Origin of the sequence: Enterobacter mori (assembly GCF_025244905.1) — a bacterium.
GTDB classification, from domain to species: domain Bacteria; phylum Pseudomonadota; class Gammaproteobacteria; order Enterobacterales; family Enterobacteriaceae; genus Enterobacter; species Enterobacter mori_A.
Genome location: NZ_CP104285.1, coordinates 4,706,555 through 4,764,225 on the forward strand (window position 1 = coordinate 4,706,555; position 57,671 = coordinate 4,764,225).

Here is a 57,671-nt window from a genome sequence, read left to right on the forward strand (position 1 = left end):
GACCAAGGCGTTGCCCGACCCCGCGCTGGCAGAGTACACCAACGTTATTATTGAGCAGGCCGACCGCCTGCGTAATCTGGTTGACCGTCTTCTTGGGCCGCAGCAGCCGGGCATGCACGTCTCTGAAAGCATTCATAAAGTGGCGGAACGGGTGGTGAAACTCGTCTCAATGGAACTGCCAGAGAACGTCACGCTGGTGCGCGATTACGACCCAAGCCTGCCGGAACTGGCGCATGACCCGGACCAGATTGAACAGGTTCTGCTGAACATTGTACGTAATGCGCTACAGGCGCTGGGACCGGAAGGGGGCGAGATTATTTTACGTACCCGCACCGCCTTCCAGCTCACGCTGCACGGCGTGCGCTATCGGCTGGCGGCACGCATCGACGTTGAGGATAACGGTCCGGGTATCCCGCCGCATCTGCAGGACACGCTGTTTTACCCGATGGTCAGCGGCCGCGAAGGCGGCACTGGGCTGGGGTTATCCATTGCCCGCAGTTTGATCGACCAACACTCTGGCAAAATTGAATTTACCAGTTGGCCGGGACATACCGAGTTTTCGGTTTTCCTGCCGATTAAAAAATAAAGGTGACGTTTATGCAACGAGGGATAGTCTGGGTAGTCGATGACGATAGCTCCATCCGTTGGGTGCTGGAACGCGCGCTCACTGGGGCGGGGTTAAGCTGCACGACGTTTGAGAGCGGCAGCGAGGTGCTCGACGCGCTCACCACCAAAACGCCAGATGTTCTGCTTTCGGATATTCGCATGCCGGGAATGGACGGTCTGGCGCTTTTAAAGCAAATTAAACAACGCCACCCAATGCTTCCGGTCATCATAATGACGGCGCACTCCGACCTGGATGCCGCAGTGAGCGCCTACCAGCAAGGGGCGTTTGATTACCTGCCAAAGCCGTTTGATATCGACGAGGCGGTGGCTTTGGTTGAACGCGCCATCAGCCACTACCAGGAACAACAGCAGCCTCGTAATGCGCCCGATTTTGGCCCCACCACGGACATCATCGGTGAAGCGCCTGCGATGCAGGATGTGTTTCGCATCATCGGCCGTCTGTCGCGTTCGTCCATCAGCGTATTGATTAACGGCGAATCGGGAACCGGTAAAGAGCTGGTTGCCCATGCACTGCATCGCCATAGCCCGCGGGCTAAAGCGCCCTTCATCGCCCTGAATATGGCGGCCATTCCGAAGGACTTGATTGAGTCCGAGCTTTTCGGCCACGAAAAAGGGGCGTTTACCGGGGCGAATACCATTCGTCAGGGTCGCTTTGAGCAGGCTGACGGCGGGACGCTTTTCCTGGATGAAATCGGTGATATGCCGTTGGACGTTCAGACTCGCCTGCTGCGCGTGCTGGCCGACGGACAGTTTTACCGCGTGGGTGGCTATGCGCCGGTGAAGGTGGACGTGCGTATTATCGCTGCGACGCACCAGAACCTGGAACTGCGCGTGCAGGAGGGTAAATTCCGTGAGGATTTATTCCACCGTCTGAACGTTATCCGTGTTCACCTGCCGCCGCTGCGTGAGCGTCGTGAAGATATCCCGCGTCTGGCGCGTCACTTCCTGCAGGTAGCCGCTCGTGAACTGGGCGTGGAAGCCAAGCAGCTCCATCCGGAAACCGATGCCGCCCTCACCCGACTTGCGTGGCCGGGCAACGTGCGCCAGCTGGAAAACACCTGTCGCTGGTTAACCGTGATGGCCGCCGGGCAGGAAGTGTTGATTCAGGATCTCCCAGCAGAACTCTTTGAGGCGACCGTCCCAGAAAGCATCACAGGGCACGCGCTGCCAGACAGCTGGGCGACGCTGCTGGCGCAGTGGGCCGACCGCGCACTGCGTTCCGGTCATCAAAACCTGCTATCTGAAGCTCAGCCTGAGATGGAGCGTACGTTGTTAACTACCGCGCTTCGTCATACGCAGGGTCATAAACAGGAGGCCGCTCGTCTGCTTGGATGGGGACGTAATACACTGACGCGCAAGCTGAAAGAGCTGGGAATGGAGTGATCTTACTCCGCTGTGTAAAGGTTATTAATTGAGCGCAAAGTGCCGTTATTTTGCGCTTTACTGTTCCGATGAGTTTTGTATGATCGTGCCCGGAAATTGGGGGTGAACATCATGCTGGAAACATTCGTGAATATGCTCTCTAGCGGAGCAGCGGAAAGCCACACGCCACAAACCGCCGTTGCGGCGGTGCTGTGTGCGGCGCTGGTTGGGCTGTTTAGCTAGCGGGGTTGAAACGTAAAAGCCGGGTGGCGGCTTCGCCTTACCCGGCCTACAAAAGTGCGAAATGTAGGCCGGGTAAGCGAAGCGCCACCCGGCATTACAGCTCAAATCACCCGCGAGAACTGCTGCAGGCGCGCTTTCTGGCGCAAATAGGCGTCAAAGCACATGCAGATATTACGGATCAACAGACGCCCTTTCGGCGTGACCTCAATCGCACCCTCTGTAACATCCACCAGCCCATCTTTGGCCAGCGGTGCAATCAGCTTCAGGTCTTCCGCAAAATAATCGCTGAATTTGAGATCCCACTGTGTTTCTACGTCGCTGAAATCGAGACGGAAATTGCAGATAAGCGCCTTAATCACATCGCGACGGATACAGTCGTCGCGCGTTAATGCGATACCGCGCCACAGCGCGTTGCCCGTCTCATCAACCTGCTGATAATACTGTTTTAACTCTTTCTGGTTCTGCGCGTAGCAGTCGCCAATCATGCTGATGGCAGAGACGCCCATCCCCAGCAAATCGGTATCACCCTGGGTCGTGTAGCCCTGGAAGTTGCGGTGCAGAACGCCTTCTCGCTGGGCAATCGCCAGTTCGTCATCCGGGCGGGCAAAGTGATCCATGCCGATAAACTGATAGCCGGTTTCGGTCAGCGAGGTGATGGTTTCCTGCAGGATATCCAACTTCTGCTGAGCGGAAGGGAGATCGGCATCTTTTATTTTGCGCTGAGCGGCAAAGAGCGTCGGCAGGTGCGCATAGTTAAAGACGCTCAGACGGTCCGGGTTGAGTTCAGCCACGCGCTTCAGCGTGAAGGCGAAGCTCTCCGGCGTTTGCTTTGGCAGGCCGTAAATCAGGTCGATATTGGTCGACGTAAAGCCGATATCACGCGCGTGGTTGAGTAAGGCAAAGATAAATTCTTCGTCCTGCTCGCGGTTGACCAGACGCTGCACCTCTTTGTTGAAGTCCTGCACGCCCATGCTCAGGCGGTTGAAGCCTTCGGCGCGTAAGTGATCCAGTACATCCAGCTCGATTTCACGCGGATCGACCTCGATCGAGATTTCAGCGTCATCGTTAAAATTGAAGTTGCCGCGCAGCAGCGCCATCAAACGGCTGATCTGCGCTTTATTCAGGTACGTTGGCGTCCCGCCGCCCCAATGAAGCTGGCTGACGTGACGACCGGCAAACAGCGGTGCGCGGTGCAGGATTTCCTGTTCAAGCGCATCAAGATATTGATCGGCTTTGTGCTGCTGGCGGGTAACGATTTTATTGCAGCCGCAGAAGTAGCAGAGCTTGTGGCAAAACGGAATATGGACATAGAGCGACAGCGGACGCTCGGGATAGCGCGCGACAGCCTGCTGAAAATCACCCTCGCCGAAAGCACCGGAGAACTCCAGCGCGGTGGGGTATGAAGTATAACGCGGCCCGGAATAGTTATATTTCTGGATTAGGGCCAAATCCCAGTCAATAGTTGGTGCTGACATGCTCACTCCTTCCGTTGGTGTCGCGTTCGTTTACGGCGGCCCGGTCTGGCCCCATTGCGAGCCATCATTCGGGTGCGCAGCCACTGATGTCGCCGCGACAACCGCCGTAGTTTAACGAATAACCACACCAGATAACATATAACCGGAAGGGTTATAAGCAGGACTATTGAGCCTGCCGGGTGCAAATGTTAGTTTCCACCCTTCAGAAGACGCATCATATCTTCCTGCTTTTCGTCTTCTTCTTCATCTTCGTCATCGTCGTATGACAGGCCCAGCTTCTGCATCAGCTCATCAATGCGGTCCAGTTTGGCATCCACCCATGACTGTTCTTCAGCGGTCAGGGTTTCACCCTCTTCAAGACGTTCCAGCAGCGCATCCAGGCGCTCATCGTTCTCCAGCAAATCCAGCTCAGCCTGCGGTGAAAGCATAGGTTTCTCGCTCTTTGGTTTGTGCTGCTTAGTGACCGGGGTGTCTGTCACGCCCAGTGGAATGGGGGTTTTACTGCCGATACGGGGATCTTTCTGCGCCTTACCTTTTGCAGAAGCGCCCGTTGCACCGCTACCGCTTGCACGGCTACCCGCAGCATGGCCACGATGCTTTTTATCGCGTTTGCGATCGCGCGCTTCCTGGTTCAGTTCTTCGCGCGTTTTGCGGCGTGCTTTTGCTGGGCGTTTCGCGCCCGCTGCGGAGGTCGGTTTTTTCATGATGTTTTATCTTTAAGTCGTTTTCTTCAGTATAGAATTGCGGCGAAATCTAGCAGAAAGCAAGCAAAGAAAAAAGGCGACAGAGCAATCTGTCGCCTTTTTTCCTGACTCATAACCCTTAACGGGCCAGACATTCCATGTTTGCCAACAACAAACCCTGTTTATCCCTTGGCTAATACCGTCCGTGATACGGTTCCGTTTCCTGTAATAACGCCTCCAGGCGCCCATCATCCTGACAATCCTGAGTCTTCGCCTCCTGGCGCTCCTGACCCTTATCCTTAAGTCGTAATCCTGTTGGCATCCTCGCCTTGACGCACACTTTACCTTTTTCCCTTAAACTAACAAGCAACGAAAGGGTACAAAAACGGATTTTCGGATTATTACTCACTATCAAGTCTATGATATTTAATAGTTTGCATTTTTAAACACCTGCGATTTCTCTTAAATGTCCCATAGGGTTTGTAGCCAATCTCTTACACATTAGAGAGTTTTCGCTTACAGGCCTGGTAGGATGGGGAAAGCCTTTTGCCCGCATTCAGGTATAATCCTACGCAGATTACGATTTTTTGGAGACGACCACGTGACTACCTGGAACTACCAACAGACGCATTTTGTCACCAGTGCGCCTGATATTCGCCACCTGCCTTCTGATACGGGTATTGAAGTGGCATTCGCTGGCCGCTCCAATGCGGGAAAATCCAGCGCCCTGAATACGCTGACCAATCAGAAGAGTCTGGCGCGCACCTCAAAAACACCTGGCCGAACTCAGCTGATCAACCTGTTTGAAGTTGCAGAAGGCAAACGCCTGGTCGACTTACCGGGCTACGGCTATGCGCAAGTCCCTGAAGAGATGAAGATCAAATGGCAGCGTGCGCTGGGTGAGTACCTGGAAAAACGCCAGTGCCTGAAAGGTCTGGTGGTGCTAATGGATATCCGCCATCCGCTGAAAGATCTCGATCAGCAGATGATCGACTGGGCTGTAGAGAGCGATATCGCCGTGCTGGTTCTGCTGACCAAAGCCGATAAGCTGGCTAGCGGTGCGCGAAAAGCGCAGGTGAATATGGTTCGCGAAGCCGTGCTGGCTTTTAACGGTGATGTGCAGGTTGAGCCGTTCTCCTCGCTGAAAAAACAGGGCGTGGACAAGCTGCGTCAGAAGCTCGACAGCTGGTTTAACGAGCTGGAACCCGCGACAGAAGCGGAAGAAGAGTAAATATGAGCGCGGCAATGTCCGCGCTTTTTTTTGCCTGGCATTTTCTTTGCCGCAATAAAAAACGCCCCAGTCATTACTGACTGGGGCGGCTAAAATATTCAGCCAAATCCGATTACGTGAAGTAAAAGGTCTGAAAGATAGAACATCTTACCTCTGTACCCTACGTCGTTAACTCTACCCCTTTTTTATCTGCAGAAAAAGCACTTTTTGTAGTTTTTTTTCATTCTTTACATAGGGAATTCTAATGATTGTCACAAAACGCACGTCGTTATGTTGCTAACTTACATAAAACGCGCGTTATTCCATGAACTGTTAGTGAGCCTGATCCCAGTTTTCGCCACTCCCCACTTCCACCAGCAACGGAACGTCCAGTTTCATGCTGCTTTCCATCAGTTCGTGGATCTTCTGAGACACTTTTTCAAGATCGTCTTTGTGCACTTCGAACACCAGTTCATCGTGTACCTGCATGATCATTTTCACGCGCGGTTTCTCTTTTTCCAGCCAGGCATCCACGGCGATCATCGCACGCTTGATGATGTCAGCAGCGGTTCCTTGCATCGGGGCGTTGATAGCCGCGCGCTCCGCGCCTGCACGACGCGCCGCGTTGCTGGATTTGATGTCCGGCAGATAAAGACGACGACCATCCAGCGTTTCAACGTAGCCTTTCTCTTTCGCCTGCGCACGGGTGCGTTCCATATACTCCAGCACGCCCGGGTAGCGCTCAAAGTAGAGATCCATATACTTCTGCGACTCTTTACGCGGAATGTTGAGCTGGCGTGACAGGCCAAAGGCGCTCATCCCGTAAATCAGACCGAAGTTAATCGCTTTCGCGCTGCGGCGCTGTTCGTTTGTCACGCTATCCAGCGGCAGGCCAAAGACTTCAGCGGCCGTTGCCCGGTGAATATCCTTCCCTTCGGCAAAAGCGGTCAGCAAACCCTTATCACGCGACAGGTGCGCCATAATGCGCAGCTCAATTTGTGAGTAGTCCGCAGAGACAATCAGGTAATCTTCTGGCGCAATAAAGGCCTGACGAATACGACGACCTTCTTCATTGCGCACAGGAATGTTCTGCAGGTTTGGATCGGTCGACGAGAGACGCCCGGTTGCCGCAACCGCCTGATGATAAGAGGTATGCACACGCCCCGTTTTCGGGTTAATCATCAACGGCAGCTTATCGGTGTAAGTCGATTTAAGCTTCGCCAGACCACGATACTCAAGGATAACTTTTGGCAGTGGATAATCCAGCGCCAGCTCTTCCAGCACCTCTTCAGAGGTTGATGGCGCGCCGCCAGGGGTTTTCTTCAGCGGCTTGATGCCCTGCTTTTCAAACAGAATAGTCTGCAGCTGTTTAGGCGACGACAGGTTAAACGGCTCTCCAGCAAGCTCATGTGCTTTTTGCTCAAGCTCGGTCAGACGCTGCGCCAGTTCACCCGAGTGGTTATGCAGCACCGTTGGATCGATTTTTACGCCGTTGCGTTCGATGCGGGACAGCACCGGCACCAGTGGCATTTCGATATGCTGGAACACGTTCAGTGGGCCTTCATGCTTTTGCAGTTTTGGCCACATCTTCAGATGCAGCTGCAGCGTCACATCGGCGTCTTCCGCCGCGTAACGACCCGCCTCTTCCAGGGCAATCTGGTTAAAGGTGAGCTGATTTTTACCTTTTCCGGCAATCTCTTCAAACGTGATGGTTTTATGCTTGAGCCAGCGGTCAGATAAGGAATCCATATCATGGCGGCCTGCCACGCTGTCCAGAATGTAGGATTCCAGCATAGTGTCGAAAGCGATACCGCGCAGTTCAATCCCGTAGTTTTGCAGAATACCGCGGTCATATTTTAGGTTCTGCCCAACTTTGAGCGCCTTATCATCTTCGAGAATCGGCTTCAGCAACTCAAGGACGCGGTCGCGGGAGATCTGATCCGGCGCATCCAGGTAGTCATGTGCAACAGGGACATAGGCCGCAACGCCCGGCTCTGTGGCAAACGACAGGCCCACCATGTTGGCCGAGATGTTATCGAGGCTGTCAGTTTCGGTGTCAAAGGCAAAGACTGGCGCTTTTTTCAGCTTCTCGATCCAGCCAATCAGCTGTGACTCTTCCAGAAGGGTTTCGTAGTTGTCGAAGGAGAGCGCGACGACCTCTTCGTCTGCCTGCTCTTCTGCATCCACAACAATCGTCTCTTTCGGCTTCGCGGCAGGTTTTGCGCCTTTTGCCTGCAGCCATTTACCGGCTTCCACGTCAGTGGTCCAGCGCTTAAATTCGTATTTCTTAAACAGGCTCAGCAGATCGTCAGCGGAAGGCTGTTGCACTTCCAGCTGCTCACAGCCCAGTTCCAGCTCGACATCGGTTTTGATTGTGGCCAGCTTATAAGAGAGATAAGCCACCTCTTTGTTATCGACAAGCTTCGCAGCCATGGTTTTCGCACCACGGAAGGTGAGCCCGGCGATTTTATCCAATTCCGCGTAGAGCGTATCCAGCCCGCCCAGCCCCTGAAGCAGCGCCTGCGCGGTTTTTTCACCGACGCCAGGGACACCAGGGATGTTATCCGAGGAGTCACCCATCAACGCGAGGAAATCAATAATCAACTCAGGCGGCACGCCATATTTTGCGACGACTTCTTCAGGCCCCAGAATGGTATTGGTCATGGTGTTAATCAGGGTGATACCTGGCGTCACAAGCTGCGCCATATCTTTATCACCAGTACTGATCAGCACCGGACGGCCCATTTTTTCTGCTTCACGCGCCAGCGTGCCGATGACGTCGTCGGCCTCAACGCCAGAAACGGCCAGCAGCGGCAGACCCATCTCTTTCACCATAGTATGCAGCGGCTCGATCTGTGCTCGCAGATCGTCAGGCATCGGCGGACGATGGGATTTGTAATGCTCAAACAATTCGTCGCGAAAGGTTTTACCTTTTGCATCAAAGACCACTGCCGCATGAGTTGGCTGATATTGAAGAATCAGGCTACGCAGCATGTTCAGCACACCGTACATTGCGCCGGTGGGTTCCCCTGCGCTGTTGGTCAGAGGAGGAAACGCATGGTATGCCCGATACAGGTAAGAAGAGCCGTCGACGAGAATAAGAGGGTTTTCTGGGATCTGAACCATAATGTCCGTGCCTTTAATCAATTTATGGGTAAAGGATGCCACAGAAGGATGAAAACATCAGTTATTAGCGCCTGATACAGGAAAAGATTTTGCGATCGAGAGGATCGCTCGCAAAAACGAATCTGTGGATAAGTTTGTGCATACTTTCACTACATATGAATAACAGCCGAAAAAAACCTATCTCATTATATAATTTCTTGTTTTTTATCATCACATTAAGTTAGTAATCATTATCCCTAATGCGAATTGATGACAATTTAGTCTATGTGGATATAAGCCTCGTTTATTCCATCATCGTAGACATATCTGCTGTAGCAGGTAAAAGCCGCTCCCCCGCCGTGTGAAAGCACCATTTTTTAGTCTGTTTTCTGATAAACTCAGCGCCCTGCGTCGCATATGCGGCGGCTTATTTTAAGCTAACTACCTGAAAATACTGATTATGTCGAGATTGCTCGCTGCATTAACACTACTGTTAAGCATCATTTTAACCATTTTGGTGACTATCGCCTGTTCAGTGCCGATCATTATTGCCGGAATGATTAAGCTGCTGCTGCCTGTGCACTCGGTGTGGCGAGCCGTTTCTGCGTTTTGTAATTTTATGATGTATTGCTGGTGCGAAGGGCTGGCGTTTCTGCTGCGCCTTAACCCGCACCTGAAGTGGGATGTTCAGGGCCTGGAAAGACTCAACAAAAAGAACTGGTATCTGCTGATCTGCAATCATCACAGCTGGGCTGACATCGTGGTGTTATGTGTATTGTTTCGCAAACATATCCCGATGAATAAATATTTCCTGAAACAGCAACTTGCCTGGGTGCCTTTCATTGGCCTGGCCTGCTGGGCGCTGGATATGCCGTTTATGAAACGCTATTCACGCAGCTATTTACTTCGTCACCCAGAACGCCGCGGCAAAGATGTGGAAACCACACGCCGCTCCTGCGAAAAATTTCGTGCGCATCCAACGACGATTGTTAACTTTGTAGAAGGCTCTCGTTTTACCGAAGAGAAGCGTAGTCAGACTCGTTCCCCTTATCAGAACTTACTGCCGCCCAAAGCTGCGGGCATTGCGATGGCATTGAACGTGTTGGGCGAGCAGTTCGATAAATTATTAAACGTTACGCTTTGCTACCCGGAGAACGATAAGACGCCATTTTATGACATGCTCAGCGGCAAACTGACGCGTATTGTGGTTCACGTTGATCTGGTTCCTGTTGAGACGGAACTGCACGGTGATTACGTAAACGATAAGAATTTTAAACGTCGTTTCCAGCTTTGGCTCAATACGCTCTGGAAAGAGAAAGACGAGCAGATAAACAACATTAAAGCTTCTTACAAAAACGCCGGTCATTGACCGGCGTTTTTACGTCAACAATCTTACTTCTTCTCAACCAGATATTTCACGGTATCAGCATACTGTTGTACGAAGATATCCATGCTGCTGGTGTCCATACCACGCGTATTAACCTGGTATTTTCCGTTAACGTACATCGCTGGCACACCCTGCAACTGCAGGTCAGCGGCTGCTTTTTCCTGCTGAGCCACGAGAGATTTCACCACAAAGCTGTTCCAGGCCGCATCGTACTCTTCACCTTTCACACCGGCATCCACGAATACTTTGCGGATATCCGCTGTGGTCTGAACGGTCTGGGTTTTCTGTACGGCTTCAAACATTGGGGCGGTGATCTTATCTTCCACGCCCAGTGCGATAGCTACCGCCCACGCCTGGGTCAGGTCTTTGCCCAGCGGGCCCAGGAACTCAACGTGGTATTTCGTCATTTTGGTGCCTTCTGGCAGCTTTTTCTTCACGTTGTCAGAAACATGCAGCACCTGCTCAAACTCGTAGCAGTGTGGGCAATAGAACGAGAAGAACTCCAGAACCTGTGGCTCTCCTGCCACTGGCTTGTCCAGTGTGATGTACTGCTTACCATCGGTAAACTGTGCAGCAGAAGCGCTAAATGCCAGAATCATACCTGCCAGCGCCAGCCAAATTTTTTTCATGATCAACTCTCTCCTGGGTGTGTCCAATTAATACATCGGCGTTAATTGCAGAGGGGGTTCTTGCAGAACCTTAACCTGCTCAGTAAATGTGGATATCTGGCTGCGCCAGTAATCCTCTCCGGTAAGCCACGGGAAATTTCGGGGAAATGCGGGATCATCCCAACGCCTGATTAACCATGCGAGATAATAAACAAAACGCATCGCACGTAAAGGCTCTATTAAGGCAATTTCGTCTGAATTAAAGGGGCTAAATTCTTCATACGCTTCAATAATGGTTTCAAGCTGCATTCTCTGCTCGGCTTTATCACCATTGAGCAGCATCCACAGATCCTGAACCGCTGGCCCCATGCGAGCATCATCGAGATCGACAAACAGTGGGCCATCGCGCCAGAGAATATTGCCAGCATGGCAGTCTCCATGCAGACGCAGTGTGGGGATGTCTTCACGCCAACAGGCTTTAACCGCCTCAATAAGTTTGTCGGTCGCGCTAAGGAATTTATCCTTTAATCCACCAGGAATAAGTGTCGAGGTTTCGAATACCTGCCGTGGCTCGATAAGATATTCCTGAATACCTATCGTCGGGCGGGCAATAAACGGCTTTTTGCGTCCCGTCTGGTGAATGCGCCCCAGGTAGCGGGCAACCCATTCCATCTGGTCGATATTATCAGCTTCAAACTGACGCCCCCCCAGACTTGGGAATACAGCGTAATAAAAAGCTTCGTGGGTAAGCAGCGTTTGATTGTTAAATTTCAACGGTGCAACAACGGGAACATCGTCATCCAGCAGATCGTGGGCAAACTGATGCTCTTCCTGAATTTGTTCTGCAGACCAACGCTTAGGACGATAGAACTTTACAACGAAGCGCTGGCGCTCCTCATCCTGAAACTGATAGACGCGATTTTCGTAGCTATTTAACGGGGTTAACCCAGAATCCACCCGGATCCCCTGGTCGAACAGGGCGTCCATAATGGTATCCGGGTGTAATGTCTGGAAAGTAAAAGCCTGGTCGTTCATCCGATCATCCGGAAATTATACGAATGATTCAGGATATCATCTTGTGGCGATTTCGGTGGCTCCGCTTACAAGCTTTTACTCTTTAATTACCCCACGCGCGCGCAGCAATGCGGTCTTAAAATCTTCCTCATAATCTTTCTGAATACCAGGAATAACAGCATCTTTGGCGGAATCACGCATTTTGAGGTGGTAGATCAGGATGTCGTCAGAAAGGTCTGTCAGCTCGCCGTCAAAACCTGACTCTTTTGCCAGTTTCTGTAAGAATTGCATCAGATTCAGCTCTGGCTCTTTTTGCCAGGCCGGCTGGAGGAGTTCAATAACTTCATTCAGACGTTTACATTTCATGGTGGTGCTCCTTTCATTTAGAGAGACACGTTAGCAGGGTCAATCCCACAATAAAAGAGGCGATATTAGTGAATGAGTGCCAGAAAATCATCGGTGTCGTTCTGGCCGGTGGCAGAGCGACCCGAATGGGCGGAGAAGATAAGGGGTTACAGCTGCTGAATGGCAAGCCCTTATGGCAGCATGTCGCTGATACCCTGGCAGCACAGGTATCGGCATTGGTGCTCAGCGCCAACCGCCATATCGATATTTACCAGCGCAGTGGGTACCCCGTTTATCAGGATAACCTGGCAGATTATCCAGGGCCCCTGGCAGGGATGCTCTCGGTCATGCAGCAGGCTAAGGGAGAGTGGTTTCTCTTTTGCTCCTGCGATACACCCTTTATTCCGGCTTGCCTGGTAGAACGCATGGTACAACAGCGCGGTGACTCGCCCGTGGTTTGGGCACATGACGGTGAGCGTGACCACCCGACTATCACACTGATTCATATATCGTTAGTTTCTGAGCTGCAGGCTTATCTGGCTGCTGGAGAAAGAAGGGTAATGATGTTTATGCGGCAGGCAGGCGGGCATCCGGTTGATTTTCGCGATTTGAAGCCAGCATTTGTGAACGTGAATACGACAGAAGATTTGCAGGCGCTGCAGGAGAAGAAATGACACCTGTTTTAGCAATTTCCGCCTGGAGTGGTACCGGAAAAACCACGTTACTCAAAAAGCTGATACCTGCACTGTGCGCCAGAGGTATTCGTCCAGGTTTGATTAAGCACACGCATCATAATATGGATGTCGATAAGCCTGGTAAAGACAGCTTTGAGCTGCGTAAAGCGGGTGCGGCACAAACGATGGTGGCAAGCACGCAGCGCTGGGCATTGATGACAGAAACCCCGGATGAGGCGCCGTTGGATCTCGCGTATCTGGTCAGCCGGATGGATCACTCCACGCTGGATCTGGTGCTGGTTGAGGGGTTTAAGCATGAGGCCGTGCCTAAGATCCTGCTGTTCAGAAGCGATGCCGGGCATGATTTCAGCGAGTTAACGCTGGATGAGCATGTGATTGCGGTGGCCAGTGATGTTGCGCTATCGCTCGAGGTACCGGTGCTGGATTTGAATGAGGTTGATGGGATTGCGGAGTTTATTGTGAGGTGGAGTGCAGTCTGACTTGCCGGGTGGCGGCGTTGCCTTACCCGGCCTACAAAATTCGGCGGTTCAGAAACGCAAAAAGGCCATCCTTACGGATGGCCTCTTCACTTGTTTGATGCCTGGCAGTTCCCTACTCTCACATGGGGAGACCCCACACTACCATCGGCGCTACGGCGTTTCACTTCTGAGTTCGGCATGGGGTCAGGTGGGACCACCGCGCTAAAGCCGCCAGGCAAATTCTGTTAATCTGTATCAGGCTGAAAATCGTGTCTGTCTCTTCGCCAAAACATCTTTGGCGTTGTAAGGTTAAGCCTCACGGTTCATTAGTATCGGTTAGCTCAACGCATCGCTGCGCTTACACACCCGACCTATCAACGTCGTCGTCTTCAACGTTCCTTCAGGAGACTTAAAGTCTCAGGGAGAACTCATCTCGGGGCAAGTTTCGTGCTTAGATGCTTTCAGCACTTATCTTTTCCGCATTTAGCTACCGGGCAATGCCATTGGCATGACAACCCGAACACCAGTGATGCGTCCACTCCGGTCCTCTCGTACTAGGAGCAGCCCCCCTCAATTCTCCAGCGCCCACGGCAGATAGGGACCGAACTGTCTCACGACGTTCTAAACCCAGCTCGCGTACCACTTTAAATGGCGAACAGCCATACCCTTGGGACCTACTTCAGCCCCAGGATGTGATGAGCCGACATCGAGGTGCCAAACACCGCCGTCGATATGAACTCTTGGGCGGTATCAGCCTGTTATCCCCGGAGTACCTTTTATCCGTTGAGCGATGGCCCTTCCATTCAGAACCACCGGATCACTATGACCTGCTTTCGCACCTGCTCGAGCCGTCACTCTCGCAGTCAAGCTAGCTTATGCCATTGCACTAACCTCCTGATGTCCGACCAGGATTAGCTAACCTTCGTGCTCCTCCGTTACTCTTTGGGAGGAGACCGCCCCAGTCAAACTACCCACCAGACACTGTCCGCAACCCGGATCACGGGTCTACGTTAGAACACCAGCCATTAAAGGGTGGTATTTCAAGGATGGCTCCACGCAGACTGGCGTCCACGCTTCAAAGCCTCCCACCTATCCTACACATCAAGGACCAGTGTTCAGTGTCAAGCTATAGTAAAGGTTCACGGGGTCTTTCCGTCTTGCCGCGGGTACACTGCATCTTCACAGCGAGTTCAATTTCACTGAGTCTCGGGTGGAGACAGCCTGGCCATCATTACGCCATTCGTGCAGGTCGGAACTTACCCGACAAGGAATTTCGCTACCTTAGGACCGTTATAGTTACGGCCGCCGTTTACCGGGGCTTCGATCAAGAGCTTCGCGTTGCCGCTAACCCCATCAATTAACCTTCCGGCACCGGGCAGGCGTCACACCGTATACGTCCACTTTCGTGTTTGCACAGTGCTGTGTTTTTAATAAACAGTTGCAGCCAGCTGGTATCTTCGACTGATTTCAGCTCCACCCGCAGGGGCTTCACCTACATATCAGCGTGCCTTCTCCCGAAGTTACGGCACCATTTTGCCTAGTTCCTTCACCCGAGTTCTCTCAAGCGCCTTGGTATTCTCTACCTGACCACCTGTGTCGGTTTGGGGTACGATTTGATGTTACCTGATGCTTAGAGGCTTTTCCTGGAAGCAGGGCATTTGTTACTTCAGCACCGTAGTGCCTCGTCATCACACCTCAGCGTTAATAAGGTACCGGATTTACCTGGAACCTCCGCCTACATGCTTAAACCGGGACAACCGTCGCCCGGCTAACATAGCCTTCTCCGTCCCCCCTTCGCAGTAACACCAAGTACAGGAATATTAACCTGTTTCCCATCGACTACGCCTTTCGGCCTCGCCTTAGGGGTCGACTCACCCTGCCCCGATTAACGTTGGACAGGAACCCTTGGTCTTCCGGCGTGCGGGCTTTTCACCCGCATTATCGTTACTTATGTCAGCATTCGCACTTCTGATACCTCCAGCAACCCTCACAGGCCACCTTCAACGGCTTACAGAACGCTCCCCTACCCAACAACGCATAAGCGTCGCTGCCGCAGCTTCGGTGCATGGTTTAGCCCCGTTACATCTTCCGCGCAGGCCGACTCGACCAGTGAGCTATTACGCTTTCTTTAAATGATGGCTGCTTCTAAGCCAACATCCTGGCTGTCTGTGCCTTCCCACATCGTTTCCCACTTAACCATGACTTTGGGACCTTAGCTGGCGGTCTGGGTTGTTTCCCTCTTCACGACGGACGTTAGCACCCGCCGTGTGTCTCCCGTGATAACATTCTTCGGTATTCGTAGTTTGCATCGGGTTGGTAAGCCGGGATGGCCCCCTAGCCGAAACAGTGCTCTACCCCCGAAGATGAGTTCACGAGGCGCTACCTAAATAGCTTTCGGGGAGAACCAGCTATCTCCCGGTTTGATTGGCCTTTCACCCCCAGCCACAAGTCATCCGCTAATTTTTCAACATTAGTCGGTTCGGTCCTCCAGTTAGTGTTACCCAACCTTCAACCTGCCCATGGCTAGATCACCGGGTTTCGGGTCTATACCCTGCAACTTAACGCCCAGTTAAGACTCGGTTTCCCTTCGGCTCCCCTATACGGTTAACCTTGCTACAGAATATAAGTCGCTGACCCATTATACAAAAGGTACGCAGTCACACCACGAAGGTGCTCCCACTGCTTGTACGTACACGGTTTCAGGTTCTTTTTCACTCCCCTCGCCGGGGTTCTTTTCGCCTTTCCCTCACGGTACTGGTTCACTATCGGTCAGTCAGGAGTATTTAGCCTTGGAGGATGGTCCCCCCATATTCAGACAGGATACCACGTGTCCCGCCCTACTCTTCGAGTTCACAGCAAGTGTGCTTTCGTGTACGGGACTATCACCCTGTACCGTCGGACTTTCCAGACCGTTCCACTAACACACAAGCTGATTCAGACTCTGGGCTGCTCCCCGTTCGCTCGCCGCTACTGGGGGAATCTCGGTTGATTTCTTTTCCTCGGGGTACTTAGATGTTTCAGTTCCCCCGGTTCGCCTCGTTAACCTATGTATTCAGTTAACGATAGTGTGTCGGAACACACTGGGTTTCCCCATTCGGACATCGCCGGGTCAAAGGTTCATATCACCTCGCCGGCGCTTTTCGCAGATTAGCACGTCCTTCATCGCCTCTGACTGCCAGGGCATCCACCGTGTACGCTTAGTCGCTTAACCTCACAACCCGAAGATGTTTCACTTCTGATTGCGAAAATTTGAGAGACTCGAACACACATAACATGTGTGTCGTTTCAATTTTCAGCTTGATCCAGATTTTTAAAGAGCAAATATCTCAAACATGACTCGCAAGTCAGTTTTGAGATATGACGGCAGGTGACTTTCACTCACGAACCAGCAAGTGGCGTCCCCTAGGGGATTCGAACCCCTGTTACCGCCGTGAAAGGGCGGTGTCCTGGGCCTCTAGACGAAGGGGACACTGAAGTCTCAATCGCAAGACGCCTTGCTATTTACTTTTCATCAGACAATCTGTGTGAGCACTACAAAGGCAGGTTCTTTAAGGTAAGGAGGTGATCCAACCGCAGGTTCCCCTACGGTTACCTTGTTACGACTTCACCCCAGTCATGAATCACAAAGTGGTAAGCGCCCTCCCGAAGGTTAAGCTACCTACTTCTTTTGCAACCCACTCCCATGGTGTGACGGGCGGTGTGTACAAGGCCCGGGAACGTATTCACCGTAGCATTCTGATCTACGATTACTAGCGATTCCGACTTCATGGAGTCGAGTTGCAGACTCCAATCCGGACTACGACGCACTTTATGAGGTCCGCTTGCTCTCGCGAGGTCGCTTCTCTTTGTATGCGCCATTGTAGCACGTGTGTAGCCCTACTCGTAAGGGCCATGATGACTTGACGTCATCCCCACCTTCCTCCAGTTTATCACTGGCAGTCTCCTTTGAGTTCCCGGCCGGACCGCTGGCAACAAAGGATAAGGGTTGCGCTCGTTGCGGGACTTAACCCAACATTTCACAACACGAGCTGACGACAGCCATGCAGCACCTGTCTCAGAGTTCCCGAAGGCACCAATCCATCTCTGGAAAGTTCTCTGGATGTCAAGAGTAGGTAAGGTTCTTCGCGTTGCATCGAATTAAACCACATGCTCCACCGCTTGTGCGGGCCCCCGTCAATTCATTTGAGTTTTAACCTTGCGGCCGTACTCCCCAGGCGGTCGACTTAACGCGTTAGCTCCGGAAGCCACGCCTCAAGGGCACAACCTCCAAGTCGACATCGTTTACGGCGTGGACTACCAGGGTATCTAATCCTGTTTGCTCCCCACGCTTTCGCACCTGAGCGTCAGTCTTTGTCCAGGGGGCCGCCTTCGCCACCGGTATTCCTCCAGATCTCTACGCATTTCACCGCTACACCTGGAATTCTACCCCCCTCTACAAGACTCTAGCCTGCCAGTTTCGAATGCAGTTCCCAGGTTGAGCCCGGGGATTTCACATCCGACTTGACAGACCGCCTGCGTGCGCTTTACGCCCAGTAATTCCGATTAACGCTTGCACCCTCCGTATTACCGCGGCTGCTGGCACGGAGTTAGCCGGTGCTTCTTCTGCGGGTAACGTCAATTGCTGAGGTTATTAACCTCAACACCTTCCTCCCCGCTGAAAGTACTTTACAACCCGAAGGCCTTCTTCATACACGCGGCATGGCTGCATCAGGCTTGCGCCCATTGTGCAATATTCCCCACTGCTGCCTCCCGTAGGAGTCTGGACCGTGTCTCAGTTCCAGTGTGGCTGGTCATCCTCTCAGACCAGCTAGGGATCGTCGCCTAGGTGAGCCGTTACCCCACCTACTAGCTAATCCCATCTGGGCACATCTGATGGCAAGAGGCCCGAAGGTCCCCCTCTTTGGTCTTGCGACGTTATGCGGTATTAGCTACCGTTTCCAGTAGTTATCCCCCTCCATCAGGCAGTTTCCCAGACATTACTCACCCGTCCGCCGCTCGCCGGCAAAGTAGCAAGCTACTTTCCGCTGCCGCTCGACTTGCATGTGTTAGGCCTGCCGCCAGCGTTCAATCTGAGCCATGATCAAACTCTTCAATTTAAGTTTGATGCTCGTGAATTAAACTTCGTAATGAATTACGTATGTTCACTCAGAGACTTGGTATTCATTTATTGTCCGAAGACATTAAGAATCCATGTCACTTTGAGTGCCCACACAGATTGTCTGATAAATTGTTAAAGAGCAGTGCCGCTTCGCTTTTCGCAGCGGCGCGGGGTGTGCATATTACGCTTTCCCGCTTCAGAGTCAAGCGTTTATTTTCGCTTTTCTCTGCTGACCCGGCGGCGTGTGTGCCGTTGTTCCGTGTCAGTGGAGGCGCATTATAGGGAGTTATTCTGAGGTGACAAGAGGAAATTTAAAAAAAGTTTCTGTCCGTATTTTTTTTCACCAACATCGGTGAAATCAAGCTACAAATTGTTCTATTTGATGTATCTGCAACCACAATCACACCCAAGGTGGCATACTTATCAGCATGAATCATTAAGGAAGAAAAGCGATGCCCTTAAGCGCACAACAGCTGGCAGCCCAAAAAAACCTGTCATATGTACTGGCAGAAAAGCTGGCTCAGCTGATTTTAGCGGGTAAATATGCCCCCGGTTGCATCCTGCCGGGCGAAATGGAGTTAGGAGAGCAGTTTGGAGTGAGCCGCACTGCCGTTCGTGAAGCAGTGAAAACGTTAACGGCAAAAGGCATGGTTCTCCCACGTCCGCGCATTGGCACGCGCGTGATGCCTCAGGCTAACTGGAACTTCCTCGATCAGGAGTTACTCTCCTGGTGGATGACCGAAGATAATTTCCATCAGGTCGTCGATCATTTTCTGGTGATGCGCAGCAGTCTCGAGCCCCAGGCGTGCCTGCTGGCCGCCAAGCTCGGAACGGCAGAACAAAAAGCGCAGCTCAATACCCTAATGGCAGAGATGGTATACCTGAAAAAGCATTTTAACCGTGAACGCTGGATTGAAGTCGACATGGCCTGGCATGAACACATCTATGCCATGAGCGCGAATCCGTTTCTGACTTCCTTTGCTTCTTTATTCCATTCGGTATACCACACCTACTTTACTTCTATTACGCAGGATGAAGTGGTGAAACTGGATCTGCACCAGGCGATTGTGGATGCCATCCAGGAGAGCGACGGGCAGCGGGCCCTGAACGCATGCCAGGCATTGCTGGCCGCGCCAACCCACCAGCAGGTAAATAAATGACAGAGAAAAAAGCGCGCAGCATGGCCGGATTGCCGTGGATTGCAGCCATGGCGTTCTTTATGCAGGCACTGGATGCCACTATCCTTAACACCGCACTTCCCGCGATAGCACAGAGCCTTAACCGTTCTCCGCTGGCGATGCAGTCCGCTATCATCAGTTACACCCTGACGGTCGCGATGCTGATCCCCGTGAGCGGGTGGCTGGCTGACCGTTTCGGCACCCGTAAGATATTCATGCTGGCCGTGACGCTCTTCACGCTCGGCTCTCTGGCCTGCGCGCTCTCAACCTCCCTCACGGAGCTGGTTATCTTCCGCGTGCTTCAGGGGATCGGTGGCGCGATGATGATGCCCGTCGCGCGTCTGGCATTATTGCGCGCCTATCCGCGCAGCGAACTGCTTCCGGTGCTCAACTTTGTGACCATGCCAGGTCTTGTCGGCCCGATACTGGGACCGGTGCTCGGCGGGGTGTTTGTCACCTGGGCAAGCTGGCATTGGATCTTCCTGATTAATATTCCGATTGGTGTGGCGGGACTGTTTTATGCCCGCAAATATATGCCGGACTTCACTACGCCAAGACGCAGCTTCGACATGGGCGGCTTTTTCCTGTTTGGCCTGAGCCTGGTGCTGTTCTCCAGCGGGATGGAGCTGTTTGGCGAGAAGATCGTCGCGACGTGGATGGCGCTCTCCGTTATCCTCGGCGGTATTCTGTTATTCCTTCTTTATATACGTCACGCGCGCCGTCACCCGACACCGTTAATCTCCCTGGGGCTCTTTAACACCCGAACATTTTCCGTAGGGATAGCGGGCAACATTGCGTCACGATTGGGGACGGGTTGTGTACCGTTCCTGATGCCATTGATGCTGCAGGTCGGTTTCGGCTACCCGGCCCTGATTGCTGGTTGCATGATGGCCCCCACGGCGATGGGTTCGATCCTGGCAAAATCGACCGTCACGCAGGTGCTGCGCTGGTTTGGCTATCGTAAGACGCTGGTTGGGGTGACGGTGTTTATCGGGCTGATGATTGCGCAGTTCTCGTTACAGTCCGCCGCGTTGCCGGTCTGGATGCTGATCCTGCCGCTGTTTGTGCTGGGCATGGCGATGTCGACGCAGTTCACATCAATGAACACCATCACCCTTGCCGACCTGACTGACGAGAACGCCAGCAGCGGCAACAGCGTGCTGGCCGTCACACAGCAATTATCGATAAGTCTGGGGGTTGCCGTGAGTGCGGCGGTGCTGCGGTTTTATGAAGGCTTCGACAGTGCAAATACCGTTGAGCAGTTCCACTATACCTTTATTACCATGGGCGCACTCACCGTGGTGTCGGCGCTGGTCTTTATGCTGTTAAAACCGAAAGACGGCCGAAACCTGATTAAAGAGCGCCATAAAGAGAAAGCTAAACCGAACCGCGTTCCATCAGAACAGGAGTAAGCTGCAAACGTTGCTGCTGCAGCGAGGGCTGCGCCATCCGGTGGATCAACACATCGATGGCCAGTTCGCCCAGTTCATCTTTTGGCTGATGGATCGTGGTCAGCGGCGGCGTCATGTAGCTGGCCAGTTCGATATCGTCGTAACCAATCACCGCCATATCATCCGGCACGCGTAGCCCCGCCTGATACAACGCCTGGTAGGCACCAAACGCCATCGCGTCATTACCAATAAACACCGCCTGCGGGCGCGGCTTTTGCGCCAGCAGTTTCTGCATCGCCTCGAAACCGCCGTTGAACTCAAAATCACCGGTGATCCGATAGCCATCAGGAATGGCAAGCCCCGCCCGCTCCATGGCAGAGAGATATCCTTCAAGACGCAAACGCGCTGGCGTTTTATCCAGTGGCCCCGTAATACAGGCAATGCGAGTGTGGCCTTTATCAATCAGGTGCTGAGTCGCCATATCGCCGCCCAGCAGGGAGTTATCCTGAATTAGATCGCTGGTGCCGTCGAACGGCGCCCAGTCCATCATCACCGTTGGGATAGAAGGATAACGCTGGATGATCTCTTTCGAGGGCTGGTGCGTTTCGGTGCAAAGCAGCAGTAGCCCGTCGACGCGTTTTTGCATCAGCGTCTCCAGGTTGCGGTTCATGCGCTGCTCATCGCCTTCGGTATTGCACAGCACCAGGCTGTAGCCACGCTCGAAGCAGCTGCGCTCCACGCCGCGCACAAGTTCAGAATAAAAAGGGTTGGTACTGGCGGTGATCAGCATACCGATGGTGCGCGTCTGGTTAAGTTTGAGGCTGCGCCCCAGCGCCGACGGTGCATAGTTGAGTTCTTTTATCGCCGCGTCGACTTTTTCCCGGATCCCCTCGCTGACGAAGCGATCGTTATTGATGACGTGAGAGACCGTCGAGGTAGAAACGCCCGCCATGCGGGCGACATCTTTCATTGTGGCCAAGCGTTACCCCTGCTGACTTAAGAATTCATCGATCTCTTTACGCCACGGTACGGAAGGCTGGGCACCCTTACGCGTCACCGCAATTGCGGCAGCAGCATGTGCGAAGCGGATGGCCTCATCCATTGCTCTTCCTTCCAGCAGCGCCGTCACCAGCGCACCGTTAAAGGTATCGCCCGCCGCAATGGTATCAATCGCTTTAACCTTAAAGCCCGGCACGCGGCGGCCTTCGCCATTGGCGCTTGCCCACACCCCGCGGCTACCAAGGGTGATAATCACGGTGCCGATGCCTTTATCATGCAGTGCACCCGCGGCTCGCGCGGCATCGTCATCACTTTCTACGCGGATGCCCGTCAGCTTTTCGGCTTCGGTTTCGTTCGGCGTAATGATGTCCACCAGCGCCAGCAGCTCGTCTGATAATACACGGGCTGGAGCCGGGTTAAGTACGACAGTCGTATGATTTTCATGCGCAATTTTGGCGGCAGCCAACACGCTTTCAACCGGTGATTCCAGCTGCATCAGCAGGGCTTCGGCTCCACTAATGATTGCACGTTGCGCTTCTACACGCTCCGTTGTCAGCGCAGCGTTAGCGCCAGCATGAATACCGATGACATTCTCACCTTCCGCGTTGACGAAAATCAGCGCCACGCCGGTAGATTCCCCTTCGACTACGCTCACTGGCGAAACATCAATGTTGTCGCTCGCCAGCTGTTTGCGTACGCGCTCACCGGTATCGTCATCGCCAGTACAGGCGATAAACGCAATGTTCGCCCCACTGCGTCCGGCGGCGACGGCCTGGTTTGCGCCTTTACCGCCGAAAGCCACCTGGTACTGGTTACCCGTGACGGTTTCACCCGGTGTCGGGAAGGTTTCAAGGTTAAGAATGTGATCGGCATTGATACTGCCAAGGACGACAAGGTTGCCTGCGGTTTTCATGGTTGGGGTGTCCGTCTGAGAGCGCCACCGGTATTACCCGGTGGCGTATGCCACACTTTTCTTTATTGGTGTCCCTCAGGCAGCCAGCGACTGCCTGAATCGCCTTTTACTGCTTGATAACCAGTTTCAGGTCAACAGGATATTTGGCCTGAACTTTTTCGCCCTTTAGCACTTTATCGGCAGTTTCAACGCCAGTCGCGCCAATCTGCTCAGGCAGCTGAGCGATGGTCGCAGCCAGTTTGCCATCATTTACAGCTTTTTCACCATCTGGTGTGCCGTCAAATCCGACAACCATCACATCAGATTTACCTGCGGTCTGCAGGGCACGCAGCGCGCCCAGCGCCATTTCGTCGTTCTGCGCGAATACCGCCTGCACGTCAGGATGCGCAGTCAGCAGGTTCTGCATCACGTTCAGACCTTTAGTACGGTCGAAGTCTGCCGGCTGGCTCGCCAGCACGTTGAATTTGTGCGCAGCCACAGCCTGCTGGAAGCCTTCACCACGCTCGCGCGCTGCGGAAGTCCCGGCAATCCCCTGCAGTTCGATAACTTTTGCGCCTTCACCGGCTTTCTTCGCGATGTAGTCACCGGCGATTTTACCGCCCAGCACGTTATCAGACGCAATGTGGCTGACCACCTCACCTTTAGACGCCTGACGGTCCAGAGTGATCACCGGAATTTTCGCCTGGTTTGCCATCTTCACGGCGTTACCTACGGCATCAGAATCGGTTGGGTTGATCAGCAGAATTTTGGTGCCACGGACGGTTAAGTCCTGAACGTTCGCCAGCTCTTTCGCCGGGTTGTTCTGTGAATCCAGCACCACCAGGTTGTAGCCCAGTTTGTCCGCTTCTTTCTGCGCGCCATCCTTCAGGGAGACGAAGAACGGGTTGTTCAGGGTAGAGACAACCAGCGCGATGGTGTCCTTTGCCATAGCGTTAGCACTTACGGTTGCGCTCAGCGCGACAGCAGAAACCAGGGTAGCCAGTTTTTTCATGTTCATATCTAAGATGTCCTGTAGTGTCGTCAGTTACTGTTTTTTGTTGTCTACCAGTACCGCCAGCAAAATCACCACTGCCTTAACGATCATCTGGTAATAGGAGGAAACACCTAACAAATTCAAACCATTATTCAGGAAACCAAGAATCAGTGCGCCGATCAATGTCCCAACAATGCGACCTTTACCGCCCGCAAGACTCGTACCGCCCAGAACGACTGCCGCAATGGCATCCAGCTCATATCCCGTACCCGCCGTCGGCTGCGCAGAAGAGAGGCGCGCCACTTCGATGATGCCTGCCAGTGACGCCAGCAGACCGCACAGGGAGTAAACGATAATTTTGACTTTATTAACGCTGATACCGGACAGACGCGTTGCCGCTTCGTTACCGCCCAGCGCATAGATATAACGGCCCAGACGGGTATGGTGCAGCATGTACCACGCCGCCAGGAAGACGATAGCCATGATCCAGACCGGGGTAGGAACACCCAGCGGGCGACCGATACCAAACCAGCCAAACAGATCGGCATTCTCGGTAAAGCCGGTATTAACCGGGCTGCCGTTGGTATACACCATGGTCACACCGCGCAGCAGCAGCATCATCACCAGCGTGGCGATGAATGCCTGAACGCGCCCTTTTGCCACAATCACCCCGGTCACAGCACCAATCGCCGCGCCCGCCGCCAGGGCAGCCGCAACGGCCACCAGCGCGTTGACTTCAATGCCGACAATAGAAGCGGCGATCGCACCGGTGAGCGCCAGCAGGGAACCGACGGACAGATCGATACCCGAGGTCAAAATCACCAGCGTCATGCCGACCGCCATAATGGCGTTCACCGACGTCTGCTGCAGGATGTTGAACAGGTTATTAACGGTGAAAAAGTTCGGGCTCATGGTGGACACAATCGCGATCAGCACCAGCAGGGCAATCAGCGATTTTTGTTCCATCAGCCATGCCTTTGTGAAATAGCGGCGACCAGAAACAGCCTGGGTAGTCATCTTCTTACTCCTGATTCACGCGATTAAGCTTGCCCACAGCGGCAGCCATCAGAACTTCCTGGGTGGCCTGCTCGCGAGTGAATTCACCGCCGAGATGCCCTTCATGCATGACGATAATGCGATCGCTCATGCCTAACACTTCTGGCATCTCGGAAGAGACCAGAATGATGCTCAGACCGTCGGCCTTGAACTGGTTAATCAGCTGGTAGATCTCTTTTTTCGCGCCCACGTCGACACCGCGCGTAGGCTCATCAAGGATTAACACTTTCGGGCGCGTCATCAGCCCGCGCGCAATCGCCACTTTCTGCTGATTACCGCCGGACAGCAGGCCAATTGCCTGCTCCATCGACGGGGTTTTGACGTTAAAGAGGCGGATAAAATCGCTGACGGCCTGCTGCTCATCTTTGTGTTTCAGGCCGCCGCCACTGCGGCTGAAATAGCGCAGCGCGGTCAGGGACATGTTCTCTTTCACCGACATGCCCAGCACTAAACCGTCGCGCTTGCGGTCCTCGGAGATATAGACGATACCGTTCGCCAGACCATCCTGCGGAGAGCGTGTGACCACTTCATGGCCGTCGAGGGTGACGTAACCGCTGGTGCGCGGCAGCGCGCCGTAGAGCACTTTCATCAGCTCGGTACGGCCCGCGCCCATCAGTCCCGCCACGCCGAGGATCTCGCCCTGACGCAGGGTAAAGGTCACGTCGTTCACGCCCGGACCGCAGAGGTTATCCACCCTCAGGCGGATCTCTCCCGGCGCTTTGTCCAGACGGGGATACTGATCTTCGAGCTTACGTCCCACCATCATTTCGATGAGCGAATCTTCGGTTAGCGTGGCCACTTCGCGCTCGGCAATAAACTGGCCGTCGCGGAAAACGGTGACGTCGTCGCAGATCTCGAAAATCTCTTTCATGCGGTGAGAAATATAGACAATCCCGCGCCCCTGGGATTTCAGCTCGCGGATAACGCGGAACAGGGATTCGGTTTCGGTGTCGGTCAGGGCGTCTGTTGGTTCATCCATAATGATGACCTTCGACTCAAAGCTCAGCACCTTCGCGATTTCCACCATCTGCTGATCGCCGATGGAGAGATCGCCCACCAGACGGTCGCTCTTAAAGCGCAGGTTCAACTTCGCCAGCAGCTTGTCCGCTTCGGCATACATCGTTTTCCAGTCGATTTTGCCAAACCGGTTCACAAACTCGCGGCCGAGGAAGATGTTCTCGGCAATGGTGAGCTGCGGGATAAGGTTCAGCTCCTGATGGATAATGCCGATACCCGCTTCCTGAGAGGATTTCGGGCCATTGAAGGTGGTCTCTTTACCCAGCCAGACGAGTGAACCGGCATCACGTTGATAGATACCGGTCAGCACTTTCATCATGGTGGATTTGCCGGCGCCGTTCTCGCCCACCAGCGCCATGACGCGTCCGGAATAAACGTTCAGCGCCGCGCCGGAGAGGGCTTTTACGCCCGGGAACGATTTATCGATCCCTTTGAGTTGCAGTAGTGCGTCCATGATGGCCTCAGAAGGTGACGCCAGCACAGAGAATGATATTCGCATACGGGGAACACTCCCCGCTGCGAATCACCGCCTGACTGTCTGCGGTTTGTTGTTTGAACTGTTCGTGCGTCGTGTAACGAATTTCGATGGTGTTTCCCTGGTGTTGTTGCAGTTGCTCAATGTGGCTGAGCAACGTTTCGTGGAGTTGCGGATTATGTTGTTTGATTTCCGCCGCGAGAATGGCCGCCTCAACCTGCATCTCCGCCGTCACGACTTCCAGTACCTGCATAAACGAAGGAACACCCTGCGTTAATGCCATATCGATACGGGTTGTGCTGCGCGGAACCGGTAAGCCTGCATCGCAAACCACCAGCGTATCGGTATGCCCAAGACGGGAAATAACCGATGAGATTTCTGAGTTGAGAACCGTGCCTTTCTTCATTTTCTTGCTCCACTAGCGAAACGTTTCGCTAAAAGTAGTGTAGACGCAAGAGTGTTCAGAAAACCATCATGACGTAACGGAATTGTGATCAACGTCGAAACGTTTCGCTAAGTGAAATATGGAGGTAAATGCAAAACGGTAACCCCCAGGTTACCGTTTTTTATGTTTGCGCCCTCTCCCCGTGGGAGAGGGTCGGGGTGAGGGCATCAGCCCGCACGGAGGATTAAATCTCGACCTGCGTTCCCAGCTCAATCACGCGGTTAGGTGGGATCTCAAACTGGTCTGGCGCGCGCAGGGCGTTACGCTGCAGGATGAGGTACAGCTTGCCGCGCAGGCGCAGATACCACGGGCGCTTGCCGATGATCAGCGACTCGTGCGACATGAAGAACGACGTCTCCATCATCCGGCAGCTCAACCCTTCCAGACCGCAGCGGTGGAACACCTCTTCCACGTTCGGCGTTTCGCGCCAGCCGTAGCTTGCCACCACGCGCCAGAAAGTCGGCGACAGCTGTTCAATCTGCACGCGGCGCACGTTGTGAACATACGGCGCATCTTCGGTGCGCAGCGTCAGCAGGATCACCCGCTCGTGCAGTACCTTGTTATGCTTGAGGTTATGCATCAGCGCAAACGGGATCACGTTCAGCGCGCGAGACATATACACCGCGGTACCCGGCACGCGCACCGGCGGGGATTTCTCCAGTGACGCGATCATCGCCTCAAGAGAATTACCGTGCTCATGCATGCGGCGCAGCAGGCGGAAACGTTCGCTTTTCCAGGTGGTCATGACAATAAACATCACCAGACCCAGCGTCAGCGGCAGCCAGCCACCGGAGACAATCTTGTCGAGATTCGCAGAGAACAGCGGCACGTCGATGCACAGGAAGCCCACCAGAATCATCGCCACGAGGAATTTATTCCAGTGCCAGTTTCGGTACGCCACCGTGGTGGAGAGAAGCGATGTCAACACCATCGTACCGGTCACGGCAATACCGTACGCCGCCGCCAGGTTACTGGAGTGCTCGAAGCTGACGATAACAATAACAACCGCAAAATAGAGCAGCCAGTTAATGAAAGGAATGTAGATCTGGCCGGACTCCATCTCCGAGGTATGGATGATGCGCATCGGTGAGAGATAACCCAGACGCACCGCCTGGCGCGTCAGGGAGAACACGCCGGAAATCACCGCCTGAGAGGCAATGACGGTCGCCAGAGTCGCGAGGATCAACATCGGCACCAGCGCCCAGTCTGGTGCCAGCAGGAAGAACGGGTTCTTGATCGCCTCCGGGTTTGTAAGCAGCAGCGCGCCCTGGCCGAAGTAGTTCAGCACCAGCGACGGCAGCACCACAATAAACCATGCCACGCGGATAGGCAGTTTCCCGAAGTGCCCCATGTCAGCATACAGCGCTTCCACACCGGTAATAGAGAGCACGACGGCACCCAGCGCCACAAAGGAAACCACTTTATATTCGAGGAAGAAATGCACCGCCCAGTAAGGGTTCAGCGCATGCAGCACTTCCGGGTTCGCGATAATGCTGCGCAAGCCAAGCGCCGCCAGGACCAGGAACCAGGCCAGCATAATCGGTGCAAACAGTTTTCCCACCAGCCCGGTACCGTGCTTCTGGATCACAAACAGCAGGGTGAGGACGATTATCGCCAGCGGGACCACCCACGTATCAAGCTGCGGCGCGATAATCTCCAGCCCCTCTATCGCCGAGAGCACCGAAATCGCGGGCGTGATAACCACCTCTCCGTAGAAGAAGCTGCCGCCAATCAGGCCGATAATCACCAGCACGGAGGTCATTCTGGCTGAGGTGTTGCGCCCTGCAAGGGACATCAGGGTCAGGATCCCGCCTTCGCCGGCGTTATCAGCACGCATAACGAAGGAGAGATACTTAACGGAAACGACCAGAATCAGCAGCCAGAAGATGAGTGACAGGAAGCCAAAAACGGCGTCGCGTTCAACACCAAAGCCAAACTGGCCGGACAAACATTCACGAAGCGTATACAGCGGGCTGGTGCCGATATCACCATAGACAACCCCGATCGCCGCAAGCGTAATTGCGGGTAATGATTGCTTATTATCAGTGCTCATAGACTAGTCTTTTCGTTTAAATAACAAATGTGTGCCTAGTCCCTTGGCCCACAAAAAGCGCACAGTATGCACGATTCACTGCAAAATCGTACCCCTAAATGCAACCGCATTAACGTAGCGCAAAGTAAATTGCGCCGCACTTCAGTCTATTACCAGCCCTGACCGAAACGTCTATACTCGCTTCAATTGGCCGCCACGACGGCGAAAGGATGCAAAACTATTATGGCTCACTCACATTTATTAGCAGAAAGAATTTCCCGCCTTAGCAGCGCGCTGGAGAAAGGCCTTTACGAGCGTAGCCACGCCATTCGCCTCTGTCTACTGGCGGCATTGAGCGGTGAAAGCGTGTTTTTGCTGGGTCCACCGGGCATTGCCAAAAGCCTGATTGCCCGCAGGCTCAAATTTGCTTTTCAGAACGCCCGCGCCTTTGAATATCTCATGACCCGGTTTTCCACCCCCGAAGAAGTGTTTGGTCCGCTTTCCATTCAGGCGCTGAAAGATGAAGGGCGCTATGAGCGTTTGACGGCAGGGTATCTGCCCGAGGCTGAAATTGTCTTTCTTGATGAGATCTGGAAAGCCGGCCCGGCGATTCTGAATACCCTGCTGACGGCAATTAACGAACGTCGGTTCCGCAACGGGGCCAGTGAAGAGAAAATCCCGATGCGCCTGCTGGTGGCGGCCTCCAACGAACTGCCTGAAGCCGACAGCAGCCTGGAAGCGCTGTATGACCGCATGTTGATCCGCCTGTGGCTGGACAAAGTGCAGGATAAATCAAATTTCCGCTCCCTGCTGATAAGCCAGCAGGATGAGAACGAAAATCCGGTGTCTGCTTCGCTGCAGGTCACCGATGAGGAGTATCACCAGTGGCAACAGGATATCGGCAAAATCACCCTGCCCGACGCGGTCTTTGAGCTGATCTTCATGCTGCGCCAACAGCTTGATTTGCTGCCTGCTGCACCTTACGTCTCTGACCGTCGCTGGAAAAAAGCGATCCGTCTGTTGCAGGCCAGCGCCTTGTTTAGCGGTCGTGATGCCGTTGCGCCAATCGATCTCATCCTGCTGAAAGACTGCCTGTGGCACGATGCCGAAGGCATGAACCTGATGCAGCAGCAGCTTGACGTTTTGATGACCGGACACGCCTGGGGGCAGCAGGCGATGCTCAACCAGCTGGGGGCGATTGCCCAGCGGCGCATCCAGCTTCAGCAGCAGCAAAGTGATAAAACCGCGCTGAAAGTAAATCGCCTCGGGGGCATGTTCGCTCGCAAACCGCACTATGAGCTTCCTGCCGATCTGACTGGTACGACGCTCACGCTGCTGCTCCAGCAGCCGCTCAAACTGCACGATATGCAGGTCGTCCACATTACGATTGAGCGCGAAACGCTGGAACAGTGGCTCGATAAGGGCGGTGAGATCCGCGGCAAGCTTAACGGTATTGGTTTTGCCCAGCCGCTGACGATGGAAGTGGATAGCAGCCAGCATCTGGTGATCCGCGATGTCAGCCTGCAAGGATCGCGTCTGGCACTACCGGGCACCGCTTCGGATAGCGTGCCGGAAGAGATCAAGCAGCAGCTGGAAGCGCTGGATACGGAATGGCACCAGCAGCACACGCGCTTCAGCGAGCAGCAAAAATGCCTCTTTATTCATAGCGACTGGTTAGGTCGTATCGAAGCCAGCCTGCAGGACGTCAGCGCGCAGATCAAACAGGCGCGTCAATGCTAACGCTGGACACGCTCAACGTGATGCTGGCTGTCAGCGAGGAAGGATTAATTGAAGAGGTGGTCATCACCCTTCTGGCCTCTCCGCAGCTGGCGGCCTTCTTTGAAAAATTCCCCAGGCTCAAAAAGGCGATGACCGACGATCTCCCGCGCTGGCGGGATAACCTTCGCCAGCGGTTTAGGGAAACGGAAGTCCCGCCTGAACTGACGGAGGAGGTCGCCAGCTATCAGCAGTGTCAACGGCTGTCGACACCGCAGTTTATCGTCCAGCTACCGCAAACCCTTACGCTGCTTGATAAAGTCCACTCTCCGTTTGCCAGCCAGGCGCGGGCGCTGGTTACGGATAACGCCACCTTTACCCCCGCGCTGCATACCCTGTTTTTACAGCGCTGGCGGTTGAGCCTTGTCGTTCAGGCTACAACCCTTAACCAGCAGTTGCTGGATGAAGAGCGTGAACAGCTGCTCAGCGAAGTTCAGGAGCGTATGACGCTGAGCGGCCAGCTTGAAGAGGTGCTGGTAGAAAATGAAAACGCCGCCGGACGTCTGTGGGACATGAGCGCCGGGCAGTTGAAGCGCGGGGACTACCAGCTGATCGTGAAGTACGGCGACTTTCTAACGCAGCAGCCTGAGCTGATGAAGCTTGCGGAGCAGCTTGGCCGCTCGCGGGAGGCAAAATCGGTCCCAAAGAAAGACGCGCCGATGGAAACCTTCCGCACGCTGGTCCGCGAACCGGCCACCGTGCCAGAACAGGTGGATGGATTGCAGCAAAGTGACGACATCTTACGCCTGCTGCCGACCGAGCTAAGCACGCTGGGGATGACCGAGCTGGAATATGAGTTTTATCGTCGTCTGGTGGAAAAGCAACTCCTCACCTATCGACTGCATGGGGAATCCTGGCGCGAGAAGGTAAGCCAGCGTCCTGTGGTTCATCAGGACTTTGATGAGCAGCCGCGCGGGCCTTTTATTGTCTGCGTGGATACGTCCGGATCGATGGGCGGGTTTAACGAGCAGTGCGCGAAGGCGTTCTGTCTGGCGCTGATGCGCGTCGCGCTCGCCGATCGGCGCCGCTGCTTCATCATGCTGTTCTCCAGCGAGGTGGTAGGTTATGAATTGACGAACCAGCAGGGGATCGAGCAGGCGATCCGCTTTTTGAGCCAGCGTTTTCGCGGCGGTACCGATCTGGCCAGCTGTTTTCGCAGCATTGTGGAGCGTATGCAGGGCGGTGACTGGTACGACGCCGACACGGTGGTCATTTCCGATTTTATCGCCCAGCGGCTGCCGGATGACGTGGTGAATAAAGTGAAGGAGTTACAGCGGGTGCATCAGCACCGGTTCCATGCCGTCGCGATGTCCGCGCATGGAAAACCCGGCATCATGCGCATCTTCGATCATATCTGGCGCTTTGATACCGGGCTGCGTAGCCGTCTGCTGAGACGCTGGCGGCGTTAATTAAAGAAGAGAACCGACGCTTTCACGTACCTGCTGCGGCCATACGCCACACTGCACCTGACCGATATGTGGCAATTGAAGCAGCAGCATGGTCAAACGGGACTGGCCGATACCGCCGCCGATGGTCTGTGGCATTTCACCGCGCAGCAGCGCCTGGTGCCACTCTAATTTGAGGCGATCTTCATCACCAGTAACGGCCAGCTGGCGCTTCAGTGCCTCCGCATCCACGCGGATCCCCATAGAAGAGAGCTCAAAGGCATCTTCCAGAACCGGGTTCCAGACCAGAATATCACCGTTCAGGCCGGCAAATTCAGATTCACCTGCAGTACTCCAGTCGTCATAGTCCGGCGCACGGACGTCGTGACGTTTGCCGTCAGACAATTTCCCGCCGATCCCGATCAGGAACACGGCACCTAACTCTTTAGCAATCGCACGTTCACGACCTTTGGCATCCAGACCCGGGAAGCGGCTCAGCAATTCCTGACTGTGAACAAAGTGGATCGTTTCCGGCAGGAACGGTGTCAAACCAAACTCTTTACTCACTGCCGCTTCGGTGGCTTTGATCCCGGCGTAGATCGCTTCAACGGTAGATTTCAGCGTGCCAACATGGCGCTCGCCGTCACCCATCACGCGCTCCCAGTCCCATTGGTCAACGTAGACGGAGTGAATTGGGGTGAGGCGGTCTTCATCGGGACGAAGGGCTTTCATGTGCGTGTAAAGCCCTTCGCCCGCGCTGAAGTCGTGTTGTCCCAGAGTTTGACGCTTCCACTTCGCCAGGGAATGAACCACTTCGAACTGGGCGTCTGGCAGTGTTTTCACTTTCACCTGTACCGCTTTTTCGCATCCAGACAAGTTATCCTGCGTCCCGTCACCCACGCGGCTGAGAATGGGCGCCTGAACTTCAATCAGCCCAAGCTTGTCTTCCAGCTGGCGGGAAAAGTGGGATTTTACGAAACTGATCTGGCGTTGTTTTGCGATATAAGCGGTTTTCATTATTTATACTCCTGCGTCCTGTTGATATTGATTAAGCAACAGAAACGGCACTCAATTCAATAACCCATCAACAAAAAGCCACCTTCACTTTTGATTCGTTAAAATAAGACGCTAGAATAGAGTGATTCATCAATCTTCATAAGAAAAAGCTATGGAAAATTATCAGATCGACAATCTGGACCGCGGCATCCTGGAGGCCTTAATGGCTAATGCACGCACCGCCTACGCTGAACTGGCAAAACAGTTTGGCGTCAGCCCTGGGACGATTCACGTTCGCGTAGAGAAGATGAAACAAGCGGGGATCATTACCGGCGCACGCATCGACGTCAGCCCAAAGCAGCTGGGTTATGACGTCTGCTGCTTTATCGGCATTATTCTTAAAAGCGCAAAAGACTACCCTTCCGCACTGGCGAAACTGAACGCGCTGGATGAAGTCACCGAGGCGTATTACACCACCGGGCACTACAGCATCTTTATTAAGGTGATGTGTCGATCCATTGACGCCCTCCAGCAGGTACTTATCAACAAGATCCAAACAATCGATGAAATTCAGTCCACCGAGACCCTGATCTCCCTGCAAAACCCGATCATGCGTACCATCCGCCCGTGATCGGGCAAAATCATACCCACATTTTCCACAGGTAGATCCCAGCTCGCTCACAGCGTACAATGATCGCCTCTTTATCTGAGCGAGCGATCAATGGCGGACATTACCCTTATCAGTGGCAGCACCCTTGGCGGTGCGGAATACGTAGCGGAACATCTGGCTGAGAAGCTGGAAGATGCAGGCTTTTCGACAGAAACTTTGCACGGGCCGTTACTTGAAGATCTCCCGGTTGACGGGGTCTGGCTGCTGATTACCTCCACGCACGGCGCGGGCGATCTCCCGGATAATCTGCAACCTTTATATGACGAACTGTTGGAACAACAGCCTGACCTGTCAAACGTCCGTTTTGGCGCGGTAGGGATCGGCAGTCGTGAATATGACACCTTCTGCGGTGCAATAGAGAAAGTTGAAGCAGCTGTCACGGCGTGTGGAGCAAAACAGCTGGGTGAAACGCTCAAGATCAACATCCTCGATCATGATATTCCGGAAGATCCGGCCGAGATCTGGCTAGCAGATTGGAAAAATTTACTCAAAAACGATTAAAGATCGCGCGAACAGATGTGGATAACTCTGGTTAAAAGCTCGTATTAACCCGTAGTTATCCAAAGAACAACTCTGGGGATGTTTTTGGCCTGTGTATAAAGTCGCGATCTGATCCCAGCTTATACGTTTCAGGATCACCGATCATTCACAGCAAACGATCCTTCCTAACCTGATGATCTTATTTGCCGGATCGGACTTATCCACAACAGACCGCGATCCTAATAAGAGATCACAATAGAACAGATCTCTAAGTAAAAAGATCTTCTTTTTAATAGCCCAGGATCCCAATGCTTTCTCGAAAGACTAAAGTTGAGTAGAATCCACGGCCCGGGCTTCAATCCATTTTCATACCGCTTTACGCGAGGCAGACCACCATGTTTTATCAGGATCCTTTTGACGTCATCATCATTGGCGGGGGTCACGCAGGCACTGAGGCCGCCATGGCCGCAGCGCGAATGGGTCAGCAGACCCTGCTTTTGACACACAATATCGACACGCTGGGACAAATGTCCTGTAATCCGGCGATTGGCGGCATTGGGAAAGGACACCTGGTAAAAGAAGTGGATGCACTTGGCGGCTTGATGGCGAAAGCGATCGATCATGCAGGCATTCAGTTTAGGATACTAAACGCGAGTAAAGGGCCTGCTGTTCGAGCGACCCGTGCACAGGCAGACCGCGTGCTTTACCGTCAGGCTGTGCGCACCGCGCTGGAGAACCAGCCGAACCTGATGATCTTCCAGCAGGCTGTTGAAGATCTTATCGTCGAGAACGATCGCGTCGTGGGTGCCGTGACCCAGATGGGTCTCAAGTTCCGCGCAAAAGCGGTTGTGCTGACCGTCGGGACATTCCTGGACGGAAAAATTCATATCGGCCTGGATAACTACAGCGGTGGCCGTGCTGGCGATCCGCCGTCTATCCCACTGTCACGTCGTCTGCGCGAACTGCCGCTGCGCGTCAGCCGCCTGAAAACCGGTACACCGCCGCGTATTGATGCACGCACCATTGATTTCAGCGTGCTGGCGCAACAGCACGGTGATAATCCGATGCCGGTGTTCTCGTTCATGGGTAATGCGGCTCAGCATCCGCAGCAGGTACCGTGCTACATCACGCATACCAACGAGAAAACCCATGACGTGATCCGCAATAACCTCGATCGTAGCCCAATGTATGCCGGTGTGATCGAAGGGATCGGCCCGCGCTACTGCCCGTCGATCGAAGACAAGGTGATGCGCTTTGCCGATCGTAACCAGCACCAGATCTTCCTGGAGCCGGAAGGACTGACCTCAAACGAAATTTACCCGAACGGCATCTCCACCAGCCTGCCGTTCGACGTGCAGATGCAAATTGTTCGCTCAATGCAGGGTATGGAGAACGCAAAAATCGTTCGCCCTGGCTACGCTATTGAGTACGATTTCTTCGACCCGCGTGACCTGAAGCCCACTCTGGAAAGCAAATTCATCCAGGGTCTGTTCTTCGCAGGCCAGATTAACGGTACTACCGGCTACGAAGAAGCGGCTGCACAGGGTCTGCTTGCCGGTCTTAACGCCGCACGCTTCTCTGCCGAGAAAGAGGGCTGGGCACCAGGACGTTCTCAGGCGTATCTGGGCGTGCTGGTTGACGATCTTTGCACGCTGGGTACCAAAGAACCGTACCGTATGTTTACCTCTCGCGCGGAATATCGCCTGATGCTGCGCGAAGACAACGCCGACCTGCGTCTAACCGAAATGGGCCGCGAGCTGGGTCTTGTCGATGACGAACGCTGGGCGCGTTTTAACGAGAAGCTGGAACGCATTGAGCAGGAACGTCAGCGTCTGAAAACCACCTGGGTGAATCCACTGGCGGAAACAGCTGCCGAAGTGAACGCTCACTTAACAGCGCCGCTGTCGCGTGAAGCCAGCGGTGAAGATCTGCTGCGTCGCCCTGAAGTGACCTACGAGAACCTGGTCAAACTGACCGCGTTCGCGCCGGGCCTGGAAGACGCTGAAGCGGCCGAGCAGGTCGAAATCCAGGTGAAATACGAAGGTTACATCGCGCGTCAGCAGGATGAGATCGAAAAACAGCAGCGCAACGAAAACACGCTGCTGCCGGAAATGCTGGACTACCGCCAGGTAACGGGCCTTTCCAACGAAGTGATCGCTAAGCTGAACGATCACAAACCTGTGTCGATCGGCCAGGCTTCCCGTATCTCCGGCGTCACACCTGCCGCGATTTCGATTCTGCTGGTGTGGCTGAAAAAGCAAGGCATGCTGCGCCGCAGCGCGTAGTTTCTTGAACCTTGCTTTTTGGCGGGTGGCGCTTCGCTTACCCGCCCTACTTATTCGTAGGCCCGGTAAGCGAAGCGCCACCGGGCGAAAAATCTCTAAACAGGTATTCACCGTGCTCAATAAACTCTCTCGTCTGCTGGATGAAGCAGGTATTTCGCTCACCGATCACCAGAAAAATCAGCTGGTGGCGTATGTCGATATGCTGAACAAATGGAACAAAGCGTACAACCTGACGTCTGTGCGCGACCCCAACGAGATGCTGATCCGCCATATTCTCGACAGTATCGTGGTGGCCCCATACCTTAACGGAGAGCGCTTTATCGACGTAGGCACCGGCCCGGGTTTGCCGGGGATCCCGTTGTCTATTGTTCGCCCGGAGAGCCATTTCACGCTGCTGGACAGCCTTGGCAAACGCGTACGTTTCTTACGCCAGGTTCAGCACGAGCTGAAGCTTGAAAACATCACTCCCGTCCAGAGCAGGGTAGAGGCGTTCCCGGCAGAGCCACCGTTCGATGGGGTGATTAGCCGTGCATTCGCCTCGCTCAACGATATGGTGAGCTGGTGCAAGCATCTCCCTGCGAAGGAAGGACGTTTTTATGCCCTGAAAGGACTCGTTCCTGAGGACGAAATTGAGCACCTCCCGGAAGGTTTTTCCGTGGAATCAATTGAAAAATTACAGGTCCCGCACCTTGAAGGTGAGCGTCATCTGGTGATTCTTAAGCCAAACAATTTTTAAAAATTAAATAAAAAATTGGGAATTTGTGCTGTTCTTGTTGTGTTAAAAAGCAGCGCATTTCCGGGGATTATTCTGAGTTAAATTTAACCTTGTTGTTACCATGGGTTTTCTTGCAGTTAACGTTGTGGTTATTGTTCACCGTTAAGATAATCAACTGCGAAAATATCAGGCTGCTAAAAGTGAAAAGTCGCAACAAGAAATCAATGTTAAATTTTTATTAAGAATGTCAATAAAAGGTTTTTGTTGTATACAGGTTTGTTTTAAAAATAGTTGCGATATTTTGTCTTTAATTTCATAAGGATGAAATAATCGAATTTACGTCTTTGATAAATACAACCTTATCGTAAATGTGTATTTTGTGATCTCGTGCACGCTTTCTCGCCAACGTTTTCGCGATGTTTGCAGTTTTGCCAGAAGGTCAACGCGGACGCGAAAAGTTGAAAAACAGCGGCGGGGAAAAATATTTAAACATTTATTCACCTTTTCGCTACTTAATGTTTGAAATCACGGGTGCGCACCGTATAATTTGACCGCTTTTTGATGCTTGACTCTGAGCCTTAAAGGACGTTTTATACGACACGCGGCATACCTCGAAGGGAGCAGGAGTAAAAACGTGATGTCTGTGTCGCTCTTGAGTAGAAACGTTGCTCGTAAGCTTCTGTTCATTCAGTTTCTGGCTGTGATAGCAAGTGGACTGCTGTTTAGCCTCAAAGACCCCTTCTGGGGCATCTCCGCCGTGTGCGGGGGTTTGGCGGTGGTTCTGCCAAACGTGTTGTTTATGATTTTTGCCTGGCGTCATCAGGCGCATACACCCGCCAAAGGCCGCGTGGCCTGGTCCTTCGCCCTCGGCGAAGTGTGTAAGGTGTTGCTGACCTTTGCTCTACTGGTGATGGCGCTGGCGGTTTTGAAAGTGGTATTCATGCCGCTGATAGCAACGTGGGTTTTGGTGCTGGTGGTACAAGTTCTGGCTCCAGCTGTAATCAATAACAAAGGGTAAAAGGCATCATGGCTTCAGAAAATATGACGCCGCAGGATTACATAGGTCACCATCTGAATAACCTTCAGTTGGACCTGCGTACATTCTCGCTGGTGGATCCACATAACCCCCCGGCCACCTTCTGGACGATCAACATCGACTCCATGTTCTTCTCGGTGGTTTTGGGTCTTCTGTTCCTGGCCATGTTCCGCGGTGTTGCTAAACGGGCGACCAGCGGTGTACCAGGGAAATTCCAGACGTTCATCGAAATGATCATCGGCTTCGTCCATGGCAGCGTCAAAGACATGTACCATGGCAAGAGCAAGCTGATTGCTCCGCTGGCCCTGACCGTGTTCGTTTGGGTTTTCCTGATGAACCTGATGGACCTGCTGCCAATTGACCTGTTGCCGTTCATCGGCGAGCACATCTTCGGCCTGCCTGCGCTGCGTGTTGTACCGTCTGCGGACGTGAACATCACTCTGTCGATGGCACTCGGCGTATTTATCCTGATTCTTTTCTACAGCATCAAAATGAAAGGCGTAAGCGGCTTTGTGAAAGAGCTTACCTTGCAGCCGTTCAACCACTGGGCGTTTATTCCGGTCAACCTGATCCTGGAAGGCGTTAGCCTGCTGTCCAAACCTGTTTCACTGGGTCTGCGACTGTTCGGCAACATGTATGCGGGTGAGCTGATTTTCATTCTGATCGCGGGTCTTCTGCCGTGGTGGTCACAGTGGATTCTGAATGTGCCATGGGCCATTTTCCACATCCTGATCATTACGCTGCAAGCCTTTATCTTCATGGTTCTGACGATCGTCTATCTGTCGATGGCGTCTGAAGAGCACTGATTTTTTACCAACACTACTACGTTTTAATTGAAACAAACTGGAGACTGTCATGGAAAACCTGAATATGGATCTGCTGTACATGGCTGCCGCTGTGATGATGGGTCTGGCGGCTATCGGTGCTGCGATCGGTATCGGCATCCTCGGGGGCAAATTCCTGGAAGGCGCAGCGCGTCAACCTGATCTGATTCCTCTGCTGCGTACTCAGTTCTTTATCGTTATGGGTCTGGTGGATGCAATCCCAATGATCGCTGTAGGTCTGGGTCTGTACGTGATGTTTGCTGTCGCGTAGTAGTAGTTTTAAAACCCCAAGCCACAGAAATTAAAGAGGTATTGTGCTGTGAACATGAACGCAACAATCCTCGGCCAGGCCATCGCGTTTATTCTCTTTGTCTGGTTCTGCATGAAGTATGTATGGCCGCCTTTAATGGCTGCCATCGAAAAACGTCAGAAAGAAATTGCTGACGGTCTGGCTTCCGCAGAACGCGCTAAGAAAGATTTGGACCTTGCACAGGCCAACGCGACAGACCAGCTGAAAAAAGCGAAAGCTGAAGCTCAGGTAATCATTGAACAGGCTAACAAACGCCGTTCTCAGATCCTGGACGAAGCGAAAGCTGAAGCAGAACAGGAACGTACTAAGATCGTGACACAGGCTCAGGCTGAAATTGAAGCTGAGCGTAAACGTGCTCGTGAAGAACTGCGTAAGCAGGTTGCGATTCTGGCTGTTGCTGGCGCCGAGAAGATCATCGAACGTTCCGTGGATGAAGCTGCTAACAGCGACATCGTGGACAAACTTGTCGCTGAACTGTAAGGAGGGAGGGGCTGATGTCTGAATTTGTTACGGTAGCTCGCCCCTACGCCAAAGCAGCTTTTGACTTTGCTGTCGAACACCAAAATGTCGATCGCTGGCAGAACATGCTGGCGTTTGCCGCTGAGGTGACGAAAAACGAACAAATGGCCGAGTTGCTGTCTGGTGCATTAGCGCCTGATACCCTCGCCGCGTCGTTTATCGCCGTGTGCGGAGAGCAACTGGATGCCAATGGCCAGAACCTGATTAAGGTTATGGCTGAGAATGGTCGTCTGCGTGTGCTCCCGGATGTTCTCGAGCAGTTTGAGCACTTACGTGCCCTTAGTGAAGCTACCGCTGAAGTCGAAGTGACTTCTGCAACTGAACTGAGTGACGAACAGCTTGCGAAAATCACCGCCGCGATGGAAAAACGTCTGTCACGCAAAGTTAAGCTGAATTGCAAAATCGATAAGTCTGTAATGGCAGGCGTAATCATCCGCTCGGGTGATATGGTCATTGATGGCAGCGTACGCGGCCGTCTTGAACGCCTTGCAGACGTCTTGCAGTCTTAAGGGGACTGGAGCATGCAACTGAATTCCACCGAAATCAGCGAACTGATCAAGCAGCGCATTGCTCAGTTCAATGTTGTGAGTGAAGCTCATAACGAAGGTACTATTGTTTCTGTAAGTGACGGTGTTATCCGCATCCACGGCCTGGCCGATTGTATGCAGGGTGAGATGATTTCCCTGCCGGGTAACCGTTACGCTATCGCACTGAACCTGGAGCGCGACTCCGTAGGTGCCGTTGTGATGGGTCCATACGCTGACCTCGCCGAAGGCATGAAGGTTAAGTGTACTGGCCGTATTCTGGAAGTGCCGGTTGGCCGTGGCCTGCTGGGTCGCGTAGTTAACACCCTGGGTGCGCCAATCGACGGTAAAGGTCCGGTTGAGCACGACGGCTTCTCCCCAATCGAAGTTATCGCACCGGGCGTTATCGACCGTCAGTCCGTTGATCAGCCAGTGCAGACTGGTTATAAGTCCGTTGATGCCATGATCCCAATCGGTCGTGGTCAGCGTGAACTGATCATCGGTGACCGTCAGACCGGTAAAACCGCGATGGCAATCGACGCCATCATCAACCAGCGTGACTCCGGCATCAAATGTGTGTACGTGGCTATCGGCCAGAAAGCGTCCACCATTTCCAACGTGGTTCGTAAACTGGAAGAGCACGGCGCGCTGGCTAACACCATCGTTGTTGTGGCGACCGCTTCTGAATCTGCTGCACTGCAATACCTGGCGCCATACGCCGGTTGCGCAATGGGCGAATACTTCCGTGACCGCGGTGAAGATGCACTGATCGTATACGATGACCTGTCTAAACAGGCTGTTGCTTATCGTCAGGTTTCCCTGCTGCTCCGTCGTCCACCTGGACGTGAAGCATTCCCGGGCGACGTATTCTACCTCCACTCTCGTCTGCTGGAGCGCGCTTCCCGCGTTAACGCGGAATACGTCGAGAACTTCACCAAAGGTGAAGTGAAGGGTCAAACGGGCTCTCTGACCGCACTGCCGATCATTGAAACCCAGGCGGGTGACGTTTCTGCGTTCGTTCCGACCAACGTAATCTCCATTACCGATGGTCAGATCTTCCTGGAAACCAACCTGTTTAACTCCGGTATTCGTCCGGCGGTTAACCCGGGTATCTCCGTATCCCGTGTTGGTGGTGCTGCTCAGACCAAGATCATCAAGAAACTGTCCGGTGGTATCCGTACCGCACTGGCACAGTATCGTGAACTGGCTGCGTTCTCTCAGTTCGCATCCGATCTGGACGAAGCAACCCGTAAACAGCTGAGCCACGGTCAGAAAGTGACCGAGCTGCTGAAGCAGAAACAGTACGCGCCAATGTCTGTTGCTCAGCAGGGCCTGGTGCTGTTCGCGGCTGAACGCGGTTACCTCGAAGATGTGGAACTGGCGAAAATCGGTAGCTTCGAAGCCGCTCTGCTGGCTTACGTCGACCGTGATCACGCTCCGCTGATGCAAGAGATCAACCAGACCGGTGGCTATAACGACGAAATCGAAGGCAAGCTGAAAGCTATCCTCGATTCCTTCAAAGCAACCCAATCCTGGTAATCGTCCGGCGGCTTGTCTCAGGACAAGCCGTCTGGCATTGAGGAGAAGCTCATGGCCGGCGCAAAAGAGATACGTAGTAAGATCGCAAGCGTCCAGAACACGCAAAAGATCACTAAAGCGATGGAGATGGTCGCCGCTTCCAAAATGCGTAAATCGCAGGATCGCATGGCGGCCAGCCGTCCTTATGCAGAGACCATGCGCAAAGTGATTGGTCACCTTGCAAACGGTAATCTGGAATATAAGCACCCTTACCTGGAAGAACGCGACGTTAAGCGCGTGGGCTACCTGGTGGTGTCGACTGACCGTGGTCTGTGTGGCGGCTTGAACATTAACCTGTTCAAAAAACTGCTGGCGGATATGAAAGGCTGGTCCGATAAAGGCGTTCAGTGCGATCTGGCACTGATTGGCTCTAAAGGCGTCTCTTTCTTTAACTCCGTGGGTGGCAACATTGTCGCTCAGGTGACCGGTATGGGTGATAACCCGTCCCTGTCCGAACTGATCGGTCCGGTTAAAGTGATGTTGCAGGCCTACGATGAAGGCCGTCTGGACAGACTGTATGTTGTCAGCAACAAATTTATTAACACGATGTCTCAGGTTCCAACGCTCACTCAGATGTTGCCTTTACCGGCATCAGAAGATGACGAGCTGAAGCAAAAAGCCTGGGATTACCTGTATGAACCTGATCCGAAACCGCTGCTGGATACCCTGCTGCGTCGTTACGTTGAATCACAGGTTTATCAGGGTGTTGTAGAAAACCTGGCCAGCGAGCAGGCCGCACGTATGGTGGCGATGAAAGCCGCGACCGACAATGGCGGCAGCCTGATTAAAGAGCTGCAGTTGGTATACAACAAAGCTCGTCAGGCCAGCATTACTCAGGAACTCACCGAGATCGTCGGTGGTGCATCCGCGGTATAACCAGGTTAATTCGTAGAGGATTCAAGATGGCTACTGGAAAAATTGTCCAGGTAATCGGCGCCGTGGTTGACGTCGAGTTCCCTCAGGATGCCGTACCGCGCGTGTACGATGCTCTTGAGGTACAGAATGGTAACGAGAGCCTGGTGCTGGAAGTTCAGCAGCAGCTCGGTGGTGGTATCGTGCGTACCATCGCAATGGGTTCTTCCGACGGTCTGCGTCGTGGTCTGGAAGTAAAAGACCTTGAGCACCCGATCGAAGTCCCGGTAGGTAAAGCAACACTGGGTCGTATCATGAACGTATTGGGTCAGCCAATCGACATGAAAGGCGACATCGGTGAAGAAGAGCGTTGGGCTATCCACCGCGCAGCACCGTCCTACGAAGAGCTGTCAAGCTCTCAGGAACTGCTGGAAACCGGTATCAAAGTTATCGACCTGATGTGTCCGTTCGCGAAGGGCGGTAAAGTTGGTCTGTTCGGTGGTGCGGGTGTAGGTAAAACCGTAAACATGATGGAGCTGATCCGTAACATCGCGATCGAGCACTCCGGTTACTCTGTGTTTGCGGGCGTAGGTGAACGTACTCGTGAGGGTAACGACTTCTACCACGAGATGACCGACTCCAACGTTCTGGACAAAGTATCCCTGGTTTACGGCCAGATGAACGAGCCACCAGGAAACCGTCTGCGCGTTGCGCTGACCGGCCTGACCATGGCTGAGAAGTTCCGTGACGAAGGTCGTGACGTACTTCTGTTCGTTGATAACATCTACCGTTACACCCTGGCCGGTACTGAAGTATCTGCGCTGCTGGGTCGTATGCCTTCAGCGGTAGGTTATCAGCCTACGCTGGCGGAAGAGATGGGTGTTCTTCAGGAACGTATCACCTCTACCAAAACCGGTTCTATCACCTCCGTTCAGGCGGTATACGTACCTGCGGATGACTTGACTGACCCATCTCCAGCAACCACCTTTGCGCACTTAGATGCAACCGTGGTACTGAGCCGTCAGATCGCGTCTCTGGGTATCTACCCGGCCGTTGACCCGCTGGACTCCACCAGCCGTCAGCTGGATCCACTGGTTGTGGGTCAGGAACACTACGACACCGCGCGTGGCGTACAGTCCCTGCTGCAGCGTTACCAGGAACTGAAAGACATCATCGCCATCCTGGGTATGGATGAACTGTCTGAAGAAGACAAACTGGTGGTAGCACGTGCGCGTAAGATCCAGCGCTTCCTGTCCCAGCCGTTCTTCGTTGCGGAAGTATTCACCGGTTCTCCGGGTAAATACGTTTCCCTGAAAGACACCATCCGTGGCTTTAAAGGCATCATGGAAGGCGAATACGATCACCTGCCAGAGCAGGCGTTCTACATGGTTGGTTCCATCGAAGAAGCCGTGGAAAAAGCCAAAAAACTTTAACGCCTTAATCGGAGGGTGATATGGCAATGACTTACCACCTGGACGTCGTCAGCGCAGAGCAACAAATGTTCTCTGGTCTGGTCGAGAAAATCCAGGTAACGGGCAGTGAAGGTGAACTGGGTATCTTCCCGGGTCACGCACCGCTGCTCACCGCCATTAAGCCTGGTATGATCCGCATCGTTAAACAGTTCGGTCATGAAGAGTTTATCTATCTGTCCGGCGGCATTCTTGAAGTGCAGCCTGGCAGTGTGACCGTTCTGGCCGATACCGCTATTCGTGGCCAGGATCTCGACGAAGCGCGAGCCCTGGAATCGAAGCGTAAGGCTGAAGAGCACATTAGCAGCTCTCATGGTGACGTGGATTACGCTCAGGCGTCTGCGGAGCTGGCCAAAGCGATCGCGAAACTGCGCGTTATCGAGTTGACCAAAAAAGCGATGTAACACCGGCTTGAAAAGCTCAAAAGCCAGTCTGGATACCAGGCTGGCTTTTTTTTTGCCTTAATTCATGATGAAAAAGATGTAGAATTTTAAGCATCAAACGTTTTTACTTCTCACTCAAACTACCGTCAGGATGCGTATGTCAAACAGTGCGATGAGCGTGGTGATCCTTGCCGCTGGCAAAGGTACCCGCATGTATTCCGATCTGCCTAAAGTGCTTCACACGTTGGCAGGAAAGCCAATGGTGCAGCATGTCATTGATGCAGCAAATGAATTGGGCGCGCGTCAGGTAAACCTGGTCTACGGCCACGGTGGCGATTTATTGAAAAAGACGCTGTGTGACGACAAGCTCAACTGGGTGCTTCAAGCGGAACAGCTGGGAACTGGCCATGCGATGCAGCAGGCGGCCCCGTTCTTTGCCGATGACGAAGACATTCTGATGCTGTACGGCGATGTTCCGCTGATCTCCGTTGAAACCCTGACCCGCCTGCGTGAAGCCAAACCCCAGGGCGGTATTGGCCTTCTCACCGTCGTACTGGACGACCCGAGCGGCTATGGCCGCATCACCCGCGAAAACGGCAAGGTGACTGGCATCGTTGAACACAAAGATGCCAGCGAAGAACAGCGCCAGATCCTGGAAATTAACACCGGTATCCTGATTGCCAACGGCGCGGACATGAAGCGCTGGCTGTCTCAGCTCAACAACAACAATGCGCAGGGTGAATACTACATCACCGATATCATTGCGATGGCGTATCACGAAGGGCGTGAAATTGCTGCCGTTCATCCGGCGCGCATCAGCGAAACGGACGGCGTGAACAATCGCCTGCAGCTTTCCCGTCTTGAGCGTATTTATCAGTCCGAGCAGGCCGAAAAACTGCTGCTGGCAGGCGTGATGCTGCGCGATCCGGCGCGTTTCGATCTGCGCGGTACCTTGTCTCATGGGCGCGACGTTGAGATTGATACTAACGTTATCGTTGAAGGCAACGTCACGCTGGGCAACCGCGTCAAAATTGGCACCGGCTGCGTGATTAAAAACAGCGTTATCGGTGACGACTGCGAAATTAGCCCGTACAGCGTGGTGGAAGATGCTCGTCTGCACGCGGCCTGTACCATCGGCCCGTTTGCACGCCTGCGTCCGGGTGCCGAACTGCTGGAAGGCGCTCACGTGGGTAACTTCGTGGAAATGAAAAAAGCGTGTCTGGGTAAAGGCTCGAAAGCCGGTCATCTGACCTATCTGGGCGACGCGGAAATTGGTAACAACGTGAATATTGGTGCAGGAACCATTACCTGTAACTACGACGGCGCGAATAAGTTTAAAACCATCATCGGTGATGATGTGTTCGTTGGCTCCGATACGCAGCTGGTGGCACCTGTTACCGTGGGCAATGGCGTGACCATTGCTGCCGGAACAACCGTTACACGCGATGTGGCTGAGAACGAGCTGGTGTTAAGCCGCGTACCGCAGATCAGCAAGCAGGGGTGGAAACGCCCGGTGAAGAAAAAGTAACAACAAGGCGGGTGGCGCTACGCTTACCCGCCCTACGATTGAGTAGGCCTGATAAGGCGTAGCCGTCATCAGGCAAACCCGGGTGAGGAGATAAATATATATCTTCCCCCACAAGCAGTACCCATAAAAATAACCCCACTCTCTACAAGGCTCGGGGCGCCCGAAAAGGGCAAATACAGGTCAGCGACAACGCAGGCATCATGCCTAAATTCGGAATCTAAAATTATGTGTGGAATTGTTGGCGCAGTTGCGCAGCGTGATATTGCTGAAATCCTTCTCGAAGGTTTACGTCGTCTGGAATACCGTGGTTACGACTCTGCCGGTCTGGCAGTGGTGGATGCAGAAGGTCATATGACCCGTCTGCGTCGTCTCGGTAAAGTGCAAATGCTGGCTCAGGCCGCGGAAGAGCATCCGCTGCACGGTGGTACCGGTATTGCACATACCCGCTGGGCGACGCACGGCGAACCGTCAGAAGGCAACGCTCACCCGCATGTGTCTGAACACATCGTGGTCGTGCACAACGGCATTATCGAAAACCACGAACCGCTGCGCGAAGAACTGAAAGCGCGCGGCTACACCTTCGTCTCTGAAACTGACACCGAAGTGATTGCTCACCTGGTGCACTGGGAGCTGGAGCAGGGCGGCACGCTGCGTGAAGCGGTACTGCGCGCCATTCCTCAGCTGCGCGGTGCGTACGGTACGGTGATCATGGATTCCCGCGATCCGTCTACGCTGCTGGCTGCGCGTTCCGGTAGCCCGATGGTTATCGGTCTGGGCATGGGTGAAAACTTTATCGCCTCCGATCAGCTGGCGCTCCTGCCGGTTACCCGTCGCTTTATCTTCCTTGAAGAGGGTGATATCGCGGAAGTGACCCGTCGCAGCGTAACCGTATTCGATACCAGGGGCGAGCAGGTGAAACGTCAGGAGATCGAATCTAACCTGCAGTACGATGCGGGCGACAAAGGCGCGTACCGTCACTACATGCAGAAAGAGATTTACGAGCAGCCAAACGCCATCAAAAACACCCTGACCGGGCGCATCAGCCACGGTGAAGTGGATCTGAGCGAGCTGGGCGCAAACGCCAACGAACTGCTCGGCAAGGTTGAGCATATTCAGATCGTGGCCTGCGGCACCTCCTACAACTCCGGTATGGTCTCTCGCTACTGGTTTGAATCCCTGGCGGGCGTGCCGTGCGATGTGGAAATCGCGTCTGAATTCCGCTATCGCAAATCCGCGGTGCGTCGTAACAGCCTGATGATCACCCTTTCACAGTCTGGCGAAACGGCGGACACGCTGGCCGCGCTGCGTCTGTCTAAAGAGTTGGGTTACCTGGGATCGCTGGCCATCTGTAACGTCCCGGGCTCTTCCCTGGTGCGTGAATCCGATCTGGCGCTGATGACCAAAGCGGGTACCGAAATCGGCGTGGCTTCCACCAAAGCGTTTACTACTCAGCTGACCGTTCTGCTGATGCTGGTGGCGAAGCTGGCGCGTCTGAAAGGTGAAGATGCCTCTGTTGAGCACGACATCGTTCACGGCCTGCAGGCGCTGCCGAGCCGTATTGAGCAGATGCTCTCCCAGGACAAACGCATTGAAGCGCTGGCGGAAGATTTCTCTGACAAACATCACGCGCTGTTCCTGGGCCGTGGCGACCAGTACCCCATTGCGCTGGAAGGCGCGCTGAAGCTGAAAGAGATCTCCTACATCCACGCTGAAGCCTATGCGGCAGGCGAGCTGAAACACGGCCCGCTGGCGCTGATTGACGCGGATATGCCGGTTATCGTTGTGGCACCTAACAACGAACTGCTGGAAAAACTGAAATCCAACATCGAAGAAGTACGCGCCCGCGGCGGTGTCCTGTACGTCTTTGCCGACAAGGATGCCGGTTTTGTCAGCAACGACAACATGCACATCATCGAGATGCCGCATGTAGAAGAGGTGATTGCGCCGATCTTCTACACCGTTCCGCTGCAGCTGCTGGCTTATCACGTGGCGCTGATCAAAGGCACCGACGTTGACCAGCCGCGTAACCTGGCGAAATCGGTAACGGTGGAATAATAGTCCGCTTATTTTCCTTAAAGCCTTAGCCCTATGCTAAGGCTTTTTTATTTCCTCATAAATATAATCTGAAAAATAAAAGCTGCTTTTTCTTCTCATACACGTTTGTTGTAAAGTTTAAATACATGCGAAATAATATTAAATCAGACCGAATGTTTTATTTGTTTATTCTATTATTCCTCCTTAAATAATACTCCTTTAATAATATAATTTTATTTCTTGCTGAATTTAATTTTATTTGTATTATGTCGCCTGAACGCAAGTTCCATGATTTATTTAAATCATGAATGTAATAGATGGATTTATTAATTTAATGGCGGAGTACTATGAAACGTAATATTTTTACAGGGATTTTGGCGCTTTCTTCACTGTTTTTAGCTAATCAGGTTATCGCATCTGACGGTATTGTACACTTCCGTGGCGAAGTGGTGGATACCACATGTGAAGTCACTTCAGATACGGCTGGACAGACGGTGAATATCGGTAAGGTGGGTAAAACCGCTTTCACGGGTATTGACTCTACGGCATCGGTAAAAGATTTTCATATCCGACTAGAAAAATGCCCTACCACATACACTCAGGCTGCCGTTCGCTTTGATGGTACTGAAGACAGAAATACTATCGGTAAAGGCTATCTTGCCATCGGTACGCCTGTGGCGGGAGAAACGGGCACTGACGGTACCTTCACCGGTGGAGAAACCGCTGTCGCAGCAACAGGTGTGGCGATTAAATTATACAACCTGAAGGATGATACTCCCGTCCCGCTGTACGGCAATTCTGCTTATAGCCCTATTGCCTCCGGGAATGCAGATTTAGGCTTCAAAGCGAAATATGTGCAAACCCTTGCTACGGTCACGCCGGGTACAGCTAACGCTGATTCTCAGTTTACTATCGAATACCTGAAATAATATCACCCCGTACACTCTGTTGAGCCTGATGGCTGCCCTTTTTCTACCAGGCTCTTTATATAAAGGATTATTTTGTGATAAGAGTGTTTTTCGGCGTGCTTATGACGCTGTGGCTGGCCTTTTTTTCATGTTTCTCAACCGCGGGTATTATTATTGGTGGAACGCGTGTTATCTATTCCAGTGATAAATCCGATGCGACCATTTCGGTTCGTAACAATGATAATACGCTGCCGTATTTGATTCAGACATGGGTTGATCCTTTCGAAAGTCGCAATCAACCTTCACCGCCTTTTACCGTTATTCCTCCGGTTTCCCGGCTAGAGCCACAGCAGGAAAAAATTCTGCGGATTATGAAAGTCAAAGGAACACTGCCTGCCGATCGCGAATCCGTCTTTTGGCTGAACGTGAAAAATATTCCGCCTTCGGGTAACAGCCCAAACCGGCTGGAAATCGCCATCAAAACGCGCATCAAACTCTTCTGGCGTCCAGCTGCGCTCAAGGTCACACCGGAAACTGCCGCGCCAAAAGTCACCTGGCATACCGAAGGCGGTTTTTTAGTTGTGCATAATCCCAGTGCCATTCACGTCAACGTGATGAATGTGACGGTCGACGGGAAGGATGTGCCTTTGAATATTATCCGCCCGTTTGAAACGCTTCGTCTTCCGCTGCCTGCGGGAACGTCCGGTCATAGCATGGTCTGGCGCTACGTCAATGACTACGGCGGCATCAGTAACGCTATTGCGCTTACCCTCTGATCATCGGGATATCCTGGCAAATGGCCTCCTCACCGCTCGTAAAACTCCTGATGATCTCAGGGATATTCTTTTCTGCTGCGAAAATGTCTGCGGCAAAGGATCTGTTTAATCCCGCCTTGCTGGAGATCGATCGTCCCGTTGATGTGGACATCAGCCAGTTCAACCGGGCAAACAGCCTGCCTGCCGGGGATTACAAGGTCGATATTTTTGTTAACGGTAAGCGTATTGAACAACGCGTCGTGACGTTTGTTCAGGATAATGCAGAGGCGGAAATCACTCCCTGTTTTGTGGATGCGAAAAGCGTCCTGGCCACGTTTGGCGTAAAAGTTGAAGCGGTAAAGGCGCTGGCAGAGATCGACGAGAAGCAGTGTATCCGTCCTGCGGCGGTGATAGAGGGAGCGACCTCGACGTTTAATACGGATGAACTGGCCCTCAATCTGACCATCCCGCAGATTTATATTGATGCCGCTGCCCATGATGCGATAAGCCCTTCCCGCTGGAATGAAGGCATTAACGCGTTGATGGTGAATTATGATTTTTCAGGCTCTGAAACGCTTCGCGACGATGACGGTGATGACGAGGCGTTTTACTACCTCAACCTGCGCAATGGAATAAACGTGGGGGCATGGCGCCTGCGTAACTACAGTACCCTCAATATCAGCAACGGGCAGTCAGCCTATGACACTATAAGCACCTACGCCGAGCGGAATATTGCCGCGCTTCGTAGCCAGGTGATGATTGGAGATACGTTTACCGCCAGCGATGTGTTTGACAGCACGCAGCTTCGCGGCGTGCGGCTCTACACGGATAACGACATGCTTCCCGCCAGCCAGAACGGGTTTGCTCCGGTGGTTCGCGGCGTGGCAAAAAGTAACGCCACCGTCATCGTCAGGCAGAATGGGTATGTCATTTATCAATCAGCCGTTCCGCCGGGCGCCTTTTCGCTGACCGATCTTAATACTACCCACTCAGGCGGCGATCTGGATGTCACCATCAAAGAAGAGGACGGCAGCGAACAACGCTTCACGCAGCCCTATGCGTCGTTAGCCATACTGAAGCGCGAGGGACAGACCGATGTGGATATCAGCGCGGGTGAGTTGCGCGACCAACATGCTTTCACGCCGGACGTGTTTCAGGCTCAGCTGCTGCGCGGTCTGCCGTGGGGATTAACGCTGTACGGCGGCATGCAGCTGGCGCAGGATTATCGCGCTGCTGCGCTCGGAGTCGGCAAGGATATGGGGTCGCTGGGCGCACTCTCCTTTGACGTCACCCACGCAGCCGCCTGGTTCGACGAGAACGATAATGAACAGGGGCAGTCTTATCGTTTCCTCTATTCAAAACGCTTTGATGATACCGACACGACGCTCCGGCTGGTGGGTTACCGGTACTCGACGGAAGGGTACTACACGCTGAATGAGTGGGCTTCACGCCAGAATAACCAAAGCGATTTCTGGGCCACCGGTAACCGACGCAGTCGTCTGGAAGGCACGTGGACCCAAACTTTCGGCGAAGGTATGGGCAACCTCTATCTGACGTTGAGCCGCCAGCAGTACTGGAAGACGGACGCTGTCGAACGACTGGTGCAATTCGGCTACAGCAACAGCTGGCGTTCTATCTCCTGGAACCTCTCCTGGAACTATTCGGATTCTGCCACCACTTCCAGCGGCCGCCAGGATGCCGATAGCACCTCCTCAGAAAGCGAGCAGATCTTCATGTTCTCCGTGTCAGTTCCTCTATCCGGCTGGCTCAGCAACAGCTACATCTCGTATAGCGCGACGCAAAATAACCACGGTAAAGGGATGCATCAGGTTGGCGTAAACGGTACGGCGCTCGAAGGACATAACCTCTCTTATAACATTCAGCAATCCTGGGATGCTGATGAACGAGAGAGCAACGGCAGTGCAGGACTTGGGTATGACGGAACATACGGCTCGGCGAATGCCAGCTATGACTATAGCCGGGAATCAGAGCGCCTTAACTATGGTGTGAAAGGTGGCATTCTGGCACACAGCGAAGGGATCACTTTTTCCCAGGAGCTGGGTGAGACCGTCGCGCTGATTAAAGCCCCCGGAGCCGCCGGTCTTGAGCTGGAAAACGCAGGTGGCATCGCCACTGACTGGCGGGGTTACACCGTACAGACGCAGCTCAACCCCTACGATGAAAACCGTGTCGCTTTCGACAGTGATTACTTCGCCAAAGCTAACGTCGAGCTTGATAACAGCGTCCTTACCCTGGTGCCCACGCGTGGCGCCGTGGTGAAGGCTGAATTTGTTACGCACGTTGGCTATCGCATCTTGTTTAACGTTCGTCAGGCGAATGGACAACCCGTCCCCTTTGGCGCGATGGCATCCGCGGAGCTTGAGTCCGGCAGCGTGACCGGCATTGTCGGGGATAACGGCGATGTCTACCTTTCCGGTATGCCGGAAGAAGGTACGTTTTCACTGAACTGGGGAAAGGGAAATGCCAGTCGCTGCACGGTGCATTACCACATTAACAAGCCGACAGGTGTCGAGCTGGTTCAGACAACGGCAGTTTGCCAACAGGGATAGCGCAATGAAATTCGGTTCGAAAAGGCTGTTTGTTGTAATGACGCTTTTGTTCAGTACGTGGAGCAAGGCTGCGCTTGCGGGGGATGGGATCTGCCATGCAGTGGGTGGAACCTATCTCTACAATCTGAATGTGAATAATCAGCAAATACCCGCTGATAAAAATAAAGCGGGTATGGAGATAAGAGATCTAAAAACACTTTCGTCACCGAGCACTTATAAAGTTCAGTGTAATTGCCTTGGTCGCTATACCACCACATTTCGGAGTATCTACTATACGGCTACCTCGCCTTTGAACATGGATACGACAAGAGACGGCTACACTTACAATACATTGAATGAAAATCTGAGTATTGCCACTTCGATCCATGTACTGGGCCGTGAATTCATCCCCGTTCCCTTTTCTGCGGAACCAAATCGCGTGACCTCAGGTATGTACTGCTATGCGGATGGAGAAGAAGGCAGCCAGGCGATACTGGATACGGGATCGGAGATCAAGCTGTCGTTTCTGGTTAACAAACCTTTTATCGGCAAAGTGACGGTACCGGGCACCGTCGTCGCGGATCTGTACGGCGGAATAGACGAGCAATCCTCTTTAGCGAGTACCGACAAGCTGGCCGAAATTCGTATTTCAGGTGATATCGTCGCGCCGCAAAACTGTGAGATTGCGGCGGGGCAGTCGCTGGAGATCGATTTTGGTAAGATCCCTGCCACGGCGTTTTCTGCGGTGCAGGGCACGCCCGTTTCCAGCCACAAGGTGACCAAAACCATCCTCGTCCAGTGCACCGGAATAAGGGATGAAAATATCGTCTACTCCTCCCTTCATGCCGACCCGGTTGACTCCAGCGCCACAATGATGAAAGTGAACGGTAACGATGATGTCGGGATTGTCATTTATGACAAGGCCGACCGCGCGGTGAATGTGAACGGCGGCAGCATGAGTATGGACAGGGGGGCGAACAATCAGGGGGCAGAAACCAACTCGCTGACGTTTTCCGCGGCGCCAGCCAGTGCGACAGGCGCTCAGCCCAGGCCGGGGACCTTTGACGCCTACGCCACTATCACGCTGGAGATCGCCAACTGAATAAACACAGGGGCGAAATATTTCCGCCCCTGTTACATATTACAGTCATTGTCATTTTTTACATTCTGAACCACACTTCCTTTCATAACGCTGCATTGCGAAAAATAAAATCATGTTTTTATTCATGAGGTTAAAGTGCATGCGTGCATTGTCATAAAACTGTCATAATTCGTACATTTATCTGTCACCTGTTTGTCCTATTTTGCTCATCGTAGCCACTTAAACAATGATTTACGAAATCCTTGCAGGAGACATTATGAAAGTTATGCGTACCACTGTCGCAACTGTTGTCGCCGCGACCTTATCCATGAGCGCTTTCTCTGTATTTGCAGCAGCAAGCCTGACAGGTGCCGGTGCAACCTTCCCTGCGCCGGTGTATGCCAAATGGGCGGATACCTACCAGAAAGAAACCGGCAACAAGGTTAACTATCAGGGTATCGGCTCCTCCGGTGGCGTAAAACAAATTACCGCGAATACCGTTGATTTCGGCGCGTCAGATGCCCCACTGTCTGATGAAAAACTGAATCAGGAAGGCCTGTTCCAGTTCCCGACCGTGATCGGCGGCGTTGTGCTGGCTGTTAACATCCCTGGCCTGAAATCAGGCGAGCTGGTGCTGGACGGCAAAACCCTGGGTGACATCTACCTGGGCAAAATCAAGAAATGGGATGACGAAGCCATCACCAAACTGAACCCGGGCGTTAAGCTGCCTTCGCAGAACATCGCTGTGGTTCGTCGTGCTGACGGTTCCGGTACTTCCTTCGTGTTCACCAGCTATCTGGCGAAAGTGAACGAAGAGTGGAAATCTAAAGTCGGCTCCGGCTCTACCGTTAACTGGCCAACCGGTCTGGGCGGTAAAGGTAACGACGGTATCGCCGCGTTCGTACAGCGTCTGCCTGGCTCCATCGGTTACGTAGAATACGCCTACGCTAAGCAGAACAACCTGGCTTACACCAAACTGGTTTCAGCTGACGGTAAACCGGTTAGCCCGACCGAAGAGAACTTTGCTAACGCCGCAAAAGGCGCTGACTGGAGCAAATCCTTCGCGCAAGACCTGACCAACCAGAAAGGGGACGACGCGTGGCCAATCACCTCTACGACGTTCATTCTGGTCCACAAAGATCAGAAGAAACCAGAGCAGGGTGCGGAAGTGCTGAAGTTCTTCGACTGGGCATACAAAAACGGCGGCAAGCAGGCTAACGACCTGGATTACGCCAGCCTGCCGGACAGCGTGGTTGAGCAGATTCGTGCTGCATGGAAAACCAACGTGAAAGACAGCAGCGGTAAAGCATTGTATTAATTTAGCATTCTGACGAAAATGGCGGGTGGCGCTTACGCTTACCCGCCCTACGGTTCCGACTGTAGGCCGGGTAAGCGTAAGCGCCACCCGGCGATTTCGTAAACGCGTTTAACAGAAGAGTAATTTATGGCTGCAACCAAGCCTGCATTTAACCCTCCGGGTAAAAAAGGTGACATGATTTTCAGCGCGCTGGTCAGACTGGCTGCGCTGATTGTGCTATTGCTGCTGGGCGGCATTATCGTGTCTCTGATTTTCTCCTCCTGGCCGAGCATCCAGAAATTTGGGTTCTCCTTCCTGTGGACTAAAGAGTGGGACGCGCCGAACGACATCTACGGCGCCCTGGTGCCGATTTATGGCACGCTGGTGACCTCGTTCATCGCCCTGCTGATTGCGGTTCCGGTGAGCTTTGGTATTGCCCTGTTCCTGACGGAGCTGGCGCCTGGCTGGCTGCGACGCCCGCTCGGTATCGCTATCGAACTGCTGGCGGCCATTCCAAGTATCGTTTACGGCATGTGGGGCCTGTTTATCTTTGCGCCGCTGTTCGCGACCTACTTCCAGGAGCCAGTCGGCAACGTTCTCTCCACCATCCCGTTTGTTGGCGCCTTGTTCTCTGGCCCTGCATTCGGTATCGGTATTCTGGCTGCGGGTGTGATCCTCGCCATCATGATTATTCCGTACATTGCGGCGGTGATGCGCGATGTCTTCGAGCAAACCCCGGTGATGATGAAAGAGTCGGCCTACGGCATCGGCTGCACCACCTGGGAAGTTATCTGGCGCATTGTTCTTCCGTTCACCAAAAATGGGGTGATCGGGGGCGTGATGTTGGGCCTGGGTCGTGCGCTGGGTGAAACCATGGCGGTCACCTTTATCATCGGTAACACCTACCAGCTCGACAGCGTGTCGCTCTACATGCCGGGCAACAGTATTACCTCTGCTCTGGCAAACGAATTTGCGGAAGCGGAATCCGGTCTGCACGTTGCAGCGCTGATGGAACTGGGTCTGATTCTGTTTGTTATCACCTTCATTGTTCTGGCGATTTCCAAGCTGATGATTATGCGTCTCGCCAAAAATGAGGGGGCACGCTAATGGCAACTCTCGAAATGCAAGCTACCGCTGAACTGGCGGAATCCCGCCGCAAAATGCAGGCCAGACGCCGCATAAAAAACCGGATTGCGTTAACGCTCTCGATGGCGACGATGGCATTTGGTTTGTTCTGGCTGGTCTGGATCCTGTTCTCGACAATCGTTCGTGGAATTGACGGTATGTCGCTGGCGCTGTTCACCGAGATGACGCCTCCGCCAAACACGGCGGGTGGTGGTCTGGCGAACGCCCTGGCAGGCAGCGGCCTGCTGATCCTCTGGGCGACGGTCTTCGGTACGCCGCTGGGCATCATGGCGGGCATCTACCTGGCAGAATATGGGCGTAAATCCTGGCTGGCGGAAGTGATTCGCTTCATCAATGACATTCTGCTGTCCGCGCCGTCTATTGTGGTGGGTCTGTTTGTTTACACCGTTGTGGTGGCACAGATGGAACACTTCTCCGGCTGGGCGGGAGTGATCGCGCTGGCGCTGCTGCAGGTGCCTATAGTCATTCGTACTACCGAGAACATGCTGAAACTGGTGCCGGACAGCCTGCGTGAAGCGGCTTACGCGCTGGGTACGCCAAAATGGAAGATGATCTCCGCGATTACGCTGAAAGCGTCAATCTCCGGGATCATGACCGGTATTCTGCTGGCGATTGCGCGCATTGCAGGTGAAACGGCGCCGCTGCTGTTTACCTCCCTCTCCAACCAGTTCTGGAGCACGGACATGATGCAGCCGATCGCCAACCTGCCGGTGACGATCTTTAAATTTGCGATGAGCCCATTCGCGGAGTGGCAGCAGCTGGCCTGGGCCGGGGTGCTGATCATTACCCTTTGCGTACTGTTGCTGAACATTCTGGCGCGCGTCATTTTCGCGAAGAAGAAACACGGTTAAATTTTTACGGCGCGGCAGCTCGCGGCGCCGAATGAGGAAATGAGTCAATGAGTATGGTTGATACTGCCCCGGGTAAGATTCAGGTTCGTGATTTGAACTTCTACTACGGCAAATTCCATGCCCTGAAGAACATCAACCTGGATATCGCGAAGAACCAGGTCACGGCATTTATCGGTCCATCCGGCTGTGGAAAATCCACGCTGCTGCGTACCTTTAACAAAATGTATTCGCTCTATCCGGAGCAGCGCGCTGAAGGTGAAATCATCCTGGACGGCGAAAACATTCTGACCCAGGCCCAGGATATCGCCTTGTTGCGTGCCAAAGTAGGCATGGTGTTCCAGAAACCAACGCCGTTCCCGATGTCGATTTATGACAACATCGCATTTGGCGTACGCCTGTTTGAAAAGCTCTCCCGTACCGATATGGACGAACGCGTACAGTGGGCGTTGACCAAGGCCGCATTATGGAACGAAACCAAAGATAAATTACACCAGAGCGGTTACTCTCTCTCCGGTGGTCAGCAGCAGCGTCTGTGCATTGCGCGCGGTATCGCCATTCGCCCGGAAGTGTTGCTGCTTGATGAGCCGTGTTCAGCGCTGGACCCGATCTCAACCGGTCGTATTGAAGAGCTCATCACCGAGCTGAAGCAGGATTACACCGTGGTTATCGTGACCCACAACATGCAACAGGCTGCGCGTTGTTCCGATCATACGGCGTTTATGTATCTGGGCGAGTTGATTGAGTTCAGCGATACGGACGCGCTGTTCACCAGGCCCGCGAAGAAACAAACCGAAGATTATATTACTGGCCGCTACGGTTGATTTGCCTTAGTGCATGTGGAGAAACCATGGACAACCTCAATCTTAATAAACACATTTCCGGCCAGTTCAACGCAGAGCTGGAAAGCATTCGCACCCAGGTGATGACCATG

The 57,671-nt window shown here is 53.4% G+C and carries 50 protein-coding genes, 1 tRNA gene and 3 rRNA genes (2 of these 54 running past the window's edge); 35 read left to right on the forward strand and 19 right to left on the reverse strand.

Annotation, left to right across the window (positions count from 1 at the left end; translation table 11 throughout):
- From glnL to N2K86_RS22255, 3 genes are all read left to right on the forward strand, one after another.
- Positions 1–586 carry the 3' portion of a nitrogen regulation protein NR(II) gene (gene glnL / locus N2K86_RS22245; RefSeq protein ID WP_010436825.1) on the forward strand. 464 nt of this gene lie to the left of the window's left edge, so only the last 586 of its 1,050 coding nucleotides appear in the window; its start codon lies off the left edge, out of view; it ends in the stop codon at positions 584–586.
- 11 nt (positions 587–597) lie between these two features.
- Positions 598–2,010, forward strand: coding sequence for a nitrogen regulation protein NR(I) (gene glnG, locus N2K86_RS22250; RefSeq protein ID WP_260659996.1), 1,413 nt, complete (start codon positions 598–600; stop codon positions 2,008–2,010).
- A gap of 111 nt (positions 2,011–2,121) precedes the next feature.
- Complete coding sequence (locus tag N2K86_RS22255; RefSeq protein WP_032622955.1) at positions 2,122–2,232, forward strand: YshB family small membrane protein; 111 nt, start codon at positions 2,122–2,124, stop codon at positions 2,230–2,232.
- A gap of 101 nt (positions 2,233–2,333) precedes the next feature.
- Here the strand turns inward: N2K86_RS22255 and hemN are convergent, their stop codons facing one another.
- Together hemN and yihI are read right to left on the reverse strand one after the other, a co-directional pair.
- Positions 2,334–3,707 carry an oxygen-independent coproporphyrinogen III oxidase gene (hemN, locus tag N2K86_RS22260; protein WP_260659997.1) on the reverse strand — a complete coding sequence of 458 codons (1,374 nt, stop codon included), beginning with the start codon at positions 3,705–3,707 and terminating at the stop codon, positions 2,334–2,336.
- Between the two features lie 188 nt (positions 3,708–3,895).
- Positions 3,896–4,411 carry a Der GTPase-activating protein YihI gene (gene yihI / locus N2K86_RS22265; protein WP_042716378.1) on the reverse strand — a complete coding sequence of 172 codons (516 nt, stop codon included), beginning with the start codon at positions 4,409–4,411 and terminating at the stop codon, positions 3,896–3,898.
- Positions 4,412–4,991: 580 nt separating this feature from the next.
- Here yihI and yihA point away from each other — a divergent pair.
- Positions 4,992–5,621, forward strand: a complete 630-nt coding sequence (gene yihA, locus N2K86_RS22270) for a ribosome biogenesis GTP-binding protein YihA/YsxC (RefSeq protein WP_010436812.1) — start codon at positions 4,992–4,994, stop codon at positions 5,619–5,621.
- 98 nt (positions 5,622–5,719) lie between these two features.
- Here yihA and N2K86_RS22715 read toward each other — a convergent pair whose 3' ends face one another.
- Positions 5,720–5,767, reverse strand: coding sequence for a spot 42 RNA, inhibition of DNA synthesis (locus N2K86_RS22715; protein ID WP_071892919.1), 48 nt, complete (start codon positions 5,765–5,767; stop codon positions 5,720–5,722).
- A gap of 166 nt (positions 5,768–5,933) precedes the next feature.
- On the reverse strand, positions 5,934–8,726 hold the full coding sequence (polA, locus tag N2K86_RS22275; protein ID WP_260659998.1) for a DNA polymerase I: 2,793 nt from the start codon (positions 8,724–8,726) through the stop codon (positions 5,934–5,936).
- Between the two features lie 439 nt (positions 8,727–9,165).
- Between polA and N2K86_RS22280 the strand changes: the two genes are divergently transcribed.
- Positions 9,166–10,074: an acyltransferase gene (locus N2K86_RS22280; protein ID WP_260659999.1), complete on the forward strand. Its 909-nt coding sequence runs from the start codon at positions 9,166–9,168 to the stop codon at positions 10,072–10,074.
- 23 nt (positions 10,075–10,097) lie between these two features.
- Here the strand turns inward: N2K86_RS22280 and dsbA are convergent, their stop codons facing one another.
- The 3 genes from dsbA to N2K86_RS22295 all read right to left on the reverse strand — a co-directional run bounded on the left by dsbA (position 10,098) and on the right by N2K86_RS22295 (position 12,080).
- Entirely contained in the window at positions 10,098–10,721 is a 624-nt protein-coding gene (gene dsbA, locus N2K86_RS22285; protein WP_211450047.1) for a thiol:disulfide interchange protein DsbA, read from the reverse strand.
- A gap of 27 nt (positions 10,722–10,748) precedes the next feature.
- Positions 10,749–11,735 (reverse strand): serine/threonine protein kinase, encoded by a 987-nt coding sequence (locus N2K86_RS22290; RefSeq protein ID WP_260660000.1) that lies wholly within the window; start codon positions 11,733–11,735, stop codon positions 10,749–10,751.
- A 75-nt stretch (positions 11,736–11,810) separates the two neighbouring features.
- Positions 11,811–12,080, reverse strand: coding sequence for a YihD family protein (locus N2K86_RS22295; protein ID WP_010436801.1), 270 nt, complete (start codon positions 12,078–12,080; stop codon positions 11,811–11,813).
- Between the two features lie 68 nt (positions 12,081–12,148).
- Here N2K86_RS22295 and mobA point away from each other — a divergent pair, with 68 nt between their 5' ends.
- Positions 12,149–12,733, forward strand: coding sequence for a molybdenum cofactor guanylyltransferase MobA (gene mobA, locus N2K86_RS22300; protein ID WP_260660001.1), 585 nt, complete (start codon positions 12,149–12,151; stop codon positions 12,731–12,733).
- On the forward strand, positions 12,730–13,233 hold the full coding sequence (gene mobB / locus N2K86_RS22305; protein WP_260660002.1) for a molybdopterin-guanine dinucleotide biosynthesis protein MobB: 504 nt from the start codon (positions 12,730–12,732) through the stop codon (positions 13,231–13,233). The genes mobA and mobB overlap by 4 nt, the downstream gene beginning before the upstream one ends.
- A 99-nt stretch (positions 13,234–13,332) precedes the next feature.
- Here mobB and rrf read toward each other — a convergent pair.
- The 4 genes from rrf to N2K86_RS22325 form a co-directional block, all read right to left on the reverse strand.
- Positions 13,333–13,448, reverse strand: a 5S ribosomal RNA gene (rrf, locus tag N2K86_RS22310).
- Positions 13,449–13,517: 69 nt separating this feature from the next.
- Positions 13,518–16,423: ribosomal RNA gene (locus tag N2K86_RS22315) — 23S ribosomal RNA — on the reverse strand.
- A 182-nt stretch (positions 16,424–16,605) separates the two neighbouring features.
- Positions 16,606–16,681, reverse strand: a tRNA-Glu gene (locus N2K86_RS22320).
- A gap of 85 nt (positions 16,682–16,766) precedes the next feature.
- A 16S ribosomal RNA gene (locus tag N2K86_RS22325) occupies positions 16,767–18,308 on the reverse strand.
- The 16S, 23S and 5S rRNA genes sit together here with 1 tRNA gene alongside, the layout of an rRNA operon.
- Positions 18,309–18,762: 454 nt before the next feature.
- On the opposite strand from N2K86_RS22325, the gene N2K86_RS22330 reads away from it, so the two are divergent.
- Together N2K86_RS22330 and mdtD are read left to right on the forward strand one after the other, a co-directional pair.
- Positions 18,763–19,470 carry a FadR/GntR family transcriptional regulator gene (locus N2K86_RS22330; RefSeq protein ID WP_260660003.1) on the forward strand — a complete coding sequence of 236 codons (708 nt, stop codon included), beginning with the start codon at positions 18,763–18,765 and terminating at the stop codon, positions 19,468–19,470.
- The gene (mdtD, locus tag N2K86_RS22335; RefSeq protein ID WP_260660004.1) at positions 19,467–20,900 is read left to right on the forward strand and encodes a multidrug transporter subunit MdtD; all 1,434 of its coding nucleotides are present in this window, start codon (positions 19,467–19,469) and stop codon (positions 20,898–20,900) included. Before N2K86_RS22330 ends, mdtD begins: the two co-directional genes overlap by 4 nt.
- Here the strand turns inward: mdtD and rbsR are convergent.
- The 7 genes from rbsR to kup form a co-directional block, all read right to left on the reverse strand.
- Positions 20,866–21,858 carry a ribose operon transcriptional repressor RbsR gene (gene rbsR, locus N2K86_RS22340; protein WP_260660005.1) on the reverse strand — a complete coding sequence of 331 codons (993 nt, stop codon included), beginning with the start codon at positions 21,856–21,858 and terminating at the stop codon, positions 20,866–20,868. The two genes, mdtD and rbsR, sit on opposite strands and share 35 nt — an antisense overlap.
- Positions 21,859–21,861: 3 nt before the next feature.
- A complete protein-coding gene (gene rbsK, locus N2K86_RS22345; RefSeq protein WP_260660006.1) occupies positions 21,862–22,791 on the reverse strand; it encodes a ribokinase in 930 nt (309 codons plus the stop codon).
- A 106-nt stretch (positions 22,792–22,897) separates the two neighbouring features.
- Complete coding sequence (rbsB, locus tag N2K86_RS22350) at positions 22,898–23,788, reverse strand: ribose ABC transporter substrate-binding protein RbsB (protein WP_023333911.1); 891 nt, start codon at positions 23,786–23,788, stop codon at positions 22,898–22,900.
- Positions 23,789–23,815: 27 nt separating this feature from the next.
- Positions 23,816–24,781, reverse strand: coding sequence for a ribose ABC transporter permease (gene rbsC, locus N2K86_RS22355; RefSeq protein ID WP_063202193.1), 966 nt, complete (start codon positions 24,779–24,781; stop codon positions 23,816–23,818).
- Between the two features lie 4 nt (positions 24,782–24,785).
- On the reverse strand, positions 24,786–26,291 hold the full coding sequence (gene rbsA / locus N2K86_RS22360; RefSeq protein ID WP_260661747.1) for a ribose ABC transporter ATP-binding protein RbsA: 1,506 nt from the start codon (positions 26,289–26,291) through the stop codon (positions 24,786–24,788).
- Between the two features lie 7 nt (positions 26,292–26,298).
- Positions 26,299–26,718 carry a D-ribose pyranase gene (gene rbsD, locus N2K86_RS22365; protein ID WP_003862392.1) on the reverse strand — a complete coding sequence of 140 codons (420 nt, stop codon included), beginning with the start codon at positions 26,716–26,718 and terminating at the stop codon, positions 26,299–26,301.
- A gap of 223 nt (positions 26,719–26,941) precedes the next feature.
- Entirely contained in the window at positions 26,942–28,810 is a 1,869-nt protein-coding gene (kup, locus tag N2K86_RS22370; protein WP_260660007.1) for a low affinity potassium transporter Kup, read from the reverse strand.
- Between the two features lie 222 nt (positions 28,811–29,032).
- Between kup and ravA the strand changes: the two genes are divergently transcribed.
- Together ravA and viaA are read left to right on the forward strand one after the other, a co-directional pair.
- On the forward strand, positions 29,033–30,529 hold the full coding sequence (gene ravA, locus N2K86_RS22375; protein ID WP_260660008.1) for an ATPase RavA: 1,497 nt from the start codon (positions 29,033–29,035) through the stop codon (positions 30,527–30,529).
- On the forward strand, positions 30,523–31,974 hold the full coding sequence (viaA, locus tag N2K86_RS22380; protein ID WP_260660009.1) for an ATPase RavA stimulator ViaA: 1,452 nt from the start codon (positions 30,523–30,525) through the stop codon (positions 31,972–31,974). Before ravA ends, viaA begins: the two co-directional genes overlap by 7 nt.
- Here viaA and asnA read toward each other — a convergent pair whose 3' ends face one another.
- Positions 31,975–32,967, reverse strand: a complete 993-nt coding sequence (gene asnA / locus N2K86_RS22385) for an aspartate--ammonia ligase (RefSeq protein ID WP_260660010.1) — start codon at positions 32,965–32,967, stop codon at positions 31,975–31,977. It abuts the gene before it with no gap.
- 151 nt (positions 32,968–33,118) lie between these two features.
- Between asnA and asnC the strand changes: the two genes are divergently transcribed.
- From asnC to phoU, 24 genes are all read left to right on the forward strand, one after another.
- Positions 33,119–33,577 carry a transcriptional regulator AsnC gene (gene asnC, locus N2K86_RS22390; protein ID WP_008500198.1) on the forward strand — a complete coding sequence of 153 codons (459 nt, stop codon included), beginning with the start codon at positions 33,119–33,121 and terminating at the stop codon, positions 33,575–33,577.
- A gap of 90 nt (positions 33,578–33,667) precedes the next feature.
- Positions 33,668–34,117, forward strand: a complete 450-nt coding sequence (gene mioC, locus N2K86_RS22395; protein WP_260660011.1) for an FMN-binding protein MioC — start codon at positions 33,668–33,670, stop codon at positions 34,115–34,117.
- A gap of 374 nt (positions 34,118–34,491) precedes the next feature.
- Positions 34,492–36,381 (forward strand): tRNA uridine-5-carboxymethylaminomethyl(34) synthesis enzyme MnmG, encoded by a 1,890-nt coding sequence (gene mnmG / locus N2K86_RS22400; RefSeq protein WP_182402026.1) that lies wholly within the window; start codon positions 34,492–34,494, stop codon positions 36,379–36,381.
- Positions 36,382–36,493: 112 nt separating this feature from the next.
- Entirely contained in the window at positions 36,494–37,117 is a 624-nt protein-coding gene (gene rsmG, locus N2K86_RS22405) for a 16S rRNA (guanine(527)-N(7))-methyltransferase RsmG (protein WP_260660012.1), read from the forward strand.
- A gap of 616 nt (positions 37,118–37,733) precedes the next feature.
- The gene (atpI, locus tag N2K86_RS22410) at positions 37,734–38,114 is read left to right on the forward strand and encodes a F0F1 ATP synthase subunit I (protein WP_008500194.1); all 381 of its coding nucleotides are present in this window, start codon (positions 37,734–37,736) and stop codon (positions 38,112–38,114) included.
- Positions 38,115–38,122: 8 nt separating this feature from the next.
- Positions 38,123–38,938 carry a F0F1 ATP synthase subunit A gene (gene atpB, locus N2K86_RS22415; RefSeq protein ID WP_023309789.1) on the forward strand — a complete coding sequence of 272 codons (816 nt, stop codon included), beginning with the start codon at positions 38,123–38,125 and terminating at the stop codon, positions 38,936–38,938.
- Between the two features lie 49 nt (positions 38,939–38,987).
- A complete protein-coding gene (gene atpE / locus N2K86_RS22420) occupies positions 38,988–39,227 on the forward strand; it encodes a F0F1 ATP synthase subunit C (protein ID WP_000429386.1) in 240 nt (79 codons plus the stop codon).
- 48 nt (positions 39,228–39,275) lie between these two features.
- Positions 39,276–39,746, forward strand: a complete 471-nt coding sequence (atpF, locus tag N2K86_RS22425; RefSeq protein ID WP_003862370.1) for a F0F1 ATP synthase subunit B — start codon at positions 39,276–39,278, stop codon at positions 39,744–39,746.
- A 14-nt stretch (positions 39,747–39,760) separates the two neighbouring features.
- On the forward strand, positions 39,761–40,294 hold the full coding sequence (atpH, locus tag N2K86_RS22430) for a F0F1 ATP synthase subunit delta (protein ID WP_260660013.1): 534 nt from the start codon (positions 39,761–39,763) through the stop codon (positions 40,292–40,294).
- 12 nt (positions 40,295–40,306) lie between these two features.
- Complete coding sequence (gene atpA / locus N2K86_RS22435; RefSeq protein ID WP_010426588.1) at positions 40,307–41,848, forward strand: F0F1 ATP synthase subunit alpha; 1,542 nt, start codon at positions 40,307–40,309, stop codon at positions 41,846–41,848.
- 51 nt (positions 41,849–41,899) lie between these two features.
- A complete protein-coding gene (gene atpG, locus N2K86_RS22440; protein WP_260660014.1) occupies positions 41,900–42,763 on the forward strand; it encodes a F0F1 ATP synthase subunit gamma in 864 nt (287 codons plus the stop codon).
- A gap of 26 nt (positions 42,764–42,789) precedes the next feature.
- Positions 42,790–44,172 carry a F0F1 ATP synthase subunit beta gene (gene atpD / locus N2K86_RS22445; RefSeq protein ID WP_003862362.1) on the forward strand — a complete coding sequence of 461 codons (1,383 nt, stop codon included), beginning with the start codon at positions 42,790–42,792 and terminating at the stop codon, positions 44,170–44,172.
- Positions 44,173–44,192: 20 nt separating this feature from the next.
- Complete coding sequence (locus N2K86_RS22450; RefSeq protein WP_006177560.1) at positions 44,193–44,612, forward strand: F0F1 ATP synthase subunit epsilon; 420 nt, start codon at positions 44,193–44,195, stop codon at positions 44,610–44,612.
- A gap of 136 nt (positions 44,613–44,748) precedes the next feature.
- Complete coding sequence (gene glmU / locus N2K86_RS22455; protein ID WP_260660015.1) at positions 44,749–46,119, forward strand: bifunctional UDP-N-acetylglucosamine diphosphorylase/glucosamine-1-phosphate N-acetyltransferase GlmU; 1,371 nt, start codon at positions 44,749–44,751, stop codon at positions 46,117–46,119.
- A 225-nt stretch (positions 46,120–46,344) separates the two neighbouring features.
- Positions 46,345–48,174: a glutamine--fructose-6-phosphate transaminase (isomerizing) gene (glmS, locus tag N2K86_RS22460; RefSeq protein ID WP_260660016.1), complete on the forward strand. Its 1,830-nt coding sequence runs from the start codon at positions 46,345–46,347 to the stop codon at positions 48,172–48,174.
- Positions 48,175–48,500: 326 nt separating this feature from the next.
- A complete protein-coding gene (locus N2K86_RS22465) occupies positions 48,501–49,082 on the forward strand; it encodes a chaperone-usher fimbrial major subunit (RefSeq protein ID WP_260660017.1) in 582 nt (193 codons plus the stop codon).
- Positions 49,083–49,183: 101 nt separating this feature from the next.
- Complete coding sequence (locus N2K86_RS22470; protein WP_260660018.1) at positions 49,184–49,837, forward strand: fimbrial chaperone; 654 nt, start codon at positions 49,184–49,186, stop codon at positions 49,835–49,837.
- 20 nt (positions 49,838–49,857) lie between these two features.
- Complete coding sequence (locus N2K86_RS22475) at positions 49,858–52,386, forward strand: fimbria/pilus outer membrane usher protein (protein ID WP_407065253.1); 2,529 nt, start codon at positions 49,858–49,860, stop codon at positions 52,384–52,386.
- Between the two features lie 37 nt (positions 52,387–52,423).
- On the forward strand, positions 52,424–53,467 hold the full coding sequence (gene stgD / locus N2K86_RS22480) for a fimbrial protein StgD (RefSeq protein ID WP_260661749.1): 1,044 nt from the start codon (positions 52,424–52,426) through the stop codon (positions 53,465–53,467).
- 256 nt (positions 53,468–53,723) lie between these two features.
- Positions 53,724–54,764 (forward strand): phosphate ABC transporter substrate-binding protein PstS, encoded by a 1,041-nt coding sequence (gene pstS, locus N2K86_RS22485; RefSeq protein ID WP_260660019.1) that lies wholly within the window; start codon positions 53,724–53,726, stop codon positions 54,762–54,764.
- A 126-nt stretch (positions 54,765–54,890) separates the two neighbouring features.
- Entirely contained in the window at positions 54,891–55,850 is a 960-nt protein-coding gene (pstC, locus tag N2K86_RS22490) for a phosphate ABC transporter permease PstC (protein ID WP_260660020.1), read from the forward strand.
- Positions 55,850–56,740 (forward strand): phosphate ABC transporter permease PstA, encoded by an 891-nt coding sequence (gene pstA / locus N2K86_RS22495; RefSeq protein ID WP_260660021.1) that lies wholly within the window; start codon positions 55,850–55,852, stop codon positions 56,738–56,740. Before pstC ends, pstA begins: the two co-directional genes overlap by 1 nt.
- A gap of 47 nt (positions 56,741–56,787) precedes the next feature.
- Positions 56,788–57,561 carry a phosphate ABC transporter ATP-binding protein PstB gene (gene pstB, locus N2K86_RS22500; RefSeq protein WP_131634545.1) on the forward strand — a complete coding sequence of 258 codons (774 nt, stop codon included), beginning with the start codon at positions 56,788–56,790 and terminating at the stop codon, positions 57,559–57,561.
- Positions 57,562–57,587: 26 nt separating this feature from the next.
- Positions 57,588–57,671 carry the start of a phosphate signaling complex protein PhoU gene (phoU, locus tag N2K86_RS22505; protein WP_008500182.1) on the forward strand. It continues 642 nt past the right edge of the window, so only the first 84 of its 726 coding nucleotides appear in the window; it begins with the start codon at positions 57,588–57,590; its stop codon lies beyond the right edge, outside the window.

Bases quoted from the DNA above. Each gene is read 5' to 3' on its own strand.
- glnG (WP_260659996.1), top strand. From the start codon at position 598: ATGCAACGAGGGATAGTCTGGGTAGTCGATGACGATAGCTCCATCCGT.
- N2K86_RS22255 (WP_032622955.1), top strand. From the start codon at position 2,122: ATGCTGGAAACATTCGTGAATATGCTCTCTAGCGGAGCAGCGGAAAGC.
- hemN (WP_260659997.1), bottom strand. From the start codon at position 3,707: ATGTCAGCACCAACTATTGACTGGGATTTGGCCCTAATCCAGAAATAT.
- yihI (WP_042716378.1), bottom strand. From the start codon at position 4,411: ATGAAAAAACCGACCTCCGCAGCGGGCGCGAAACGCCCAGCAAAAGCA.
- polA (WP_260659998.1), bottom strand. From the start codon at position 8,726: ATGGTTCAGATCCCAGAAAACCCTCTTATTCTCGTCGACGGCTCTTCT.
- N2K86_RS22280 (WP_260659999.1), top strand. From the start codon at position 9,166: ATGTCGAGATTGCTCGCTGCATTAACACTACTGTTAAGCATCATTTTA.
- dsbA (WP_211450047.1), bottom strand. From the start codon at position 10,721: ATGAAAAAAATTTGGCTGGCGCTGGCAGGTATGATTCTGGCATTTAGC.
- N2K86_RS22290 (WP_260660000.1), bottom strand. From the start codon at position 11,735: ATGAACGACCAGGCTTTTACTTTCCAGACATTACACCCGGATACCATT.
- N2K86_RS22295 (WP_010436801.1), bottom strand. From the start codon at position 12,080: ATGAAATGTAAACGTCTGAATGAAGTTATTGAACTCCTCCAGCCGGCC.
- mobB (WP_260660002.1), top strand. From the start codon at position 12,730: ATGACACCTGTTTTAGCAATTTCCGCCTGGAGTGGTACCGGAAAAACC.
- N2K86_RS22330 (WP_260660003.1), top strand. From the start codon at position 18,763: ATGCCCTTAAGCGCACAACAGCTGGCAGCCCAAAAAAACCTGTCATAT.
- mdtD (WP_260660004.1), top strand. From the start codon at position 19,467: ATGACAGAGAAAAAAGCGCGCAGCATGGCCGGATTGCCGTGGATTGCA.
- rbsK (WP_260660006.1), bottom strand. From the start codon at position 22,791: ATGAAAACCGCAGGCAACCTTGTCGTCCTTGGCAGTATCAATGCCGAT.
- rbsB (WP_023333911.1), bottom strand. From the start codon at position 23,788: ATGAACATGAAAAAACTGGCTACCCTGGTTTCTGCTGTCGCGCTGAGC.
- rbsC (WP_063202193.1), bottom strand. From the start codon at position 24,781: ATGACTACCCAGGCTGTTTCTGGTCGCCGCTATTTCACAAAGGCATGG.
- rbsA (WP_260661747.1), bottom strand. From the start codon at position 26,291: ATGGACGCACTACTGCAACTCAAAGGGATCGATAAATCGTTCCCGGGC.
- rbsD (WP_003862392.1), bottom strand. From the start codon at position 26,718: ATGAAGAAAGGCACGGTTCTCAACTCAGAAATCTCATCGGTTATTTCC.
- kup (WP_260660007.1), bottom strand. From the start codon at position 28,810: ATGAGCACTGATAATAAGCAATCATTACCCGCAATTACGCTTGCGGCG.
- ravA (WP_260660008.1), top strand. From the start codon at position 29,033: ATGGCTCACTCACATTTATTAGCAGAAAGAATTTCCCGCCTTAGCAGC.
- viaA (WP_260660009.1), top strand. From the start codon at position 30,523: ATGCTAACGCTGGACACGCTCAACGTGATGCTGGCTGTCAGCGAGGAA.
- asnA (WP_260660010.1), bottom strand. From the start codon at position 32,967: ATGAAAACCGCTTATATCGCAAAACAACGCCAGATCAGTTTCGTAAAA.
- asnC (WP_008500198.1), top strand. From the start codon at position 33,119: ATGGAAAATTATCAGATCGACAATCTGGACCGCGGCATCCTGGAGGCC.
- mioC (WP_260660011.1), top strand. From the start codon at position 33,668: ATGGCGGACATTACCCTTATCAGTGGCAGCACCCTTGGCGGTGCGGAA.
- mnmG (WP_182402026.1), top strand. From the start codon at position 34,492: ATGTTTTATCAGGATCCTTTTGACGTCATCATCATTGGCGGGGGTCAC.
- atpI (WP_008500194.1), top strand. From the start codon at position 37,734: ATGTCTGTGTCGCTCTTGAGTAGAAACGTTGCTCGTAAGCTTCTGTTC.
- atpB (WP_023309789.1), top strand. From the start codon at position 38,123: ATGGCTTCAGAAAATATGACGCCGCAGGATTACATAGGTCACCATCTG.
- atpE (WP_000429386.1), top strand. From the start codon at position 38,988: ATGGAAAACCTGAATATGGATCTGCTGTACATGGCTGCCGCTGTGATG.
- atpH (WP_260660013.1), top strand. From the start codon at position 39,761: ATGTCTGAATTTGTTACGGTAGCTCGCCCCTACGCCAAAGCAGCTTTT.
- atpA (WP_010426588.1), top strand. From the start codon at position 40,307: ATGCAACTGAATTCCACCGAAATCAGCGAACTGATCAAGCAGCGCATT.
- atpG (WP_260660014.1), top strand. From the start codon at position 41,900: ATGGCCGGCGCAAAAGAGATACGTAGTAAGATCGCAAGCGTCCAGAAC.
- atpD (WP_003862362.1), top strand. From the start codon at position 42,790: ATGGCTACTGGAAAAATTGTCCAGGTAATCGGCGCCGTGGTTGACGTC.
- N2K86_RS22450 (WP_006177560.1), top strand. From the start codon at position 44,193: ATGGCAATGACTTACCACCTGGACGTCGTCAGCGCAGAGCAACAAATG.
- glmU (WP_260660015.1), top strand. From the start codon at position 44,749: ATGTCAAACAGTGCGATGAGCGTGGTGATCCTTGCCGCTGGCAAAGGT.
- glmS (WP_260660016.1), top strand. From the start codon at position 46,345: ATGTGTGGAATTGTTGGCGCAGTTGCGCAGCGTGATATTGCTGAAATC.
- N2K86_RS22465 (WP_260660017.1), top strand. From the start codon at position 48,501: ATGAAACGTAATATTTTTACAGGGATTTTGGCGCTTTCTTCACTGTTT.
- N2K86_RS22470 (WP_260660018.1), top strand. From the start codon at position 49,184: ATGACGCTGTGGCTGGCCTTTTTTTCATGTTTCTCAACCGCGGGTATT.
- N2K86_RS22475 (WP_407065253.1), top strand. From the start codon at position 49,858: ATGGCCTCCTCACCGCTCGTAAAACTCCTGATGATCTCAGGGATATTC.
- stgD (WP_260661749.1), top strand. From the start codon at position 52,424: ATGACGCTTTTGTTCAGTACGTGGAGCAAGGCTGCGCTTGCGGGGGAT.
- pstS (WP_260660019.1), top strand. From the start codon at position 53,724: ATGAAAGTTATGCGTACCACTGTCGCAACTGTTGTCGCCGCGACCTTA.
- pstC (WP_260660020.1), top strand. From the start codon at position 54,891: ATGGCTGCAACCAAGCCTGCATTTAACCCTCCGGGTAAAAAAGGTGAC.
- pstA (WP_260660021.1), top strand. From the start codon at position 55,850: ATGGCAACTCTCGAAATGCAAGCTACCGCTGAACTGGCGGAATCCCGC.
- pstB (WP_131634545.1), top strand. From the start codon at position 56,788: ATGAGTATGGTTGATACTGCCCCGGGTAAGATTCAGGTTCGTGATTTG.